Source organism: Streptomyces coerulescens (assembly GCF_042657965.1).
GTDB classification, from domain to species: domain Bacteria; phylum Actinomycetota; class Actinomycetes; order Streptomycetales; family Streptomycetaceae; genus Streptomyces; species Streptomyces coerulescens.
Map to the genome: position 1 here is coordinate 240,393 of NZ_JBHSKM010000005.1, position 55,216 is coordinate 295,608.

53 protein-coding genes and 1 pseudogene (1 of these 54 running past the window's edge) are annotated in these 55,216 nt (G+C 71.6%); 16 read left to right on the forward strand and 38 right to left on the reverse strand.

From position 1 onward, the window contains the following. Positions 1-559: the 3' portion of a PhzF family phenazine biosynthesis protein gene (locus tag ACFPQ9_RS11330; RefSeq protein ID WP_380850687.1), read on the forward strand. The gene continues 281 nt to the left of window position 1, outside the view; the window shows 559 of its 840 coding nt (coding positions 282-840); its start codon lies beyond the left edge, outside the window; the stop codon is at positions 557-559. 9 nt (positions 560-568) lie between these two features. Here the strand turns inward: ACFPQ9_RS11330 and ACFPQ9_RS11335 are convergent, their stop codons facing one another. The 3 genes from ACFPQ9_RS11335 to ACFPQ9_RS11345 all read right to left on the reverse strand — a co-directional run bounded on the left by ACFPQ9_RS11335 (position 569) and on the right by ACFPQ9_RS11345 (position 2,250). After that, positions 569-1,231, reverse strand: a complete 663-nt coding sequence (locus ACFPQ9_RS11335) for a DUF5063 domain-containing protein (RefSeq protein ID WP_380850690.1) — start codon at positions 1,229-1,231, stop codon at positions 569-571. Continuing rightward, complete coding sequence (gene recR, locus ACFPQ9_RS11340; RefSeq protein ID WP_030053254.1) at positions 1,224-1,823, reverse strand: recombination mediator RecR; 600 nt, start codon at positions 1,821-1,823, stop codon at positions 1,224-1,226. Before recR ends, ACFPQ9_RS11335 begins: the two co-directional genes overlap by 8 nt. 82 nt (positions 1,824-1,905) lie before the next feature. Then, the gene (locus ACFPQ9_RS11345) at positions 1,906-2,250 is read right to left on the reverse strand and encodes a YbaB/EbfC family nucleoid-associated protein (RefSeq protein WP_380850694.1); all 345 of its coding nucleotides are present in this window, start codon (positions 2,248-2,250) and stop codon (positions 1,906-1,908) included. Positions 2,251-2,552: 302 nt separating this feature from the next. Between ACFPQ9_RS11345 and ACFPQ9_RS11350 the strand changes: the two genes are divergently transcribed. After that, on the forward strand, positions 2,553-3,305 hold the full coding sequence (locus ACFPQ9_RS11350) for an SLATT domain-containing protein (protein WP_380850697.1): 753 nt from the start codon (positions 2,553-2,555) through the stop codon (positions 3,303-3,305). 16 nt (positions 3,306-3,321) lie between these two features. Here the strand turns inward: ACFPQ9_RS11350 and ACFPQ9_RS11355 are convergent, their stop codons facing one another. The 5 genes from ACFPQ9_RS11355 to ACFPQ9_RS11375 form a co-directional block, all read right to left on the reverse strand. Next, positions 3,322-4,740, reverse strand: a complete 1,419-nt coding sequence (locus ACFPQ9_RS11355) for a M28 family metallopeptidase (RefSeq protein ID WP_380850700.1) — start codon at positions 4,738-4,740, stop codon at positions 3,322-3,324. A 121-nt stretch (positions 4,741-4,861) separates the two neighbouring features. Beyond that, on the reverse strand, positions 4,862-6,400 hold the full coding sequence (locus ACFPQ9_RS11360) for a PstS family phosphate ABC transporter substrate-binding protein (RefSeq protein WP_380850703.1): 1,539 nt from the start codon (positions 6,398-6,400) through the stop codon (positions 4,862-4,864). A 137-nt stretch (positions 6,401-6,537) separates the two neighbouring features. Beyond that, positions 6,538-8,859: a serine/threonine-protein kinase gene (locus ACFPQ9_RS11365; protein ID WP_380850706.1), complete on the reverse strand. Its 2,322-nt coding sequence runs from the start codon at positions 8,857-8,859 to the stop codon at positions 6,538-6,540. A 78-nt stretch (positions 8,860-8,937) separates the two neighbouring features. After that, a complete protein-coding gene (locus ACFPQ9_RS11370) occupies positions 8,938-9,396 on the reverse strand; it encodes a MarR family winged helix-turn-helix transcriptional regulator (RefSeq protein ID WP_380850709.1) in 459 nt (152 codons plus the stop codon). Further along, on the reverse strand, positions 9,393-9,998 hold the full coding sequence (locus ACFPQ9_RS11375) for a type 1 glutamine amidotransferase family protein (RefSeq protein ID WP_380850712.1): 606 nt from the start codon (positions 9,996-9,998) through the stop codon (positions 9,393-9,395). Before ACFPQ9_RS11375 ends, ACFPQ9_RS11370 begins: the two co-directional genes overlap by 4 nt. A gap of 173 nt (positions 9,999-10,171) precedes the next feature. Here ACFPQ9_RS11375 and ACFPQ9_RS11380 point away from each other — a divergent pair, with 173 nt between their 5' ends. The 4 genes from ACFPQ9_RS11380 to ACFPQ9_RS11395 all read left to right on the forward strand — a co-directional run bounded on the left by ACFPQ9_RS11380 (position 10,172) and on the right by ACFPQ9_RS11395 (position 15,514). Beyond that, positions 10,172-11,527 carry an aspartate aminotransferase family protein gene (locus ACFPQ9_RS11380; RefSeq protein WP_380850715.1) on the forward strand — a complete coding sequence of 452 codons (1,356 nt, stop codon included), beginning with the start codon at positions 10,172-10,174 and terminating at the stop codon, positions 11,525-11,527. A gap of 118 nt (positions 11,528-11,645) precedes the next feature. Further along, complete coding sequence (locus ACFPQ9_RS11385) at positions 11,646-12,347, forward strand: GntR family transcriptional regulator (protein ID WP_380850718.1); 702 nt, start codon at positions 11,646-11,648, stop codon at positions 12,345-12,347. Continuing rightward, positions 12,344-14,827 (forward strand): dolichyl-phosphate beta-glucosyltransferase, encoded by a 2,484-nt coding sequence (locus ACFPQ9_RS11390; RefSeq protein WP_380850721.1) that lies wholly within the window; start codon positions 12,344-12,346, stop codon positions 14,825-14,827. The genes ACFPQ9_RS11385 and ACFPQ9_RS11390 overlap by 4 nt, the downstream gene beginning before the upstream one ends. Positions 14,828-14,863: 36 nt before the next feature. Continuing rightward, on the forward strand, positions 14,864-15,514 hold the full coding sequence (locus tag ACFPQ9_RS11395; RefSeq protein WP_380850724.1) for a phospholipase D-like domain-containing protein: 651 nt from the start codon (positions 14,864-14,866) through the stop codon (positions 15,512-15,514). Between the two features lies 1 nt (position 15,515). On the opposite strand, the gene ACFPQ9_RS11400 is transcribed toward ACFPQ9_RS11395, so the two are convergent. From ACFPQ9_RS11400 to ACFPQ9_RS11420, 5 genes are all read right to left on the reverse strand, one after another. Further along, entirely contained in the window at positions 15,516-15,806 is a 291-nt protein-coding gene (locus ACFPQ9_RS11400; protein WP_380850727.1) for a hypothetical protein, read from the reverse strand. Between the two features lie 130 nt (positions 15,807-15,936). After that, positions 15,937-16,350 (reverse strand): PIN domain-containing protein, encoded by a 414-nt coding sequence (locus ACFPQ9_RS11405; RefSeq protein ID WP_380850730.1) that lies wholly within the window; start codon positions 16,348-16,350, stop codon positions 15,937-15,939. After that, entirely contained in the window at positions 16,347-16,610 is a 264-nt protein-coding gene (locus ACFPQ9_RS11410; protein WP_232108223.1) for a hypothetical protein, read from the reverse strand. The genes ACFPQ9_RS11405 and ACFPQ9_RS11410 overlap by 4 nt, the downstream gene beginning before the upstream one ends. A 115-nt stretch (positions 16,611-16,725) precedes the next feature. Further along, complete coding sequence (locus ACFPQ9_RS11415; protein WP_380850733.1) at positions 16,726-17,052, reverse strand: hypothetical protein; 327 nt, start codon at positions 17,050-17,052, stop codon at positions 16,726-16,728. Between the two features lie 504 nt (positions 17,053-17,556). After that, positions 17,557-17,952, reverse strand: coding sequence for a hypothetical protein (locus ACFPQ9_RS11420; RefSeq protein ID WP_380850736.1), 396 nt, complete (start codon positions 17,950-17,952; stop codon positions 17,557-17,559). 135 nt (positions 17,953-18,087) lie between these two features. On the opposite strand from ACFPQ9_RS11420, the gene ACFPQ9_RS11425 reads away from it, so the two are divergent. Next, on the forward strand, positions 18,088-18,924 hold the full coding sequence (locus tag ACFPQ9_RS11425) for a helix-turn-helix domain-containing protein (RefSeq protein WP_380851035.1): 837 nt from the start codon (positions 18,088-18,090) through the stop codon (positions 18,922-18,924). Next, entirely contained in the window at positions 18,921-19,184 is a 264-nt protein-coding gene (locus ACFPQ9_RS11430; protein ID WP_380850739.1) for a DUF397 domain-containing protein, read from the forward strand. Before ACFPQ9_RS11425 ends, ACFPQ9_RS11430 begins: the two co-directional genes overlap by 4 nt. On the opposite strand, the gene ACFPQ9_RS11435 is transcribed toward ACFPQ9_RS11430, so the two are convergent. Further along, on the reverse strand, positions 19,181-20,464 hold the full coding sequence (locus tag ACFPQ9_RS11435; protein WP_380850742.1) for an adenylosuccinate synthase: 1,284 nt from the start codon (positions 20,462-20,464) through the stop codon (positions 19,181-19,183). The genes ACFPQ9_RS11430 and ACFPQ9_RS11435 overlap by 4 nt on opposite strands. A gap of 195 nt (positions 20,465-20,659) precedes the next feature. Here ACFPQ9_RS11435 and ACFPQ9_RS11440 point away from each other — a divergent pair, with 195 nt between their 5' ends. Further along, positions 20,660-21,520 carry a diacylglycerol kinase family protein gene (locus ACFPQ9_RS11440; RefSeq protein ID WP_380850745.1) on the forward strand — a complete coding sequence of 287 codons (861 nt, stop codon included), beginning with the start codon at positions 20,660-20,662 and terminating at the stop codon, positions 21,518-21,520. Positions 21,521-21,524: 4 nt separating this feature from the next. On the opposite strand, the gene ACFPQ9_RS11445 is transcribed toward ACFPQ9_RS11440, so the two are convergent. Continuing rightward, positions 21,525-22,034 (reverse strand): GbsR/MarR family transcriptional regulator, encoded by a 510-nt coding sequence (locus ACFPQ9_RS11445; protein ID WP_380850748.1) that lies wholly within the window; start codon positions 22,032-22,034, stop codon positions 21,525-21,527. Between the two features lie 114 nt (positions 22,035-22,148). On the opposite strand from ACFPQ9_RS11445, the gene ACFPQ9_RS11450 reads away from it, so the two are divergent. The 3 genes from ACFPQ9_RS11450 to ACFPQ9_RS11460 all read left to right on the forward strand — a co-directional run bounded on the left by ACFPQ9_RS11450 (position 22,149) and on the right by ACFPQ9_RS11460 (position 25,001). After that, complete coding sequence (locus ACFPQ9_RS11450) at positions 22,149-23,051, forward strand: ABC transporter ATP-binding protein (RefSeq protein ID WP_380850751.1); 903 nt, start codon at positions 22,149-22,151, stop codon at positions 23,049-23,051. Further along, the gene (locus ACFPQ9_RS11455) at positions 23,048-24,652 is read left to right on the forward strand and encodes an ABC transporter permease (RefSeq protein ID WP_380850754.1); all 1,605 of its coding nucleotides are present in this window, start codon (positions 23,048-23,050) and stop codon (positions 24,650-24,652) included. The genes ACFPQ9_RS11450 and ACFPQ9_RS11455 overlap by 4 nt, the downstream gene beginning before the upstream one ends. 73 nt (positions 24,653-24,725) lie before the next feature. Continuing rightward, positions 24,726-25,001 carry a hypothetical protein gene (locus ACFPQ9_RS11460; RefSeq protein WP_380850757.1) on the forward strand — a complete coding sequence of 92 codons (276 nt, stop codon included), beginning with the start codon at positions 24,726-24,728 and terminating at the stop codon, positions 24,999-25,001. A 13-nt stretch (positions 25,002-25,014) separates the two neighbouring features. On the opposite strand, the gene ACFPQ9_RS11465 is transcribed toward ACFPQ9_RS11460, so the two are convergent. The 9 genes and pseudogenes from ACFPQ9_RS11465 to ACFPQ9_RS11505 all read right to left on the reverse strand — a co-directional run bounded on the left by ACFPQ9_RS11465 (position 25,015) and on the right by ACFPQ9_RS11505 (position 34,881). Continuing rightward, positions 25,015-26,238 (reverse strand): cytochrome P450, encoded by a 1,224-nt coding sequence (locus ACFPQ9_RS11465; RefSeq protein WP_380850760.1) that lies wholly within the window; start codon positions 26,236-26,238, stop codon positions 25,015-25,017. 41 nt (positions 26,239-26,279) lie between these two features. Next, entirely contained in the window at positions 26,280-26,717 is a 438-nt protein-coding gene (locus tag ACFPQ9_RS11470) for a VOC family protein (protein WP_380850763.1), read from the reverse strand. Positions 26,718-26,781: 64 nt separating this feature from the next. Then, positions 26,782-27,447: a response regulator gene (locus ACFPQ9_RS11475; protein WP_380850766.1), complete on the reverse strand. Its 666-nt coding sequence runs from the start codon at positions 27,445-27,447 to the stop codon at positions 26,782-26,784. Beyond that, entirely contained in the window at positions 27,444-28,784 is a 1,341-nt protein-coding gene (locus ACFPQ9_RS11480) for a sensor histidine kinase (RefSeq protein ID WP_380850769.1), read from the reverse strand. The genes ACFPQ9_RS11475 and ACFPQ9_RS11480 overlap by 4 nt, the downstream gene beginning before the upstream one ends. A 110-nt stretch (positions 28,785-28,894) precedes the next feature. Continuing rightward, positions 28,895-29,569: a response regulator gene (locus tag ACFPQ9_RS11485; protein ID WP_380850772.1), complete on the reverse strand. Its 675-nt coding sequence runs from the start codon at positions 29,567-29,569 to the stop codon at positions 28,895-28,897. Positions 29,570-29,982: 413 nt separating this feature from the next. Beyond that, positions 29,983-31,341: pseudogene (locus ACFPQ9_RS11490) on the reverse strand (sensor histidine kinase); the annotation flags it as partial. After that, positions 31,334-32,566: an acyltransferase family protein gene (locus ACFPQ9_RS11495; RefSeq protein ID WP_380850778.1), complete on the reverse strand. Its 1,233-nt coding sequence runs from the start codon at positions 32,564-32,566 to the stop codon at positions 31,334-31,336. The gene ACFPQ9_RS11495 and the pseudogene ACFPQ9_RS11490, both read right to left, overlap by 8 nt. After that, the gene (locus tag ACFPQ9_RS11500) at positions 32,559-33,620 is read right to left on the reverse strand and encodes an alpha/beta hydrolase (protein WP_380850781.1); all 1,062 of its coding nucleotides are present in this window, start codon (positions 33,618-33,620) and stop codon (positions 32,559-32,561) included. Before ACFPQ9_RS11500 ends, ACFPQ9_RS11495 begins: the two co-directional genes overlap by 8 nt. Before the next feature lie 280 nt (positions 33,621-33,900). Further along, positions 33,901-34,881 carry an alpha/beta hydrolase family protein gene (locus ACFPQ9_RS11505; RefSeq protein WP_380850784.1) on the reverse strand — a complete coding sequence of 327 codons (981 nt, stop codon included), beginning with the start codon at positions 34,879-34,881 and terminating at the stop codon, positions 33,901-33,903. A 187-nt stretch (positions 34,882-35,068) separates the two neighbouring features. On the opposite strand from ACFPQ9_RS11505, the gene ACFPQ9_RS11510 reads away from it, so the two are divergent. After that, positions 35,069-35,671, forward strand: coding sequence for a TetR/AcrR family transcriptional regulator (locus ACFPQ9_RS11510; RefSeq protein WP_380851038.1), 603 nt, complete (start codon positions 35,069-35,071; stop codon positions 35,669-35,671). Here the strand turns inward: ACFPQ9_RS11510 and kynU are convergent. From kynU to ACFPQ9_RS11560, 10 genes are all read right to left on the reverse strand, one after another. After that, positions 35,668-36,879, reverse strand: a complete 1,212-nt coding sequence (gene kynU, locus ACFPQ9_RS11515) for a kynureninase (RefSeq protein ID WP_380850787.1) — start codon at positions 36,877-36,879, stop codon at positions 35,668-35,670. The genes ACFPQ9_RS11510 and kynU overlap by 4 nt on opposite strands. Beyond that, positions 36,872-37,744: a tryptophan 2,3-dioxygenase family protein gene (locus ACFPQ9_RS11520; RefSeq protein WP_380850789.1), complete on the reverse strand. Its 873-nt coding sequence runs from the start codon at positions 37,742-37,744 to the stop codon at positions 36,872-36,874. The genes kynU and ACFPQ9_RS11520 overlap by 8 nt, the downstream gene beginning before the upstream one ends. 153 nt (positions 37,745-37,897) lie before the next feature. Further along, on the reverse strand, positions 37,898-38,311 hold the full coding sequence (locus ACFPQ9_RS11525) for a DUF3151 domain-containing protein (RefSeq protein WP_380850792.1): 414 nt from the start codon (positions 38,309-38,311) through the stop codon (positions 37,898-37,900). Between the two features lie 70 nt (positions 38,312-38,381). Continuing rightward, positions 38,382-39,875 carry an MFS transporter gene (locus ACFPQ9_RS11530; RefSeq protein WP_380850794.1) on the reverse strand — a complete coding sequence of 498 codons (1,494 nt, stop codon included), beginning with the start codon at positions 39,873-39,875 and terminating at the stop codon, positions 38,382-38,384. A gap of 76 nt (positions 39,876-39,951) precedes the next feature. After that, complete coding sequence (fbaA, locus tag ACFPQ9_RS11535) at positions 39,952-40,974, reverse strand: class II fructose-bisphosphate aldolase (protein ID WP_380850797.1); 1,023 nt, start codon at positions 40,972-40,974, stop codon at positions 39,952-39,954. Positions 40,975-41,143: 169 nt separating this feature from the next. Then, on the reverse strand, positions 41,144-41,692 hold the full coding sequence (pyrE, locus tag ACFPQ9_RS11540; protein WP_380850800.1) for an orotate phosphoribosyltransferase: 549 nt from the start codon (positions 41,690-41,692) through the stop codon (positions 41,144-41,146). Positions 41,693-41,702: 10 nt separating this feature from the next. Beyond that, on the reverse strand, positions 41,703-42,500 hold the full coding sequence (locus tag ACFPQ9_RS11545) for an aldose epimerase family protein (RefSeq protein WP_380850803.1): 798 nt from the start codon (positions 42,498-42,500) through the stop codon (positions 41,703-41,705). A 185-nt stretch (positions 42,501-42,685) separates the two neighbouring features. Next, a complete protein-coding gene (locus ACFPQ9_RS11550; RefSeq protein WP_380850806.1) occupies positions 42,686-43,741 on the reverse strand; it encodes an SRPBCC domain-containing protein in 1,056 nt (351 codons plus the stop codon). Positions 43,742-43,891: 150 nt separating this feature from the next. Then, the gene (locus ACFPQ9_RS11555) at positions 43,892-45,535 is read right to left on the reverse strand and encodes a polyamine aminopropyltransferase (RefSeq protein WP_380850809.1); all 1,644 of its coding nucleotides are present in this window, start codon (positions 45,533-45,535) and stop codon (positions 43,892-43,894) included. A gap of 81 nt (positions 45,536-45,616) precedes the next feature. Beyond that, positions 45,617-46,180 carry a DUF2617 family protein gene (locus ACFPQ9_RS11560; RefSeq protein WP_380850812.1) on the reverse strand — a complete coding sequence of 188 codons (564 nt, stop codon included), beginning with the start codon at positions 46,178-46,180 and terminating at the stop codon, positions 45,617-45,619. Between the two features lie 807 nt (positions 46,181-46,987). Here ACFPQ9_RS11560 and ACFPQ9_RS11565 point away from each other — a divergent pair. Further along, positions 46,988-48,172 (forward strand): pyridoxal phosphate-dependent aminotransferase, encoded by a 1,185-nt coding sequence (locus ACFPQ9_RS11565; protein WP_380850815.1) that lies wholly within the window; start codon positions 46,988-46,990, stop codon positions 48,170-48,172. A gap of 90 nt (positions 48,173-48,262) precedes the next feature. Here the strand turns inward: ACFPQ9_RS11565 and ACFPQ9_RS11570 are convergent, their stop codons facing one another. Both ACFPQ9_RS11570 and clpB read right to left on the reverse strand, forming a co-directional pair. Further along, the gene (locus ACFPQ9_RS11570; RefSeq protein ID WP_380850818.1) at positions 48,263-48,790 is read right to left on the reverse strand and encodes a YbjN domain-containing protein; all 528 of its coding nucleotides are present in this window, start codon (positions 48,788-48,790) and stop codon (positions 48,263-48,265) included. Positions 48,791-48,948: 158 nt separating this feature from the next. Continuing rightward, positions 48,949-51,546, reverse strand: coding sequence for an ATP-dependent chaperone ClpB (gene clpB, locus ACFPQ9_RS11575; RefSeq protein WP_380850821.1), 2,598 nt, complete (start codon positions 51,544-51,546; stop codon positions 48,949-48,951). 120 nt (positions 51,547-51,666) lie between these two features. On the opposite strand from clpB, the gene ACFPQ9_RS11580 reads away from it, so the two are divergent. Further along, positions 51,667-52,080, forward strand: coding sequence for a pyridoxamine 5'-phosphate oxidase family protein (locus tag ACFPQ9_RS11580; RefSeq protein ID WP_380850824.1), 414 nt, complete (start codon positions 51,667-51,669; stop codon positions 52,078-52,080). A 238-nt stretch (positions 52,081-52,318) separates the two neighbouring features. Here the strand turns inward: ACFPQ9_RS11580 and ACFPQ9_RS11585 are convergent, their stop codons facing one another. Further along, the gene (locus tag ACFPQ9_RS11585; RefSeq protein ID WP_380850827.1) at positions 52,319-52,654 is read right to left on the reverse strand and encodes a hypothetical protein; all 336 of its coding nucleotides are present in this window, start codon (positions 52,652-52,654) and stop codon (positions 52,319-52,321) included. A 370-nt stretch (positions 52,655-53,024) separates the two neighbouring features. On the opposite strand from ACFPQ9_RS11585, the gene ACFPQ9_RS11590 reads away from it, so the two are divergent. Next, positions 53,025-53,969 carry a helix-turn-helix transcriptional regulator gene (locus ACFPQ9_RS11590; protein ID WP_380850830.1) on the forward strand — a complete coding sequence of 315 codons (945 nt, stop codon included), beginning with the start codon at positions 53,025-53,027 and terminating at the stop codon, positions 53,967-53,969. Positions 53,970-54,016: 47 nt separating this feature from the next. On the opposite strand, the gene ACFPQ9_RS11595 is transcribed toward ACFPQ9_RS11590, so the two are convergent. Continuing rightward, positions 54,017-55,108, reverse strand: coding sequence for a helix-turn-helix transcriptional regulator (locus ACFPQ9_RS11595; protein ID WP_380850833.1), 1,092 nt, complete (start codon positions 55,106-55,108; stop codon positions 54,017-54,019). Positions 55,109-55,216: the final 108 nt, after the last annotated feature.

Sequence of the window (55,216 nt, forward strand, 5' to 3'; positions counted from 1 at the left end):
TACGAAGGCGGGCCCGGTCGCCGTGACCACCGACCGGACGGCGGACGGCACCCTGACGGCGACCCTGGTCAGCGTGGCGCCGCACACCGAACCGATCGCGCAGGCCGACCTGGCCGAGCTGCTGGCGATCCTTGGCTGGTCCGCCGCCGACCTGGACCCGGCGCTGCCGCCGCGTGTCGCCTTCGCCGGGGCCCGGCACCCGGTCCTCGCCGCCTCGACGCGGGAGCGACTGGCCGACCTGGACTACGACCTGGCCGCGCTCGGCGCCCTCATGGCCCGCGAGGACTGGACGACGGTCGATCTGATCCGGCGGGAGTCCTCCACCGTGTTCCACGCCCGCAACCCGTTCCCGCCGGGCGGTGTCGTCGAGGACCCGGCCACGGGTGCGGCGGCGGCCGCGTTCGGCGGGTATCTGCGGGAGCTCGGACTCGTCGCCACGCCCGCCACCCTGACGATCCATCAGGGTGTGGACATGGGCAGGCCCAGCACGATCACCGTGACCGTGCCGGCGGAGCCGGACTCGGGCATCGGCGTGACCGGCACGGCCGTACGGATCTGAGCCCGCGCGCTACTGCGCCGGCTTCAGCCCCAACTGCTCCCCGATCTCCTGCTCCATGACCTTCCCGGCCTCGAACTCCAGCGTCTCGTCGCCCATCACGCCCTGGTCCGTGTCCAGGCCGTCCAGCTCCTCCAGGGGCTGGTTCAGGCGGATGTGGGCCAGGACCGAGTGCAGGGCGCGCAGCGTCGCGGACGCCGTCGAGCCCCAGTTGGAGAAGTAGGAGAACTGCCACCACCACAGGGCCTCGGCGGTGCGGCCGGCGCGGTAGTGGGCCATACCGTGGCGCAGGTCGGTGATGACATCGGCCAGGTCGTCGGAGATCCGGGCCGGGACGGGCGCCTTGCGGGGCTCGTAGGGGTCGAAGACCTCGGAGTAGACGTCGACCGGGTCCAGCAGGCGGGCGAGGTTCTCGCGGAGCTCGTCCACGTCCGCCTCGGGGCCCAGGTCGGGCTCGTAGCGCTCGTCGGGGACGATGTCCTCGTGGGCGCCGAGACGGCCGCCGGCCAGCAGCAGCTGGGAGACCTCCAGGAGGAGGAAGGGCACGGTCGAGCCCGGCTCGTCGCCCTTGGCGACCTCTGTCACCGCGACCAGGAAACTCTCGATCTGGTCCGCGATCTGGACCGCGAAGTCGTCCGGGTTCTGGCCGGTCGCGTGCAGCGTGGCGTCAGACATCTAGGAGTCGTCTCCCCTCGAAGGCGCGGCCGAGGGTGACCTCGTCCGCGTATTCCAGGTCGCCACCCACCGGGAGGCCGCTGGCCAGGCGGGTGACCTTCAGGCCCATGGGCTTGATCATGCGCGCGAGGTACGTGGCCGTGGCCTCGCCCTCGAGATTCGGATCGGTGGCCAGGATCAGCTCCGTGACCGTCCCGTCGGCCAACCGCGCGAGAAGTTCTCGTATACGCAGGTCGTCCGGTCCGACCCCCTCGATGGGGCTGATCGCCCCGCCGAGGACGTGGTAGCGGCCGCGGAACTCACGCGTCCGCTCGATCGCCACGACGTCCTTGGGCTCCTCGACCACGCAGATCACCGCCGGGTCGCGGCGCGTGTCCCGGCAGATGTTGCACAGCTCCTCCTGTGCGACGTTCCCGCACGTCGCGCAGAAGCGGACCTTCGCCTTGACCTCCATGAGGGCCTGCGCGAGGCGCCGTACGTCCGTCGGTTCCGCCTGGAGGATGTGGAAGGCGATCCGCTGCGCGCTCTTGGGACCGACGCCGGGCAGCCGACCCAGCTCGTCGATGAGGTCCTGGACCACGCCTTCGTACAACGGACTGCCGTCCTTCCTGGGGTTCCTTACGGTACGTACGGTAGTTGGCGGCGGCCCCGGTAAGGAAGGCGCGCCGGGAAGGTCAGAAGGGCAGGCCGGGGATCCCGCTGCCGCCGCCCAGGCCCTGGGCCAGCGGGCCCAGCTTCTGCTGCTGGAGGTTCTGCGCGTTCTCGTTGGCCGCCTGGACGGCCGCGATGACCAGGTCGGCGAGGGTCTCGGTGTCCTCCGGGTCGACCGCCTTCGGGTCGATCTTCAGCGCGCGGAGCTCGCCGGCGCCCGTGACAGTGGCCTTCACCAGGCCGCCGCCCGCCTGTCCGTCGACCTCGGTCTGCGCCAGTTCTTCCTGCGCCCGCTGCAGGTCCTGCTGCATCTTCTGGGCCTGCTGGAGCAGCTGCTGCATATTGGGCTGGCCACCACCGGGGATCACGATCAGCTCCTTGCGTGTGTACGCGTTTCCCGTTCAGCACGAGCCTACGTGGTCTGGCTGGCCGTCGCCCCAGCACTCTTTCGAGTGAGAGAGAACCTGGAGGAATGGGCGTCCTATACCTGATCAAGGCCCACTTCCGGGCGGAAAAGAGGCGAAAGGCATCTCTTCGCCACCCATTGGGCGGTAGGAAGGGTCCGGCGCGTCAGCCTCAGGTGTTGCGTGACGTTCCGTGCGCTGCGGGGGTCGCATCCACGTCGTATGCCGTACGTGATGTCACGCACCGTGACAGTAGGGAGTGCCGGGTGGGTCAGCCGGAGATGCAGCCCGACAGGTCGCCGAAGGACTGGCGGGGCGGTGAGGGGGCGGCCGGGCTCCGGCCGGGCGATCTGACGGGGCGGGCGTTCCCCCACGGGGACTGGGGGGAGCCGGCGGTGCAGCTGGACGAGCTGTACCGGTGGGTGGAGCGGGGGGCGCTGGACACGGCGGCGTGGTATCTCGCGGACCGGGTGTGGAAGCGGCGCGGGGCGCGGGCGCTGCGCGGCGGCGCGGCGGCGGGGGCGGTGGTCGGAGCCGCGCTGCCGCTCCTCGATCTGACCGGGGTCGCGAGCGGGGTGGCCCCCTGGGGGTATCTGGCGCTGTTGATCGCCGTGGCCTGTGTGGGGGTCGACCGGTGCTTCGGGGTCACGTCCGGGTGGATAAGGGACGTCGCCACGGCCCAGGCCGTACAGCGGCGGCTTCAGATGCTTCAGTTCGACTGGGCGACGGAGAACGTACGGGAGGTCCTCGGCCCGGCCGAGGGCACGGCCGGCGAGGCCGCCGAGCGGTGCCTGGGTGTGCTGCGCCGGTTCTCCGAGGACGTGACCGAGCTGATGCGGGCGGAGACGGCGGACTGGATGGTGGAGTTCCGCACCGGGTCCGCGCCCCTGGGCATCCAGTCGGCGGTGCCCGGGGCGAGCCGCCCGGACGCGACCGCGGCGCTGGGCCGTTTCGCGGTGCCCCCGACGAACGGCACCCGCCCGAACATGCCGCGTCAGCGACCGCCCGAGCCGCGCTGAGAACCGCCCGCCGCGCTCACGACTGCGGGGACGGGAAGGCCACCGGGCTGCGCAGGCCCGACCGGTTCACCGCTCGCACCCCGAAGAACACGTTGTCCTTGGACAGGTCCACCTCGTGGGTCGTCGTGTCGCCGACCGGGAGGACGTGGGTCCACTCCGGGGACGTCGTCTCGCGCCAGACGACCTCGTAGCCGGCGAGGTCGGGTTCCGGGCCTCCGGCCCAGGTCAGAGTGGTGGAGTTGGTGAGGTTGCTGGTGATGATCCGCGGGTTCTTCGGGGTGCCGGGGGCCTGGGCCAGGGTCCACAGGGTGGCCGCGTTGACCTTGGCCACCCGCGCGGTGAAGGGGAAGTCGCAGAACTCCGGCAGATCGCCGTACTGCTTGCCGGTGTCGTCGACGCGGACGTCCTGGTGCTGGTGGGCGAAGTCCTCGGCCGGCTCGGTGAAGCGGGCGGCCGGGTAGCCGCGCTCCAGGAAGGGGATGTGGTCGCCGCCGCGCAGATAGCGGTCGCGGCGGTAGATCACGCGCACCCGCATGCCGGTCGCGTCGTTGTCCGCCACGTCCCTGACGAAGCGGGCCAGCTGGCGGGTGGCCGAGTCGTTCTCGCCGCCCACCGAGCGGCGCAGCGCCGCCTGTTCCGGGGTCTCCGAGGACGGGACGCCCTCGGTGAACAGGCGGATCGTGTACGGGTCGCGGGTGCCGTCGTCGGCGGTGGCGCTGCCGACGATGTCGTTGGTGAACATGCCCTGGACGTCCGTGCCCGCGGCCTTCAACTGCTGCGCCAGGTACGCCGATCCGTACAGGCCCTGCTCCTCCCCCGCCACCGCCGCGAACACGATCGTCGACGCCGGCCGGCGTTTCGCCATCACCCGCGCCAGCTCCAGGACCACGGCCACCCCGGAGGCGTCGTCGTCCGCGCCCGGCGCGTCGGACGTGGCGTCCATGACGTCGGTGACCCGGGAGTCGTAATGCCCGGAGACGACGTAGACGCGCTCGGGGGTCACCGAGCCGCGCAGGGTCGCGACCACGTTCGTGATCTTCGTGGGGGTGGGGATGCGGGGCGCCGGTTCCTGGACGTACGACTGGAGTTGTGCCGTCATCCGGCCGCCGGAGGCCGCCGCGCAGGAGTTCAGCTCGGCCAGGAGCCAGTCGCGGGCCGCGCCGATGCCCCGGTCCGGGTCGTCCTGGGCGGAGAGGGTGTGGCGGGTGCCGAAGGAGACGAGTCCGCGGATCGTGGCCTCGATCCGGGCGGGGTCGATCTCGCGCAGCAGGGCGCGCAGTTCGCGGGTGGGGCGCTGGGCCGTCGCCGGCGGGCGGTCCGCCGACGCGGAGACCGCCGGCGCGGGGGCCGCCTCGGCCGTGCCGGTCGCCGTCAGCGCCGCCGCGCCGGCCGCCGTGGCCGTCAGGACCGTTCTTCTGGTGGGGCTGGGGCGCATGGGTCCTCCCGGTGCTGCCGATGCCGGCCGACCCTCGCAATGGTTGTGTACATGGCAACCAACGGCAAGGGTGCCTCAGCCGGCCGCCCTCCCCGGTGTCGGCCGCCACACGCCCCCGGCGTCAGCCGCACAGCCTCAGCCCCACCGGCGTCCCGCACGGCAGATGCCCCTGGGTGCGGATCACCTGCTGACTGCCCTCCTTGTCCAGGTAGGCGAGGAACCCCGCGGTCAGGGAGTCACCGGCCGCGGTGCCGTAGGTGTACGCGTACTCGATGTCGCGGTACGGATAGGCGCTGTCGCCGCGCTCGATCTCGTCGACGTTCGCCCGGTCGCCGTCGAGCGGCACCGGCCGCAGGCCCTGGTGCTTGGCGGCGACCCCCAGCTCGCTGTACCCGATCGCCCCGGGCTGCTCGGCGATCTTGTCCAGGACGTCGCCGGTACTGGCGAGTTCGCACCGCGTCACGGCGGTGACGGCACCGGCGGGCGGCCGGCAGTCCAGGGACGTGCTCTGCGCCCGCTCCCACTCGCCCAGCACCCGGTCCTGGAACACCTGCCGTGTCCCGGAACTGTCACTGCGGCTGACCAGCACGATCGGCAGCTCCGCGGTCGCCGGGTCCGCCCCCTTGAGCACCTCGCCCCACCGCTTGTACCGGCCCTCGTAGATGTCCCGCACCTGCCCCACGGTCAGTCCCTTCGGCCCGACGTCGACCCCGTCGTTGACGGCGAGCGTGAAGACGGACAGCGCGACCTTCTTCCCCTTCAGACCGAGGCGGTCGCCCAGCGGGCCGTCGGAGAACGCGACGACCGAGCGCGCGTCGGACTTCGACCGGTCGGCCAGGGCCGCGAGTTCGGCGACCCCGGCCTCGCTGCCGCGCGTCTGCACATCGATCTCGGCGCCCGCGCACTTGCGCTCGTACTGCTGCGCCAGCGTCGTGATCACCGGTTCGAAGGCGGTCGAGCCGATCACCGTCAGCTCGCCCTGCTCGCACTCGATCGGGTTGCCGTCCCGGAAGACGACGATGCCCGCGAGCGCCAGCACGGACAGGGTGAGCAGTCCGGTGAAGATCCTGGCCTGGAGGCTGAACACCGGTGACTTGTCGTCCGGCGTGGCACTGCGGTTGGGGTGCACCTCGCCGTCCCGGATGCCGCCGCGCAGCCGGATCTCCGCGCCCACGTCGCCGCCGGACAGCAGCACCAGCAGCTTGTAGTGGTCGCCGGGGTTGAGCGGGACCCGTGGCACGCGCAGCCGGTTGCCCTCGTAGCCGAAGCCGCGCTGGGCGGTGAAGTGGTCCATCAGATGGTCGATGTCGGTCGGCTGGGTGACCGAGACGCCCCGGATGGTCCGGTCCGTGAACACCGCGGTCAGGCCGTGGGGTTCGGGGCCGGTGTAGTCGTCGCGGTCGATGCTCTGCGAGCCGTCGTTCTCGACGCGCAGCAGCACGAGCGTCGCGTCGTCCATGTCGGCGTCGAAGAGCCCGAGCCGCACGTTGGCCCGGCCCGAACGCACATCGTCACCTATGGGATTGTCCATCTGGACGCGGTAGCCGATCCGCTTGCGGCGCGGCACGCGTCGCTCGTACCAGACCATGACGATCGACGCGCCGACACCGAGCACCGCCGTGCCGACGGCCACGATGTTCTCCGCGCTCAGCCACTCCACCGTGGTGCCCCCGCAACTCACCAGAGCCGTAGTGTGGGGTCACCGTACGTCCGTTCGGGGCCGCCGGAGCCGCTCGGACGGGGAAGTTCGCCGTACGTTCAACTGCGTCACAGGAAACGGGACTTCACCCCCGCCGATCACTGCTTGGTGTACGTCAGGCTCTCCCCGCTGCCGGTGGTCACCCGCTGCAGCCTGCCGTCCGGCAGCAGCGTGATCTGGGTGGCCTTGCCCGGCGAACAGGTGGGCGGCTCGCCGACGGTCACCGTGGAGGGGCCGATCTCCAGCGGGCCGTCGGCGCCGGGTGCCGCGGAGAGGTCCGCCTCGAACTCGCAGTGGTAGGTGCCGCTGCCGGCGGGTCCGTCGGCGACCAGGGAGAGGACCGTGTCGCCGACCTCGCCCTGCCGGATGGTCAGTCGGCGGGTGTTCTCACCGGTGCCGCTGTCGATCGTGGCCGTCCAGGTGCCCAGGTAGCCGGCCGGGATCGTGCCGCCGGCGGACGCCGAGGAGGACGGGGTGGAGGACGGGCTGGGCGAGGTGGGGTCGGAGGTCGGGGAGTCGGTCGCGGTGGCCGTGGCGGTCGGGCCGCCACCGCCGCCCTTGTCGTCACCGCCGCCGCTCATGAGGGCGTACACCGAGCCGCCGGCGCCGAGCGCGACGACCAGCGCGACCAGGACGAGCGCCACCGTGGAACGCCCGCTGCGCTGCGAAGGTTCGGGCTGCGGAGCCGGGAGGTACGGCACGGGCGGGCCGTAGGGCGGGGTGGAGCCGTACGGCGGATTCGGGTTCGGGTGCGGATTCGGGTACGGCGGGTTCGGGCCGTAGGCGCCGTACCCGGGAGCGGCACCGTAGGGCTGGTTGGGGCCGGCCTGCGGGTAGCCGTACGACGGCTGCTGCGGGTGCTGCTGCGGATAGCCGTACGCCGGGTGAGCCGGGGCGCTGCCGGGCGCGGCGGCGTCCCCGAAGGCACCGCCGGGAGGCCCGCCGGGCCCCGGCGGCGCCGTCGGACCGCTCTGCCTCGCGGTCATGGTCGGGAGCTGATCGGGCGGCGTCGGCGCGGCGGCCGGTGCGTGCTCGGGGGAGGCGGCGGGGGTGGGCTCACCGGCACCCGGGAAGCCGGGGGCGGGGGCGCCGGGGCCGGGGGTACGGGACCCGGGGGCGGGGGCACCGGGGCCCGGAGTACGGGACCCGGGCGCACCGGAACCCGGGGCACCGGAACCGGCTGCCGCACCGGCGATCGGAACACCTGAGCCCGGAGCAGCAGGGCCCGGACCAGGGGAACCGGGGACGCCGGAACCGGCCGCCGCACCGGCCATCGGAACACCCGCGCCCGGAACAGCGGATCCGGGGCCACCGGAACCCGTGCCACCACCACCTGGGCCACCAGCCCCCTGGCCACGGGAACCCGGCGCGTCGGAACCGGGCCCGCCCGAGCCCGGCGTACCAGAACCCGGCGTACCGAAACCCGGTGCGCCCGAGCCCGGAGGGTTCGGCTCTGCCGGGGCGCTCCCGGGTGGCGATGGCCGGGAGCCCGTTCCGCTCACCGGGTTCTCCGCGTCCAGCAGCCGTACCGCGTGCCGGCCCAGTTGGGCCACCAGGGCGCTCGGCAGCCAGGGGTCGCGGGAGCGGCCGTCCGAGACGGTGTCCTCGGCGCCCGTGCGTTCCAGGATCCGATCGAGGGTCGGGCGGACGCCGGGATCCTTGCGCAGACAGTCCCGCACCAGCTCGGCGATGCCCTCGGGCATGCCCTCCAGGTCGGGTTCCTCCTGGGCGATCCGGAACATCAGGGCATGGGCGCCGCTGTCGATGGAGCCGAAGGGCAGCTTGCCGGTCGCGGCGTACGCGAGCACCGAGCCCAGGCAGAACACGTCGCACGCGGGCGTGATCCGGTCGCCGCGCACCTGCTCGGGCGCCATGAACCCCGGCGACCCGACGAGCGCGCCGGTGCGTGTCAGCCCGCTCTCGTCGACCGTCTCCAGGGCGCGCGCGATACCGAAGTCGATGACGCGGGGCCCGTCGATGGTGACCAGGACGTTCGACGGCTTCAGATCCCGGTGCACGATCCCCGCGGCGTGGATGTCCTTGAGCGCGTGTGCCAGTCCCGCCGCCAGGATGCGGACCGACCGCTCGGGCAGCGCCCCGTGGTCGTGCCCGACGACCTGCTGGAGGCTCGGCCCGGCGACATACCCGGTGGCGACCCAGGGCACGTCGGCCTCGGTGTCCGCGTCGAGCACCGGCGCGGTCCAGAACCCGCCGACCTGCCGCGCGGCCTGCACCTCCTGCCGGAACCGGGCCCGGAACTCCTCCTGTGTGGCGAGCTCCCGCCGCACCAGCTTCACCGCGACCGTACGACCACGGTCCGACCGGGCGAGATAGACGTCCCCCATGCCGCCCGCGCCCAGCCGCGCCAGCAGCCGATACGCCCCGATCTGCGGCGGATCCCCCGGCCCCAGCTTCTCCATCGCACGCCCCCAACCCGCCCCCGCCTATGCGTCGGCCCCACGATAGTGCGGCATACAAGGAGGTGAGCGGGGCGGTGCCTACGGTTCCGTAACAGGAACGGCGATCTGGTCGAGCACTTTCGACAACCGTTCCAGAACCCTTACGGCATCGGCGAGTTCCGCCTCCCCCATGGTGTCCGCCAGCCGGTCCGCGAAGGCCGCGTGGCCGGGGTCGATCCGGGAGATCGCCGCCCGCCCCCGTTCCGTCGGCGCGAGGAGCTTGGCCCGGCGGTGGGCGGGGTTGGGCCGGTACTCCGCGAGCCCCTTGTCCACCAGCAGATCGGCGATGCGCTGCACGCTCTGCCGGGTGATGCCCATGGCGCGGGCGACGCCGGCCACGGGCAGGGGTTCGCCGAGCACCGCGCCCAGCACCTGCCACCAGGCCGCCGTCAGACCGGACGGCCGGGCCAACTCCTCGGCGACGGCGAGGAACTGCCCGTTGAGCCGGAAGACACCGAGCGCGCTACGGCTGAGCAGGTCCTGCCGTTCCCGGCTCACGCCGCCCCCGCCTTCTGAAGGACGGCGTACGCCTCCGGGTCGGAGTCGTGGAACAGCCGGTACCAGGCGTCCAGCACCTCGCCCTCGTACACCCCGAGCAGCCGGAGGATCTCCCGGGCGAAGGCGACCGGCTCGGTCGGCCCGGCGGTGATCAGCCCGTCGTCGGTGACGGCGTCGGCGTCGACGTACCGCTCGCCGCCGCCGTAGCCGGTGGCCGCGAGGTAGAAGGAGACGGCGCTGGTGTGGGCGCGGTCGTCGAGCAGTCCCTCGCGGGCGAGGCCGGCGGTGGCACCGCAGATCGCGGCGACGGGCACACCCGCGTCGAGGAACTCACGGGCCTTGCGGGCGAAGGGGGCGAGGTCGTCGCCGGTGTCCCACAGGTCGGCGCCTGTGAGGATCAGCAGGGAGCTGTCCCCGGGCCGTACGTCGTCCAGCGCGAGGTCGGGCTGGACGCACAGTCCGCCGATGCTCCGGACGGGCCGCGTGGAGGGACCGACGGTGCGGATGTCGCGACCGGCGCGGGCGAGATGGGCGGTGGCGTGCCCCGTCTCCCAGTCGGCGTAGGTGTCGTAGACGGCGAGGTGCACGGGCTTGCTGTTCATGACTTCCCCCTGAAGCTTCGGCGTCACTTTTCGGTATGACAGCATCCTGACATTTGGACAGCTTACTGTCAATGGTGGAGTGCGCCCGCGTCGACAACCTGTCGCGGAAACCCGCCGACCGCAGACAGGACGCCGATATCCCCTCCGGGCCGCCGCTGCCTACCCTCGGGCGCATGACCCCTCAGCCAGATCCCGAGGTCGGCGCCGCCGTGAAGGCCGCGGACCGTGCGCATGTGTTCCACTCCTGGTCCGCACAGGAGCTCATCGACCCGCTCGCCGTCGCCGGTGCGGAGGGGTCGTACTTCTGGGACTACGACGGCAAGCGGTACCTCGACTTCACCAGCGGGCTCGTCTACACCAACATCGGCTACCAGCACCCCAAGGTCGTCGCCGCGATCCAGGATCAGGCCGCGCGGATGACGACCTTCGCGCCGGCGTTCGCGGTCGAGGCCCGCTCGGAGGCGGCGCGGCTGATCGCCGAGCGGACGCCGGGCGACCTCGACAAGATCTTCTTCACCAACGGCGGCGCCGACGCCGTGGAGCACGCCGTACGGATGGCCCGGCTGCACACCGGCCGCCCGAAGGTGCTCTCCGCCTACCGCTCGTACCACGGCGGCACCCAGCAGGCCGTGAACATCACCGGTGACCCGCGCCGCTGGGCCTCCGACGGCGCCGCGGCCGGTGTCGTGCACTTCTGGGCACCCTTCCTCTACCGCTCCCGCTTCTACGCCGAGACCGAGGAGCAGGAGTGCGCGCGGGCGCTGGAGCACCTGGAGACGACGATCGCCTTCGAGGGTCCGTCGACCATCGCCGCGATCATCCTGGAGACGATCCCGGGAACGGCCGGAATCATGATCCCGCCGCCCGGTTATCTCGCCGGTGTCCGCGAGCTCTGCGACAAGTACGGGATCGTCTTCGTCCTGGACGAGGTCATGGCCGGGTTCGGACGCACCGGTGAATGGTTCGCCGCGGACCTCTTCGATGTGACGCCGGACCTGATGACCTTCGCCAAGGGCGTGAACTCCGGATATGTGCCGCTGGGCGGCGTCGCCATCTCCGGGGCGATCGCGGAGACGTTCGCCAAGCGGCCCTACCCGGGTGGTCTGACGTACTCGGGCCACCCGCTCGCCTGTGCCGCCGCCGTCGCGACGATCCAGGTCATGGCCGAGGAGGGCGTCGTCGAGAACGCCGCGCGGCTGGGTGCCGATGTGGTCGGCCCCGCGCTGCGGGAACTCGCCGAGCGGCATCCGTCCGTCGGTGAGGTGCGCGGCGTCGGCATGTTCTGGGCCCTCGAACTGGTGCGGAACCGGGAGACCCGGGAGCCGCTGGTGCCCTACAACGCGGCCGGCGCGGCGAACGCCCCCATGGCGGCGTTCGGCTCCGCCGCGAAGGCCGCGGGGCTGTGGCCGTTCATGAACATGAACCGCACGCATGTCGTCCCGCCTTGCAATGTCAGCGAGGCGGAGCTGAAGGAGGGTTTGGCGGCACTGGACACAGCCCTGTCTGTGGCGGACGAGTACACCAGCTAGCCCGTCCGGCGTTCTGCCGTCGCAGAAACGTCCCCCGCAGCCCGAACGCGTAAGGTGGCGTGCTCGTAGACATATACGTGCACGCCACCTCATCGCGACGACGGGAGACGCCCCGACCATGCCCGGAACCGGCGGCAACGGCTCCGTCACGCGAAGCACCCTGCGCCAGCAGATCGCGGACGCGCTGCGGGACGAGGTACTGGCGGGGCGCCTCCAGGCAGGCCGCGAATTCACCGTCAAGGAGATCGCCGAACAGTACGGCGTCTCCGCGACCCCCGTGCGCGAAGCGCTCGTCGATCTCTCCGCACAGGGCCTGCTGGAGGCCGACCAGCACCGCGGTTTCCGGGTCCACGAGTACTCCGTGGCGGACTACCGCGGCATCGTCGAGGCCCGCAGCCTGGTCACCAACGGCATGTTCCACGTCCTGGCCACCGACCGCTCCAGCCACCGCGACCCCGACAACCCGCGTGTCGCCGCCGCCGTCGCCGGGGTACGCCGCCGCGCCGAGGAGGCCGAGCGCGCCGCCACCGCCGGCGACCTCACCGTCCTCATCGGCTACGACCTGCGCTTCTGGCGCGAGCTCGGCGCCCTCTTCGGCAACCCCTACCTGGCCGACTTCCTGCACCGGCTGCGCGTGCAGTCCTGGGTCTGCGCGGTCCAGCATCTGCGCCGCCTGCCCGATCTGCGCGGCCATCTGTGGGCCCGGCACACCGATCTGGTGGACGCTCTGATGCGCCGCGACCTGCCCACCGCCCGCCAGATCATCGCCGCCAACGACACGGAATCAGTCGCTCTGATCGAGCGACTGGCGGCCGAGTGACCCAAGAGCGGGAGCCGACGAGAACCGCTGTCCGACCCGAGGCTCCCGACCTCTCCGTCGTCGTCCCCGCCTACAACGAACGGCACCGTCTCACCCCCACCCTCGACGCCCTCACCGACTACCTCTCGGCCGACGAACCCCGCTGGGGCTCCTGGGAGATCGTCGTCGCCGACGACGGTTCCACCGACGGCACCGGCGACCTGGTCACCGCCCGCGAGGACCCCCGTCTGCACCTGGTCACCGGCGAGGGCAACCGCGGCAAGGGCCACGCGCTGCGCCTCGGTGTCGCCGCCTCCCGCGGGCGCCGGGTGCTGGTCACCGACGCCGATCTCGCGACGCCGATCGAGGAACTGGAGCGGCTCGACAAGGCGCTCGGCGAGGGCAACTGCGCGGCGATCGGCTCCCGTTCGGCCCCCGGCGCGACGATCGGCGCCCGCCAGCACCGGCTGCGTGAACTGCTGGGCCGCGCGGGCAACGTCGTCATACGCCGTACCGCCCTGCCCGGCATCCGCGACACCCAGTGCGGTTTCAAGCTCTTCGACGGCGACCGCGCCCGCGAGGCGTACGCCGCCTCCCGCGTCAACGGCTGGGGCATAGACGTGGAGGTGCTGCGGCATCTGCGCCGCGCCGGTCTGTCCGTCGCCGAGGTCCCCGTCCGCTGGTCCCACCGGCCCGGCTCGAAGGTCGGCCCCCTCGACTACGCCCGCGTCCTGACCGAGATCACCCGCATCGCCGCCCGCTCCCTGCGCCCCGCCGACGTCTTCGCACCCTTCCTCTTCCTGCTGATGTCGGTGGCCCTGTACTCCGGCCGCTTCTTCGCCCCCGCCCAGCGCTATCTCCCCGACTCGTTGCGCGACCAGAACCAGTGGGAGTGGTTCTTCGCGGTCACGGCCGACAATGTGGCCCACTTCCGCAACCCCCTCTTCACCGACCTCCAGGGCTTCCCCGACGGCGTGAACCTCATGGCCAACACGGTGATGCCGGGCCTGTCCGTCCCGCTGGCCCCCCTCACCCTGGCCGCCGGCCCCGCGGTCACCCTCAGCCTGGTCATGACGCTGGGCCTCGCCGCCACCGCCGCCGCCTGGTACCGGCTGATCGTCAAGTACGTGGTCCGCGGCCGGATCGCGGCCTTCCTGGGCGCCGGTCTGGCCGCGTTCGCCCCGCCGATGATCAGCCACGCCCACGCGCACCCGAACTTCGTGGTGCTGTTCATGATCCCGCTGATCATCGACCGCGCCCTGCGTCTGTGCGCGGGCAACCGACCGGTACGGGACGGGGTGGTCCTCGGCGTGATGGCGGCGTACCAGGTCCTCCTCGGCGAGGAGGCGTTGCTGCTGGCGGCCCTGGGCATGCTGCTGTTCGCCGCCGCCTACGCCGTCGTACGCCGGGACGCGGCACGGAATGCCTGGCGGCCGCTGCTCCGCGGCATCCTCATCGGCGCCGCCGTCTGCCTCCCCCTCATCGTCTATCCCCTCGTCTGGCAGTTCGCCGGACCGCAGAGCTACACGGACATCGAGCACAACCCCCGTTCCTTCAACAGCCCTCTCGCCCTGCTCGCCTTCGCCGAACGCTCCTGGCTCGCGGGCGACGCCGAGACCGCGAAGGCCCTGGCCTTCAACACCACCGAACAGAACGCCTTCTACGGCTGGCCGCTGGTCCTGCTGGCCTTCGCGATCGTCGTACGGCTGTGGGAGCGGCCCCTGGTCAGGGCGCTGGCGTTCACCGCGGTGGCCGCGGCCTTCCTGTCCCTGGGCCGGGAGTTCCGCATCCCGCTCACCGGCGTCATCCTCCCCGGCCCCTGGGAACTCCTCGCCGACAAGCCGCTGTTCGAGGCGGTCATAGAGAGCCGGGTGGCGATGATCTGCGCGCCCGCGCTGGGCATGCTGCTGGCCGTCGCCGTGGACCGGCTGCTCGTCACCCGCCACCCGGCCACCCGGTGGGTCGGCCTGCTGGGCGTCGCCCTCGCCCTGCTCCCCCTGATCCCGGCCCCGCTCAGAGCCGTCGACCGCGCCGAGGTGCCGCCCTTCATCGCGGACGGGACCTGGGCCTCGTACGTCCGCGAGGGCGAGTCACTCGTGCCGGTGCCGCTGCCCGACCCCTCCGATGCGGAGGCGCTGCACTGGCAGACCGAGGCCGGTCTCGGCTTCCGGCTGCCGGGCGGCTACTTCAACGGCCCCTACGGCGACGAACGCGTCGGCATCTACGGCGCCGAGCCCCGCTTCACCTCCAACCTGCTGCGTGACGTCCGCAACACGGGCGACATCCCGCCCGTCGAGGACTCCTGGCGGGAGCAGGCACGGGTGGACCTCGCGTACTGGAAGGCCGGCGTACTGGTGCTGGCCCCGCAGCCGAACGACTCCGCCCTGCGTGCGACCGTGGAGAAGCTGGTGGGCGGGCCCGGTAAGTGGGTCGGCGGAGTATGGGTATGGGACCTGCACGAGGGGACCCGTCCTCGCGCGACACCGATTACCCTGCCCTGACGATGTGCTACGCCGAACTGTGCGAGGAGCCCTCTTTTGGCCTGTGACCTGTGGCTGGTACCGCTTGTCGACGTGTTGTGCCACACCCCCGACAACCCCTTCGCCGAGGAACTCGCGCAATACAACAAGGTGCTCGCCGAGGCCGGGCTGCCGCCGGTGCCGGTGTACCAGTACATGCCGGGCCTGTCCGGCGATGTCGCCCCGGTCGCCGGGTTCGACTACGACGCGCTGCACTTCCTGCGCCGCGCCTATCTGCTCCAGGTCTGCGGGCTCGCCGTCACCCCGGTCGACGAGCTGGGCGGCGACTACGAGCAGCTCCTGGAGATGTTCGAGTCGACGGCCAAGCAGTCGCACCTGGTCTGGCACTACGACCACGCGGGCGCCTACGTCCCGGTCGACTTCCCCGGCCCGCTCTCGAGCGACGAGCTCCTCGCCGGCGGCGGCCCCCTGGGTTCCTCCCAGGCCCTCCTGCGCGAGCTGGAGTTCGTGGCCCCGGTGATCGGCATCGACCCGGCCAACCCCCCGGCCGCGCCCCAGGCGCCGCTCGCTCCCACGGAGTTGGAGGAACCGGCCGTCCCCGCGCCCTACGACCCGAGCCCCTTCGCCCGTGAACGGCATGTCTGGCTGGGCCTGCACGCGGCGGCGACCCGGAGTCTGGCGCAGGGCTCGATGATCGTCTTCAGCTGACCTACTTGAGCTGGGACAGTCCCTTTTGCAGGTCGTCGGCGTTCATCACCGGCGTGTAGTCCACCTCCGCGCCGAACCTCTCGAAGAGCGGCTCGGTGAGCGGCGGCATCTGGGCGGAGTCCTGCATGTCGAAGACCAGCAACATCGTGCGGACCCCGCCGACGGCCGTGAAGTAGGAGGCTTCCGGCTTGAAGGCCCCGATGATCTCCTGCATCACCTGGGGCATCTTGCCGCTGCGGATGACGTCGTTGGTCTTGTCGGTGTCGAGATGGGCCTGGAGCAGTACGCGCATGACGTTCACCTTCTTCTGATCGCCCCCTGCGATCTCACGCTAGGGTCGCCGCGCGTACGTCGCCCGCTCACTACTCCATCAGGGCGGACGGGCACGGGGAGGGCACCCTGCGGGCGCCCTCCCCCTCAGGTCACCGCTGGCGCGGCAGCCTGATCGTCCGTACGAGGGGCATGTCCGCGTACAGGTCGGGTTCGACGGTCAGTACATGGCGCCCGTCCGGCCAGTCCGGCGTCGGCCGGGACAGGTGGATCGCGTGGCCGAGCCGCCACTCCACCCCGTCACGCAAGAGCGCGCCCACGGTGGACGCCCCGGGGAAGTCCAGCTCGACGATCTCGACGGCGGGCAGGACCCCCACGTGCTCGGCGAGCCCCTTGCGCATGCCGTCGGCAGCGGCCAGGCACAGCGCCGGAACGTAGACGTGCCTAGTGGCCGCGTGCTCGTCGTTCGCGACGAATTGGGAGGCCAGCGAGTTCCCCGAGCCGAGCGCCAGCAGGGCCGACTCGTCGAAGACGACGCCGGTCGACCCGGCCCTCGCCGCGCTCAAAGGCTGTCCACGGGCCGGCCGGCCTCAAGGTCCTGCCAGACCTTCTCCACCCTGTCGTGATCCTCGTCCGTGAGCGTCACACCGAAGTGCGTCTCGCAGTACGCCTTGGTCTCCTCGTACCGCTTCCGCAGCTCCTCCTGCGTCGGTGTGGCCCCCGCCAGCTCGGCGATCAGGTCACGCATGGTCATCCCGCGTTCGCGGGCGAGCACCATGAGGCGGTCACGGACAGCGGGGTCGACCTTGACGGTGGTGTCAGCCATCACCCCAGTATACCTTCGGTATACCGTCTCGGGTCGTTCGAGTAATGCGGTCATCGAGTTCCTTTCGATTGAGCCGACCCGGCCCGCGGATGCGAGACCGGGAGTCTTCCTGGACCTACGCGGGGGCGGCCCACCTCTTCAGCAGCCCACGGAACAGCCCGCCACCCGACCGTCGGCAGTCGACCTCAACGGCCGTGACCGGCACGGGAGTCGATCGCTCGGGACACCCGCTCACCAGGCACGCCTCGATATGCGCGGCCGCCGAGACCACTGGCCCCGGCCAGTCATAGGCCAACGCCGCCCGCACCCGCGGAGCGCTGACGCCCCGCTCCCACCACCGCTCCACCAGCGGCGCGAGCCGCAGCGCCTCGGCGGCGGCGAGAGTGAGCCGGGGGTCGATGCGCCCGAGCGAGAGCAGCAGGTGCGCGGCACGCACGGTCATCCTGCTCGGCGCCTCGGAACTCGGGACTTTTTCGGTTTCACCCGTTCGTGGCTCGACTTCGTACGGGGCGTCGAACACCTCGTAAACGACGCGGAGTTGCCCCTTCGCAGCGCCCTCACCGCCCTCGCCCACCACCCGCCGCAGATACCGAAGTTCCTCCAGCTCACGCAGTGCGGCGACGATCCCCGACCGCCGCTCGACGCTCGGCGCGGCAAGTGCGCGCAGGGTGACGCGGGCGTGGTTCGGGAGGGCCAGGAGGTACGTCAGTACGCTAACCGCGCGCCAAGAGATGCTCCGGTCGCGGAGTAGGGCGGCAGAGAAGCCTGAAAAGACGCGCGCACGCGTCGTACGATGAGTACGCATTGGGAGGGTGAAGCTCCTGGTGTCGAGCCCCCGGGTGTTGGCGCACCGCGGGGGCATTTCGTTGCTGCCGTGACTCTAAGGCCACGCAGAGCGACGATTGCAAGTCGAAACCGCCTTTTCCCAGGCGGAAGTTCGCGTTCTTCATCCCTGCGAGTGAAGGGCGGTGCACAGCAGACGCGTGTGCACGAGGCGGTCGGGGGCCGTGGGCCGGTAGCGCCAACTCAACGGCCAGGTCAGGTCGTTCAGCGCGGGCACCGGGATGTACGAGACATGACCCGGACCTGCGACGAAGCGGGTGACTCCGGCGGGCCACGCGCGGTGGGACGTACTGCCGACGGGCACGAGGAAGTAGACCCCGCGCCGGCCCGTCGCCGTCTCGACGATCGGACCCGGATCACCGCCGGTCATCCGCGCGAGCCAGTCGGCGATGTCCCGGCCCCGCTCGCCGTCGACTCTGATCGCGTCGAACCGGACGCCTGCCTTGCGGAGTTGAATGCCGGATTCCGGGAGCCAGGTCAGCTCACTTTGCGTATTCACGGGGCCAGTTTGCGGGTGCGAGGCTAGCGTGATCCATAACTCTGCGTTGCCGGTTGAACACGGTTGAGTAGTGGCGTTCGCGAGTTGTGACCGGTTGAGTTCGGTTGAGTTCAGTTGAGTTCGGAGGTGACCGCGATGGCGCGGGCGGAGAACAAGACGGAGGCAGGCGGTACGGCCCATCTGGTCGCCGCCCTGGCGAAGGCGTTGCGGGAGCAACACGGGCTGACTCAGCCGCAGTTGGGGGACAAACTCGGCTACACGGCAGCGGCGGTCAGCGCGATGGAGACGTGCGCGCAGCCCGCGAGCGACCAGATGCTGGTGAAGTTGGAGAAGGAGATCGGAGGTGGGCTGGGGGTCTTCGAGAAGGCGCGCAAGTGGATGCTGCTGGAGAAGTACCCGGCTCGGTTCCGGGGGTTTTCGGAGCTGGAGGCAGGGGCGCTCACGCTGTGCTCGTACCAGACACTGATCGTCGATGGCCTGTTCCAGACAGAGGACTACGCGCGGGCGCTGATCGGTGGAAGCTATCCGCCCGTGTCCGAGCAGAAGCGGGAGGAACTGGTCGAGGCGCGGCTGGCTCGCCGAGCACTCTTCGACCGGGAGCCGACCCCGCTGATCGAGCTGATCCTCGAAGAAAGCGTGCTGCGGCGGCCGTTCGGCAGCTGGGAGATCCTGCGCGGCCAGCTGCGTTCCCTCGCAGAGGACGCCCAGCGAGACAATGTCTTTGTGCAGGTACTGCCCCTGGAGCGTGGGCTGCGCGGAACGTATGCAGGCGATCGCGGCGCCATGAAGCTCGTGGAGGCGGCGGACCACCAGCACGTCGTCTACATGGAAATCGAGGACCAGGGCATTCTGGTCAGCGACCCGGCGGAGGTATCCCAACTCGCGCACCGCTATGCGAGGATCCGTGCACAGGCCCTCAGTTCCGACGAATCACTGGCCTTCATCGAGCGGTTGGCAGGAGAGGAACGATGACCGGCACCGGAAGCCTTCGCTGGTTCAAGTCGAGCTACAGCGATGGAGGCGGCGGCGACTGCGTCGAAGTCGCCTACGCCTGGCGCAAGTCGTCGTACAGCGACAGCAGCGGCGGCGCCTGCCTCGAAGTCGCCCCCTGCCCCCACGCCTCCGCCACCATCCACATCCGCGACTCCAAAAACCCCGACGGCCCAAACCTCACCGTCTCCGGCAAAGCTTGGGCCGCCTTCATAGCTCCCGGCTTCGGGGCTGAGGGCTAGAGGAACGAGTTGATCTCGATCGTCTCGTCCCGGCCCGGACCCACGCCGATCGCGGAGATCGGCGCGCCGGACATCTCCTCCAGCGCCTTGACGTAGTTCTGGGCGTTCTTCGGCAGGTCCGAGAAGGACTTGGCCGACGTGATGTCCTCGGACCAGCCCGGCAGGGTCTCGTAGACCGGCTTCGCGTGGTGGAAGTCGGACTGCGAGTACGGGAGTTCCTCGACCCGCTTGCCGTCGATCTCGTACGCCACGCAGACCGGGATCTGCTCCCAGCCGGTGAGGACGTCGAGCTTGGTGAGGAAGAAGTCGGTGAGGCCGTTGACGCGGGTCGCGTAGCGGGCGATCACCGCGTCGAACCAGCCGCAGCGACGGTCACGGCCGGTGGTGACGCCGCGCTCGCCGCCGATGCGGCGCAGTGCCTCGCCGTCCTCGTCGAAGAGTTCGGTGGGGAACGGGCCGGCGCCGACTCGGGTCGTGTACGCCTTGAGGATGCCGATGACGCGGCTGATCTTCGTGGGGCCCACGCCCGCGCCCGTGCAGGCGCCACCCGCGGTCGGGTTGCTGGACGTCACGAAGGGGTACGTGCCGTGGTCGATGTCGAGGAGCGTGCCCTGGCCTCCCTCGAAGAGGACCACCTTGTCGTCCTCGAGCGCCTGGTTGAGGACCAGGACGGTGTCGGCGACGTACGGCTCGATCTTCGCGGCGTAGCCCAGCAGCTCCTCGACGACCTGCTCGACGGCGATCGCGCGCCGGTTGTAGAGCTTGGTGAGGACCTGGTTCTTGACGTCGAGGGCCGCCTCGACCTTCTGCGTCAGGATCGACTCGTCGTAGAGGTCCTGGACGCGGATGCCGACGCGGTTGATCTTGTCGGCGTAGGTCGGGCCGATGCCGCGCCCGGTGGTGCCGATCTTCCGCTTGCCGAGGAAGCGTTCCGTCACCTTGTCCACCGTCACGTTGTACGGCGTGATGATGTGCGCGTTTCCACTGATCAGGAGCTTGGACGTGTCAACGCCACGCTCGTTCAGACCGCTCAGCTCGGAGAGCAGGACCGACGGGTCGACGACGACGCCGTTGCCGATGACCGGGGTGCACCCCGGCGAGAGGATGCCGGAGGGGAGAAGGTGAAGGGCATACTTCTGGTCGCCGACGACGACCGTGTGGCCGGCGTTGTTGCCGCCCTGATAGCGGACCACGTAGTCGACGGATCCGCCGAGCAGGTCGGTGGCCTTCCCTTTACCCTCGTCACCCCACTGAGCACCGAGCAGCACAAGTGCGGGCACGCGCGTACACCCCTTCCGGGCGGGGCATGTCCAAGGTCAGGGGCGCACGCGTAGTGTTCCGCCGCGTGCACCACCACCGGACGCGACCGTCATTGGCCGCGAACCGTCGGACCGGATGGCCCCGGAATAGACGAAGCCCCTGGCGCAATAGCGCAAGGGGCTCTTGCACAAAGATGCTACCCGAGGAAGCGAGGCATGGCCGAGGTGGCGACTTTCGCGATGTCCGATCAGCTGCTGGTGGTGATCGATCCGATCGCCCGGAGGACGGACGGCGAGTCCGTCAGGATCGCGAAAGACGTGCTCAGCGCGGGTGCGGTGACGAAAGTGTGCCTGCCGGAGGGGCCGGACGAATTCGCCAGGGCGCTGGCCCGGCGCGGGGCGCGCCGACCGGTGGTGGTCGGCGACGACGGGGCGCTGACGCGGGCGGTGGCGCTGCTGCACCGGCAGCGGCAGCTGGCCGAATGCGCCCTGTCGGTGGTGCCGGTCGGCGGTGCGCTGTCGCTGGCCGGATCCCTGGGGGTGCCGACGGGGGCTGTCGCGGCGGCGCGGGCGGTCCTGGACGGCGTGGAGCGACGGCTGGATCTGCTCGTGGACGACAGCGACGGCGTGGTGCTGGGCGGGCTGCGGATCCCTCCGATACGGGACCCGGCCGCGCCGGACGGGGCCACCGCGGTGGGCCCTGGTACCGCGCGGCCGTGGCTGCGGACGTACCACTCGCTCGTACGGACGCTGGTACCGCCGCGGAGCGCGTCCCCGGCCGCCTCTCCCGGACCGTCGCGGCTGCGCGTCGAGGTCGACGGGGCGACGCTGGTGGATCTCGACCAGCCGGTGGAGGGGGTGTCGGTGACGCCGGGGATCGCGGGCGTGGCCGAGGTGGAGGTACGGCCGGCCTCGGTGGGCGCGGAGGCGTCCGCGCTGCGCGCCGAGGGCCGCACGGTGACCGTGTCGGGCGCGCATTTCCGCTACCGCGCGGACACGGCCGTCTCCGGACCGGTGCGCAGGCGGACCTGGACGGTGCGGGAAGGCGCGCTGCGGCTGGTGCTGCCGGGCCGGTGAGGGCCTAGGGAGTGCCGTGTCCCGTGCCGAAGGTCCGGTCACGGTGCTCGCGCCAGCGTTCCATCAGCTGGGCGATCTCGCCCTCCAGATACTCGAAGAAGGCGAGTGTCTCGGCGATGCGCCGGCCGCCGGGGGTCGCCGGGCCGAGGCTGTCGACGCCCTCGCGCAGGGTCTGGCCCCAGCGCCTGAGGATGGCGTCGCGGTTGGTCAGCGCCTCGTACCACTGGTCGCTGTGCACGCGGTAGCGTTCGCGCCGCGAGCCCGGTTCGCGCTCGCGGGAGACCATGTGGACCTGCGCGAGATAGCGCACCGCGCCGGAGATCGCGGCGGGGCTGACCTGGAGCTGTTCGCCGAGCTCGGCGGAGCTCATGGTGCCGGAGTCGGACGCGAGCAGCGCGGCGAAGACGCGCGCCGCCATGCGCTGCATCCCGGCCTCGACGAGCTGCGCGGCGAAGGCCTCCACGAACTTCGACACCGCCTCGGGGTCCCGCCCCGCCTCACTCGGTTCCATCATCCGTAGATCATCTCCCCTGCGTCCGCCCTGCTCGCGCGCCGCCCCCGAGTCTATCCGCGGTTTATACGTTTCCTTAACTTCACAAATTTCTGAAAGAAGCGTACGTTCTGAAGCATGACGAAGGCAATCACCGTCTCCGGACTGCACAAGTCGTTCGGCAGGACGCACGCACTGGACGGCCTCGACCTGGAGGTCGAGACGGGCGAGGTCCATGGCTTCCTCGGCCCCAACGGCGCCGGCAAGTCCACCACCATCCGTGTCCTGCTCGGCCTGCTGCGGGCCGACTCCGGCGGCGCCCAGGTACTCGGCCGCGACCCCTGGACGGACGCGGTGGAGGTGCACCGCCGGATCGCCTACGTGCCGGGGGACGTGACGCTGTGGCGGAACCTGTCGGGCGGTGAGGTCATCGATCTCTACGGCCGCCTCCGCGGCGGGTTGGATGCCCGGCGCCGCGCCGACCTGATCGAACGCTTCGAGCTGGACCCGACGAAGAAGGGCCGCACGTACTCGAAGGGCAACCGCCAGAAGGTCGCCCTCGTCGCCGCCTTCGCCTCGGACGTCGACCTGCTGATCCTCGACGAGCCGACCTCGGGCCTGGACCCGCTCATGGAGGAGGTCTTCCAGCGCTGTGTGGAGGAGGAGCGGGACAGGGGCCGCACCATCCTGCTTTCGTCGCACATCCTCAGCGAGGTGGAGGAGCTCTGCGACCGGGTCAGCATCATCCGCAAGGGCCGTACGGTCGAGAGCGGGTCGCTGGCCGACCTGCGCCACCTGACGCGCACGAGCGTCACCGCCGAACTGGCGGGCCCGCCCAACGGACTGTCCCACCTCCCCGGCGTCCACGACCTCGACGTACAGGGACAGCGCGTCCGCCTCCAGGTCGACACCGACAAGCTCGACGCCGTACTGCGCTCGCTCAGCGAGTCCGGCGTACGGTCGCTCACCTCGACGCCGCCCACGCTGGAGGAGCTGTTCCTGCGGCACTACCAGGCGGACATGGCGGAGGTGACCAAGTGACCGCGACGGCTTTGAAGGTACGGCCGGCGGGAACCCGCCAGCTCGCCGGCACCGGCACCCTCCTGCGCTTCGCCCTGCGCCGGGACCGCGTGATGATCCCGGTCTGGGTCGGCGTGAACGCACTGATGATCCTCTCCATGCCGAACACGCTGGAGAACCTGTACGCCACCCCCGCCGAACGCGCGGACCTCATCCAGAACACCGCGACCAACGCCTCCTTCCGCGCACTGATCGGCCCGGTCTTCGACGACTCGATCGGCGCGCTGACGGCGTGGCGCGTCGGCGTGTACGCGGGCGCGCTCGCGGCCGTGGTCAGCATCCTCCTGGTCGTACGGCACACCCGGGACGAGGAGGAGAGCGGCCGTCAGGAGCTCGTGGCCTCCGGGATGGTGGGCCGCAGGGCCTCGCTCACGGCCGCGCTGCTGACGGCGGCGGTGGCGAACGGCGTACTGGCGTTGCTGGTGACCGCCGGCCTGGCGGGCCAGGGTGCCACCGGGGCACTGGCCTTCGGTCTCGGCCTCGCCGGGGTCGGCATGGTCTTCGCCACGCTGGCGGCGATCGTCGGCCAGTTCACGGAGAGCGCGAGGCTGGCGCGGGGGCTGACGGCCGGGCTGCTGGGCGCGGCGTTCGTCCTGCGCGCGGCGGGCGACTCGGCGTCGGACGACGGCTCGTCGGCACTGACGTGGGTGTCACCGCTGGGCTGGCTGGAGAACCTGCGGCCGTTCGCGGCGGAGCGGTGGTGGGTACTGCTGCTGTTCGCGGGGGCGGCTTTGGCGCAGGGCGTGGTGGCGTACGAACTCGCCGGCCGTCGGGACGTGGGGATGAGCTTCCTGCCCGCCCGTCCGGGCCCGGCGCTCGGCCGCCTCGGCACCGCGGGCGCGCTGGCCTGGCGGTTGCAGCGCGGCAGCGTCTTCGGCTGGTCGATCGGCTTCTTCCTCGCCGGGGTCGTCTACGGCGGTCTGACGGAGGGCGCGGCCGACCTGGTCGGCGACAACGACAACGCCCGCGAGATCTTCGAGCGCATGGGCGGCCAGTCGGGCCTGACGGACGCCTTCCTGGCGTCGATGGTCGGCATGCTGGGCCTGATCGCCGCGCTGTATGTGGTGGCGTCGGTGCTGCGTCTGCACGGCGAGGAAACGTCGATGCGGGCGGAGCCGATCCTGGCGAACGCGGTGGGCCGGCTGCGCTGGGCCGCGGGCCATCTCGTGATCGCCTTCGCCGGCTCCGCCCTGATCATGCTCCTGGCCGGCCTGGGCTTCGCCGTCGGCTACGGCAAGGAGATCGGCCCGATCCTGGGCGCCTGCCTGGTCCAGCTCCCGGCGGTGTGGGTCGTGGGCGGCCTGGCGGTCCTGCTCTACGGCGTGCTCCCGCGAGCGGCGATGGCGGCGTGGGGCGTCGCCGGGGCGGTCCTGCTGATCGGCTGGGTGGGCCCGGCACTGGACGTGCCGCAGGCCGTGCTGGACCTGTCCCCGTTCGGACATCTGCCGAAGCTGCCGGGCGGCGGGATGGAGTGGGGGCCGGTGCTGACCCTGCTGGCGCTGGCGGCGGGACTGGTCGCCGCCGGGCTCGCGGGGTTGCGGCGTCGGGACATGACGACCTGACCCATCGGGAGCCGACATCGAGGGCCGCTCCCCGGCACAGAACCGGGGAGGGGCCCGGCGCGTCCCTGTGGTCATGGCCCAGCGAGATCCACGAAACCCGCACACTGCCCTGACCTGCGGCGGATGCCTGCTGTCGGCGGTCGGCGCGACGGCGGCCATGCTCGCCTGGGCCTCCTCGGACCGCACCCGCCGCCATCTGGGTGCCGGCTTCGAGGGCGAGGGCACCGACTACCTGGCCGCGCTGACCGAACTGCGCCTGGTCGCCTCGGCCGGAGCGCTGATACCGGCTCTGGCCTGCGCGCTCGCCCTCCGCCTGACCGGCCGCCGGAAGGACTGCCGGAGGGAGTGAACGCACCCGCCTCTCAGGCCACCTCCACCCGAAGCCCTTCCAGCCCCCGGATCACGAAGTTCGGCTTGCGGTCGGGTTCCGCCGCCGCCCTGAGGGTCGGGGCCTGTTCCAGGAGGGCCGTCATGGACGCCGCGAGCTCGATCCGGGCCAGGGGTGCGCCGATGCAGTAGTGAATGCCCGCGCTGAAGGAGATGTGGGGGTTCTCCTCGCGGGTGAGATCGAGGTTCTCCGGGGCCCGGAAGACGCCCGGGTCATGGTTGGCGGAGCCGAAGAGCATGGCGATCTCCGCGCCGCGCGGGATGGTCGTGCCGTCGATCTCGATCTCGTCCAGGACCCAGCGTTCGAAGAGCTGGAGCGGGGTGTCGTAGCGCATCAGCTCCTCGATCGCGGACGGGATCAGGGAGTGGTCCGCGCGCAGGGCCGCCAGCTGGTCGGGGTTGCGGAACAGCGCCCACCAGCCGTTGACCGTGGCGTTCACCGTGGCCTCGTGGCCGGCGTTGAGCAGGAGGACCGCCGTGGAGATCATCTCCTGCTCGGTGAGCCGGTCGTCGTCCTCGTCGTGCGCCGCGATCAGGCCCGAGATCAGGTCGTCCCCGGGCTCCTTGCGGCGAGCCGCGATCAGCTCCCGGAGATAGTCCGAGAACTCCACCGACGCCCGCACCGCCTTCTGCGCCGTCTCCTGCGACGGGTTCAGCTCGTACATCCCGCAGATGTCGGCCGACCAGGGGCGAAGGGGGGCCCGGTCGGACGCCGGGATGCCCAGCATCTCCGCGATCACCGCCACCGGCAGCGGCTCCGCGACGTCCGTCAGCAGGTCACCGCCGCCCGCCTCGACCAGGCCGGACACCAGCTCGCCCGCCAGCCGGTCGACGTACGGCCTCAGCCGCTCCACCGTACGCGGCGTGAACGCCTTCGACACCAGCCGGCGGATCCGGGTGTGGTCCGGCGGCTCCAGGTCCAGCATCCCGTGGTCGTTCAGGACGTGGAACGGCTCGTGCTCCGCGGGCGGCGCGGTACGGCCGAAGTCCTCGTGCGTGAAGCGGTGCTGGTACGTGCGGCCCAGGCGCCGGTCGCGCAGCAACGCCGAGACGTCCGCGTGGTGCGGGACCAGCCACTGGTTCGTGGGCTCGAAGTAGTGCACCCGGCCCCGGGCCCGCAGCTCGGCGTAGGCCGGGTACGGGTCGGCGAGGAAGGCCGGGTCCCACGGGTCGAAGGCGAGGGCGGAGGGAGCTGCCATGCCGGGACGTTAGCCCGGCCTCCCCCGGTCTGACCAGGGCCCTAGAGCGTGCCGAAGTCCGGGAGAGTGACCGTGCCGTCCTCGGCGAGCGGGAACCCGGGGTTGTGGGCGACCTCCCAGGCGTGGCCGTCGGGGTCGACGAACGCGCTGGAGTAGAAGCCGATCGCGTTGACCGCCGCGGGCTTGGTGACCGTCCCGCCGGCCCGTTCCACCGCCGCGAGCAGGGCGTCGACCTCCGCCTCGGACCGGACGTTGTGCGCGAGGGCGATGCCCCCGAAGCCGGTCGTCGGCGGGCCGGGCTCCAGGCCGCAGTCCCGGGCCAGCTTGTCCCGGCCCCACAGCACCAGCCCGAGACCGCCCGCCTGGAAGAAGACGGTCTCCTCGACCTCCTGCCCGCGCCAGCCCAACGCCTCGTAGAAGGCCTTCGACCGGGCGAGATCGGAGACTCCCAGCGTGATCAGAGTGATGCGCTGTTCCATGTTCCCCACCGTAGGCGTGGGGCCTGGATGGGGCGTGCATGGCGCCTGTTCCGGGCCCGGTGCCTCAGCCCGGCGTGACCAGCCGGGCCTCGTAGGCGAACACCGCCGCCTGCGTACGGTCACGCAGCCCCAGCTTCACCAGGATCCGGCTGACATGGGTCTTGATCGTCGACTCCGCGACCACCAGCCGCTCGGCGATCTCCGAGTTCGACAGGCCCTGCGCGATCAGCACCAGCACCTCCGTCTCCCGCTCGGTCAGATCCCCGTACGCCGCGTGCGCCGAGGGCATCAGCCGCGGGGAGTCGGACATCTTCGAGAACTCCGTGATCAGCCGCTTGGTGATCGAGGGCGCGAGCAGCGCCTCGCCGGCCGCGACCACCCGCACGCCGTCGGCGAGCTGACGCGCCGAGGCGTCCTTCAGCAGGAAGCCGGAGGCTCCCGCCCGAAGCGCCTGGTACACGTACTCGTCGAGGTCGAACGTGGTCAGCACCAGCACCTTGGCGGCGCCGTCCGCCGCGACGATCTCGCGGGTCGCCTCGATGCCGTTCAGCTCCGGCATACGGATGTCCATCAGCACGACGTCCGGGGTGAGTTCACGGACCCGCTCCACCGCCTGCCGACCGTTGACCGCCTCGCCGACGACCTCGATGTCCGGCATCGCGTTGAGCAGGACCGAGAAGCCCTCGCGCACCATCATCTGATCGTCCGCGATCAGCACGCGGATGGTCATGAGCCGTCCTCAGTCGTCATGGAGACCGGCAGGAACACCGTCACCTCGTAGCCACCGTCGGCCGTTCTGTCCGCCGTCATCTCGCCGTTCAGCATGGAGACCCGCTCCCGCATCCCGGTGATGCCGTGCCCGGCGCCCGGTGAGGGCTTGACGAGGGCCGGCGCGGGCGGCGGGCCGTTGACTATGCGCAGACCGAGACCGCCGAGGACATAGGCGACCTCCACCCGGGCGGGCGCGCCGGGCGCGTGCCGCAGGCTGTTGCTGAGCGCCTCCTGCACGATCCGGTACGCCGACAGCTCCACCCCGGGCGGCAGCTCACGCGCCGCGCCCGTGATCGCCTTCTCGACGCTCAGCCCCGCGTCCCGCACGTTCGCCAGCAGCCCCTCCAGGTCGGCGAGGGTCGGCTGCGGGGCGTCCGGGGCCTCGTAGTCCTCGGCCCGGACGACGCCCAGGACCCGGCGCAGCTCGGTCAGCGCCGCCACCGCGTTCTCCCGGATGGTCGCGAAGGCCCGCTCCAGCTCCGGCGGCGGGTTCTCCACCCGGTAGGGGGCGGCCTCCGCCTGGATGGCGACGACCGACATGTGGTGGGCGACCACGTCGTGCAGCTCACGGGCGATGTTCGTGCGCTCCTCCAGCAGGGTGCGCCGGGAGCGCTCGTGCGCGGTCACGGTCTGCTGGGCGGTCACCTCCTGGCGGGCCTCCCGGCGGGTGTGCCAGACGGCGACGACCAGCAGGACCAGCGCGGAGACGATCATCATGGGGCCGGTGTTGGTGCCGTAGTAGTGACCGGGACCGAACACCACCTCCGCCAGGAAGCCGTACGCCCCGGTGACGGCCCACATGTACGCCGCCGTACGCGGTCGGGTGCGTATCGCCACCACCGTCAGCACGGTCAGGTGGCAGACGAAGGCCGCGGGCGGCCACGGCCAGTCGCCCATCGAGCCGCCGAAGACCACCGTGAGCGGGGTGGCCGCCATGGACGCCCAGAACGCCCCGATCGGCCGGACCATGCTCAGCAGGATCGGGATCACGGCGACCGGACCGAGCACCAGGGCCGCACCGCCGGTGTCGACGGTCGCGATGGCCAGCGTGAGCAGGGCGACACCGGTGAGCATCGCGTGCGGCGTCCAGGCCGCGTACTCGCGCAGCCGGCCGGGAAGTCGCCTGGTCACGGGGCCGTCGACCCTCATGCGGGACATCGGGCGGTAGGCGAAGGCGTCGTGGAACAGGTCCTGCCGCAGCCCGCGCATGGCGTCCGCGGCCAGCCGGAACTCCGGGCTGCGCGGCTTGGCACCGTCCCCCGGGGGCGGGGTCGGCATCTGAGTCGTCTCGGTCACGTACAGAACGGTAGGCGCCGAGGGGTGTCGCGGTCGTCCCCAGTGAGAGGGGTTCCCGCAGGTCCATCTCAGGTACTACGGGTATCACCGCTGGTCGTGCCGGTTCCGCGTCAGTAGCCCGTGGGCCGCACCACACCCGACTCGAACGCGAACACCGCCGCCTGCGTACGGTCCCGCAGCCCCAGCTTCACCAGGATCCGGCCCACGTGGGTCTTCACCGTCTGCTCGGCCACGACGAGGCGCTCGGCGATCTCCGCGTTCGACAGGCCCTGCGCGATCAGGGCGAGTACCTCCGTCTCGCGTTCGGTCAGGTCGGCGACGCGTGCCTTGAGCGGGGTGCGCGGCCGACCGTCCATCCGGCAGAACTCGCCGATCAGACGGCGGGTGATGCCGGGCGCGAGGAGGGCGTCGCCGGCCGCCACGACCCGGACCGCCTCGGCCAGCTGGTCGGCGGAGGCGTCCTTCAGCAAGAAGCCCGAGGCGCCCGCGCGCAGCGCCTCGTAGACGTACTCGTCGAGGTCGAACGTCGTCAGCACCAGCACCTTGATGTGCGGATCCGTGGTGGTGATCCGGCGGGTGGCCTCGATGCCGCCGAGCTCCGGCATGCGGATGTCCATCAGGACGACGTCCGGCCCGAGCTCGGCGACCTTCGCGACCGCGTCCATGCCGTCCACCGCCTGACCGATCACGTCGATGTCGGGCTTGGTGTTGAGCAGCACGGAGAATCCCTGCCGGACCATCTGCTGGTCGTCGGCGATGACTACGCGGATGGGGCTGCTCGTCATGCGGTGCCGTCCTTGTCGGGGTGGTGAGGGTCGGGGTCGGAGTCAGGGGCGGGGTCAGGGTTGTGAGGGGTCGGGGCTTCGGTGGTCGAGCCGCCGGAGGTCGGAGGGCCGGCGGTCGGGCCGCCGGAGGTCGGATGGCCGGCGGTCGGGCCGCCGGAGGTCGGAGGGCCGGCGGTCGGGCCGCCGGAGGTCGGATGGCCGGTGCCCGGGGCTTCGCCGGTCGAGCCGGTGGTCGGGGCGGCGGTGGTCGGGGCTTCACCGGTCGAGCCGGTGGTCGGGGCGGCGGTGGTCGGGGCTTCACCGGTCGAGCCGGTGGTCGGTGGGTGGTCGGTGGTTCGGGGGAATGCCTTCGCGTTGTCGGCGTGCCTGGTGTCCTGCGGTACGTAGGCGAGGCCCTCGATGCGCGGGTAGGCGGGGAGGTAGGCGCTCACCACGTAGCCGCCCTCCCGCGCCGGGTACGCCGACAGGGTGCCGCCGAGCATCGAGGCCCGCTCCCGCATGCCGAGCAGGCCGTGACCCGCGCCGGGTGACGGTGGCGCCGGCCACTGCGGTGCCGAGTTGACGACCCACACGCTCACGGCGCGGGGTTCGTAGGCGACGCAGACACGGGCCGTCGCGCCGGGGGCGTGGCGCAGGACGTTGCTCAGCGCCTCCTGCACGATCCGGTACGCCGAGAGCTCCACGCCGGGCGGCAGCGCGCGGCGTCGCCCGGTGATGTCGAGGGTCACGGTCAGTCCGGCGCCCCGGATGTTGTCCACCAGGGCTTCCAGCCGGTCGAGGGTGGGTTGCGGGGCGTGCGGGGCGGCGTTGGCGCCGGTGTCGGTCCCCGTCGGGTCCAGGCCGTCCGGGACGTCGGGGTGTTCCGAGCGCAGCACTCCGAGGACGCGGCGGAGTTCGGTCAGGGCGTCCAGGGCGTTCTGGCGGATGCCCTCCAGGTTCTCCTTCAGTTCGTCGGACGGGTTCTCGACGAGATGGGGGGCGACCTGGGCTTGGATGGAGATGACCGACATGTGGTGGGCGACCACGTCGTGCAGTTCGCGGGCGATCCGGCTGCGCTCCTCCAGGAGGGTGCGCTGGGCGCGTTCGGACGCGGTGAGGGTCTCCTGCTCGACGAGCTGGGTGCGGGCTTCCTTGCGGCCGCGCAGGGCGGTGCCGACCAGGACGGCCACCGCGAAGACGGCCACCGCCGTGGTGCCGGTGCCGGAGTAGCGCTGCCCGCCGATGACGCCCTGAAGGAGGAACGTGGCCAGGCCCGTCGCCGCGAGGGCCGCCACGGCATTGCGGGTACGGACGCGGAGCGCCAGGAGCAGCAGGACCGTGGCGTGGGCCAGGACCGCGGGGGTGCTCCAGGGCCAGTTGGGGCCGGGGGGCGCGGTCTCCGCGAGGTGGGGGCGGGCGACGAGGGCGATGACGACCGCGGCCGACAGGTTCAGGGCCCATGCCTCGGTGGGGCGCCACAGCGCGAGGACGAGGGTCAGGCCGAGGGCGAAACCGGCGACCAGACCGTGGGCCGTGCTCAGGTCGTAGCTCGAGCTGAGTTCGTTGCCGCCGGCCAGGGAGACGCCCAGGGCGATCCAGACGGTGAGCAGGATCGTCAGCCAGCGGAGCCAGGTCGTGCCGAAGGGTTTGCGGAGGTGGGCACGGGGGTGGGCTCGGCGGGGTCGTTCGGTGCGGGTGTCGGGTGGCACCGGCCCTTCGGCCGCGTCGGGGTCGGCGGGCGCGGGTCGCGGGGTCGAGGCCTCCTCTTCGTTCACGTGGCTCACCCTAAGCATGGTTCTGGGCCTTCGTTTTGCGGCTTTCATCGGAACGGTGGGTGCGGACCACCCGGGACGCATGGCCCTTCGCACGGCGCGGGCCCTGCTCGTAGCCGCGGAACGCCGTCCAGCACACGGCCAGGGCCACCGCGAACACGGGGAGCCAGGCCAGGCGGGCCGCCACCCACGCGAGGTTGTCGGGGGCGGTGTGCAGGCCGGGGAGGTGACCGGCCGTCAGGGCGGTGGCCGTGGTGGCCATCAGGGCCGTCTGGTGCCAGAGGAAGACCGTCATCGCGGAAAGGTTGAGCAGCGCCACCGCGGCCCAGGCCAACGGGCGGCGCATCGCGCGGCGCAGCGGCTCGCGCAGGAGCAGCGCCAACCCGCACTGGGCCAGGCCGAAGGTGACGGCGGCCAGCGTCGGCGGGTTGAGGTTGGAGACACCGGCGCCGGGGACGCCGACCATGGACGCCGGATAGCCCGCCCAGGAGACCAGCGCCGCCGTCGCCGCGGTCCCGCCGGTCAGCAGGATCCAGCCCGCGCGCCGACGCTCCAGCTCGCCCCGGGTCCAGGCCGCGCCCACGGTGAACGGCACCAGCCAGCCCGCCGCCAGGTTCACCCAGCCGAGCCAGCCGGGGGCGCCCAGACCGAAGCGCAGCAGGTCGACATGGAGGACGACGGCCAGGGCCCACAGCGGGTGAAGGCGGCGCAGGAGCGGTGTCGCCGCCGTCAGCGCCGCGAAGACCAGCAGGAACCACAAGGGGGACAGGGCCAGTTTGAGCAGGGTGTGGATCGTGGCCGGCTCCGTGCCCGAGAGCAGGAGGAGAACAGATGCCACCGTCCACAGGGTGAGGACGGCCGCCACCGGTTTGAACAGTCGGGACAGCCGGGAGGCCAGCCACTGCCCGTAGGTGGTGCCGCGCTTGCGGGCCGACGTGTAGCCGCGGGTCGCCACATGGCCGCCGACCAGGAAGAACACGGCGAGGGTCTGGAAGACCCAGGAGATCGGGGCCAGCCAGGGCATGTCGTGCAGCGGGCTCGCGGTGCGCAGGCCCCCTCCGTCGCCGTCCGCCACCAGGGCCGTGACCAGCCAGTGGCCGAGGACCACGCCGAGGATGGCGAAGGCCCGCAGGGCGTCAACGGCACGGTCCCGGTCACCGGCGGTGGCGGCATCGACCTGGGCGGCGCCCCGGCCTATGCCCCGCCACACGCCCCCGGGACGTGCGGTCCGCCTCGGCTCAGCCATGGGTCACCTCCGAGGTCTCGCCCAGGACGATGCGGGTCAGGTTCGCCAGGGACGTCGATCCCGGCCGGAAGTAGTCGCTGTGGCCGCCGTCGCCCGCCGCGAAGACCCGGGCGCCGAAGGACGGGGACATCGGGTCGGTGCCGAAGCCGACGGTCGTGCCGAGGATGTCGAGCCTGATGTGCGGGACCTCGGCCACCCAGTCCTCACCGCCGCGGGCCGCCCAGACACGGGCCCGGGTGTGCAGGGCCGCGGCGGTGTCCACGCCGGTGCCGGGGCTGCCGACCAGGGCGATGTCGTCCACGTCCAGACGGGACGCGGCGCGGCCGCAGACCACGGAGCCGTAGGAGTGGCAGAGGAGAGCGATACGCCGCTTCCCCGGCGTCCCGGTCCCCTCGTCGGCCGCGAGCCCACGCAACTGCCGTATGAACTCACGCAGTTCCGGGGCCGCCTGCTCGGCCCGGTCCGTCGTCGTGACCGTCGTGCTGACCGTGCCCGGTGTTTCGTAGCCGAGCCAGGCCACGACCGCGGTGCCTGTACCCCGCGGGGCCTCCCGGGTGAGCCGATCGTGCAGGGCGCGGGCGGTGTCGCGGAAGCGGTCGTAGGTGTCGATGGACGTGTCGGAGCCCGGGACCAGGACGGCGATGCGGTCGGCGTGGGCCAGGTCGCCGAAGACCTCCGTCGCGAGGCCGAAGCCACGGCCGTCGAAGGCTAGGAAGCGGCGAGAGGGGTCGGCCATCTCGCGATCCGCGGCGGCGCGCTCCCGGTCGCCGTGCTCCGCGGCCATGCGGGACGCCTCGGCGGCGTTGGCACGGTTGGCCTCGTACGTCCGCTCCAGCGTCGCCGCCGTCATCGGGGCGAGGGTGGCGGGGGCCGGGGCGGGGATCTCGGCGCGCGCGGCGCCGGACAGCGGGACGACCACGGCGCCGGTGATCACACAGGCGAGCAGCGCCCGGCGCCATCGATGAGTACGGCGGCCCTTGGTCGGCTCACCCGGCCCGAGCCCGCTGGCCCCGTCGGCCCCGCCGACCGCGCCGGCCCCCGTCGAACACCCCATGGTCCTGTTCCCTTCCAGTCCGCCCGGCCATCGGGCCTGTCTGGTGGGGAAGTTACGGATCCGGACTCGTCGTCCGCGTCACGCCAGGGAGCTCATCTGCGACGTAGCTCTCAAGTACTACGGGTATGAGGGGGCCGGGTCATGAGGGGCCGGGCCATGAGGGGGCACGAGGGGACGGTTGTGAGGGCCGGGTCATGAGAGGGCACGAGGGGACGGGTTGTGAGGGCCAGGTCATGAGGGGCCGCGTTATGAGAGGGCACGCGGGCCGCACCGCCAGGCGTCACCACGCCAGCTGCGCGATCTCCTCCACCACCACGGCACACGCGTCCGCGGCAGGATCGATCAGCGGGAAATGGCCCACGTCCTCCAGCAGCGTCAGACCGACCACCTCTCCCGCCTTCGCCGCCGCGTCCGCGTACGACTCGGCGACCGCCGGCGGGACCACGATGTCCGTGCGGCCCTGGACGAGTGTCGTCGCGATGCCCGTCGGGAGCAGGAAGGCGGGGTCGGCGTACGGCTGGCGTTCCGCGAACTCCACGCCTCCGCCCAGGAGTTGACGCGTGGCACCCCCGCACACGTCCAGCTTGTCGGCGACCGTGAAGTCGGCGATCGGCGCCAGGGCGACCACGCCCCGCAGGGGCACGGGCCTGTCGGTGCGCCAAGGCGCGTCCGCCGGCAGGACGTGGCGGGCCGCCACCCACAGCGCCAGGTGGCCGCCGGCGGAGTGGCCGACGAGCACCGTCCGACGCGCGTCGGCCTGCGGGAGCGCCTCCCGCACGAGCGCCGGCAACGCATCCACAGCGGCGGCGACGTCGTCGAAGGTGTCCGGCCACCGCCCGGCGACGGCCTCGCCACCGGCCGAATCCGCAGGACCCGCAGAACCTGCAACACCGGCCGAACCGCCCCCTGCCACTCCGGACGCATCCGCAGAACCCGCAACACCGCCAGGACCGCCCCCCGCCACACCCCCATCCCCCCGCCGATACTCCACATTCGCCACGGCGAACCCCCGTCGCGCCAGGAAGTCCGCGAGCGGCGTGACATGTCGGCGGTCGTACGGCGCGCGCCACGCCCCGCCGTGCAGGAGGACGACCAGCGGGGCCGGCACGCCCGGCACGGTCTCGCCGCGGGGCGCGTAGAAGTCGATCACCTGGTCGGGGTGGTCGCCGTAGGAGGCAATGGCGTCGGGATCGACGGGCGGGTGGGAGAAGGCCGACTGCTCCTCGGCGGCGTCCCGGGCAGCTGCGGCGTCGTCCGGCATGCTCCAACCTCTCAGCGACGAAACGGAATTGGACCTCGAATTCGGCCGTTGGCGGGGACGGTACCAGGCCCGTCACGTGCGCCGACAGGCGGATGTCACGCTCGGTGAGGAGTAAACGGTTCTACCGTTTCGTTACGCTGGCACCGTGGATCAAGCCACGGCGCACACCTGCACCAAGGAGGCCGATATGTCCGCCGAACCCGGCACCGTCCGTCCCGGTGGACGTACCGCGCGTGTCCGTACGGCCGTGCTGCGGGCGGCCGGAGACGTGCTGGCGGAGCAGGGTTTCGACGGCCTCGACCTCGCGGACGTCGCCCGCCGCGCGGAGGTCGGCAAGACGACCGTGTACCGGCGGTGGGGCTCGGTGACGGGACTGGTGGCCGATCTGCTCGCCGACATGGCCGAGCAGTCACAGCCGCGCGAGGAGACCGGCTCCGCGCTGGGCGATCTGCGGGCCAACGCGGCGCTGGTGCAGCGGACGCTGGCCGACCCCCGGCAGGGCGCCCTGTTCCGTGCCGTCATCGCCGCCGCGACCTGCGACGCCCGTACGGCACAGGCGCTGCGCCGGTTCTACGAGGCACGGGTGGCGGAGTGGGCACCGTGCGTGGAACAGGGCGTGACCCGGGGAGAGTTCCCCGCCGGGACGGACGCCGAGGCCGTCGTACGGGCGGTGTCGGCACCCCTCTACTACCAGTTGCTGACGACCGGGGAGATCCCCGACGCCCCCGCCGCGGAACGCGCCGCGCGGGCCGCGCACGCGGCTGCCGTGGCGGGGGTGTACGCCGGCTAGCGCAGCGCCCGCTCGACCAGGACCCGCGCCAGCACCCGCGCCGCCCGCTCCACGTCGGCGAACCCGACGTACAGCGGTGTGAAGCCGAAGCGCAGCACGTCCGGATGGCGGAAGTCGCCGACCACACCCCGTTCGATCAGCGCCTTCATCACGTCCCCGGCGCCCTCGCAGCGCAGCGCCACCTGGCTGCCGCGCTCCGCGTGGGCGACCGGAGTCACCGGCTCCACGCGCCCCTCCGGCACATACGCCCCGACGCACTCCAGGAAGAAGTCCGTCAGCGCGAGCGACTTGGCCCGCACCGCCTCGATCGACACGCCCTCCCAGACCTCCAGCGCGGCCTCCAGGGCCAGCATGGAGAGGATGTCCGGGGTGCCGACGCGCCCGCGCAGCGCACCCTCCGCGGGCGTGAAGTCGCCGCGCATGCCGAAGGGGTCGGCATGCGAGTTCCAGCCGGGGAGCGGAGAGTCGAAACGGTCCTGAAGGTCCCGGCGCACATACAGATACGCCGGTGAGCCGGGGCCGCCGTTCAGGTACTTGTACGTGCAGCCGACCGCCAGGTCGACCCCGTGCTCGTCCAGCCCGACCGGCAGGGCCCCCGCGCTGTGGCAGAGGTCCCACACGGCGAGCGCGCCCGCCGCGTGCACGGCCGCGGTGAGGGACGGCAGGTCGTGCAGCCGGCCCGTGCGGTAGTCGACATGGTTCAGCAGGACCGCGGCCGTACGGTCGCCCAGCGCGTCCGGCACCTCGGCCGGGGTCACCGGCCGCAGCGTACGGCCGGTCAGCCGCGCCGCCGACTCGGCGATGTACCCGTCCGTGGGAAAGGTCGTCGCGTCGACCAGGATCTCGTCGCGGCCGGGACCGGCGGACGACTCCGCCATCCGGACGGCGGCCACAAGTGCCTTGAAAACATTGACACTTGTCGAGTCGCCCACCACGATCTGGCCCGGCGCCGCGCCCACCAGCGGAGCGATCCGGTCGCCGATCCGCTCGGGCGCGGTCCACCAGCCGCTCTCGTCCCAGGACCGGATGCGCAGCCGGCCCCACTGCCGCAGGACGACGTCCTCGACGTGGCCCGGAACGTTCGCGGGCAGCGCGCCGAGCGAGTTCCCGTCGAGGTAGACCACCTCGTCGAGCACGAACTGCTTGCGGACGGCGGCCAGTTCGTCGGCGGCGTCCAGCGCACCCGCCTTCGTCATGAGCTCAGACATGGGACCTCGCCGTCCACAGCTCGGGGAAGACGTTCTTCTGCGCGCGCTTCTCCAGCCAGGCCACGCCGGCCGAGCCGCCCGTGCCGGCCTTGGCGCCCATCGCGCGCCGGGTGGCGACCAGATGGTCGTTGCGCCAGCGCCACACCAGTTCGGCCACGTCGGTGAGCGCCTCGCCCAGGCGGGCGAGCTCGGAGTTCTGGTCGCCCGAGTAGATCGCCGTCCAGGCGGCCTCGACCTCCGCCGAGGGCTCGTAGCGGCGCGAGACGTCACGCCTGAGCACCGCCGCGGGGATCGCGCAGCCGTGCCGGGCGAGGAAGCGCAGCACCTCGTCGTAGAGGCTGGGCTCGTGCAGCGCCTTCTCCAGTTCCGCATGGACGCGCGGGGCGCCGCGGTGCGGGACGAGCATGGACGCGGACTTCTCGGCGAGCAGGAACTCCATGCGGCGGTACATCGCCGACTGGAAGCCGGAGCCCTCGCCGAGGGCACTGCGGTAGGCGTTGAACTGGGCCGGCGTGAGCTGGCCGAGCGGCTTCCAGGAGGAGTTCAGGGCGTCCAGTTCCCGTACCGAACGCTTCAGGGCGTCGATCGCCACGCCCGGCCGGTCCTCGCGCAGCGCCCGCGCGGCGGTCTCCCACTCATGGACGATGACCGTGAACCACAGCTCCATCACCTGGGTCGTGACCAGGAAGACCATCTCTCCGGGGTCGTCGGAGAGGGTGTGCTGGAGGTGGGTGAGGACGTCCGCCTTGACGTAGTCCTCGTACGGGGTGGTGCCCGCGAAGTCGAGATTGGGGGTCTCGGGCTCTTGAGTCTCCGGGGAGGTTTCCGGGGGTGTCTCCGCGGACCGGTGAGCCTGCTGGGACATTGCTGTCTCCTGTGTAACTCCGGGTAGCGGTCCGCCCTGCCGTTATCGGCAAAGGGGCCCCGGTCCCCACCGGCATCCTCAGGGATCGCCCCGGGTGGCGCAAGGCCCGCCTGGTCACATCGGCGGGCGGGCCTCACGCGCGGAGCCGCGCCGCTAGCCCAGGGTCTGGGCGGCGGTCGCCGAGGAGTCCTTCAGGAACTGCGAGCAGCGCTCGTACTCCTCCTGCTCGCCGATGGAGCCGGCGGCACGGGCGAGGGCGTGCAGGGCGCGCAGGAAGCCGCGGTTCGGCTCGTGCTCCCACGGAACCGGGCCGTGGCCCTTCCAGCCGTTGCGTCGCAGGGCGTCCAGGCCGCGGTGGTAGCCCGTACGGGCGTAGGCGTACGACTCCACGACGCTACCCCGCTCGAACGCCTCGTCGGCCAGCTGGGCCCAGGCCAGCGAGGAGGTCGGGTACTTCGCGGCGACGTCCGCGGGGGCGGTGCCGCCGGCGAGCAGCTCGCGCGGCTCGGGGTCGTCGGGGAGGTGGGTCGGGGGCGGACCCCCGAGAAGGTTTTCGTGAATGGCCATGGGGTCCAGTCTGGCCCATGGAGTGGGTACGGCAGCTCGGGGCGCCCGTGTGACGGGGCCGGGCGCGGTGTCAGGCTCCCGTGCCCCCCTTGTCCTCCACCTCCAAGCGGCCCCGGCTTCGCTCGCCCTCCAGGGGTGGTGCGGTCACGCTGCCGTGGTGGAGGCATTCCGGCTTGCGGCAGCCGGGCGGCAGTGGTCGTACCGTCGCGAAGGCGACCAGCGCGCCCAGGACCAGCACCCCGGCGCAGATCGGCATCGCCCGGTCGAACGCGGCGTCGAAGGCGTCGGCCGAGCGGTAGGCGTCCTCGCCCATCCCGGCGAGCAGCGGCAGCGCGGCCACCGCGACCAGGCCCGCCGCCCGGGCCGCCGCGTTGTTGACGCCGCTGGCCAGGCCCGCGCGGGCGGTGTCGACGGAGGCCAGGACGGTCGCCGTCAGGGGCGCCACCAGGGTGACCATGCCGAGGCCCAGGACCAGCAGGGCCGGCAGGACGTCCGTCAGATAGACGGCGTCCGTGCCCACCCGCAGCATCAGCAGTATCCCGGCCGCACACAGCAGCGGGCCGACCGTCAACGGGATACGCGGGCCGATCCGGTCGGCGAGGGCGCCCGAGCGGGCCGAGAACAGCAGCATCAGGGCGGTCGTCGGCAGCAGGGCCGTACCGGCGCCGAGCGCCGTGTAGCCGGAGACGACCTGGAGCTGGAGCGCGGCGAGGAAGAAGAAGCCGCTGAAGGCGGCGTAGACGCAGAGCGTGACGAGGTTGACGGCGGTGAACTGGCGGGAGCGGAAGATGTCCAGCGGCATCATCGGGTCGGGGCGATGACGTTCGACGTACACGAACGCGACCCCGGCCGCCACTCCGGCCATCGCGGTGATCCACACGGTCACCGAGACCTGCTGGGCCTCGATCAGCGCGTACGTCACCAGGCCCAGGGCCGCGGCACCCAGGACCGCGCCGAGCACGTCGAAGCGACCGTGCTTCGTGCCGTCGCCGGACTCGGGGACGTGCCGTACGGCGATCGGCGCGCACACCAGCGCCAGCGGGACGTTCAGCAGGAACACCCAGCGCCAGCCCGGCCCGTCCACCAGCCAGCCGCCGACGAACGGGCCCACGGCCGCACCGACGCCCCCGAATCCGGACCACAGGCCGACGGCACGCGCCCGGTCGTCGGGATGGAACGACGCCTGGATCAGCGCCAGGGAGCCGGGGGTGAGGAGGGCGCCGCCGATCCCTTGGAGCGCGCGGGAGGCGATGAGCACGCCGACGTTCGGCGCGAGCCCACAGAGCAGGGAGGCGACGGCGAACCAGACCACACCCACCACGAAGACCTTGCGCCGCCCGTACCGGTCCCCCAGCGAACCGCCGAGCAGGATCAGCCCGGCCAGCGTCAGCATGTACGCGTTGACGGTCCACTGGAGGGCCGCCAGGTCGGCGTCGAGGTCCTCGCCGATGCGCGGGAGGGCGACGTTGACGACGGTCGAGTCCAGCATCGCCATGCTGGAGCCGAGGACGGTGGTGAGCAGGATCCATTTGCCCTGCGGTGAGGCCAGCCGGACGTCGGGCATGCCCCCAGGTATACAGCGAGCCCGCCGCCGTAGACAGGCGACGGGCTCACCGAACACGTACGGTGAATGCGTACGGCTACTTGATCTTCGTGCCCGTGGAGCGCAGGTTGCCGCAGGCCTCGGTCACACGCGCGGCCATGGACGCCTCGGCGAGCTTCCCCCAGGTACGCGGGTCGTAGGTCTTCTTGTTGCCGACCTCGCCGTCGACCTTCAGGACGCCGTCGTAGTTCTGGAACATGTGGGCCGCCACCGGACGCGTGAAGGCGTACTGGGTGTCGGTGTCGATGTTCATCTTGACGACGCCGTTCTCCAGCGCGGTCGCGATCTCCTGCTCGGTGGAGCCGGAGCCGCCGTGGAAGACGAAGTCGAACGGGGACGCCTTGCCGTACTTGGCGCCCACGCCCTCGTTCAGCTCCTTGAGCAGCTCGGGGCGGAGCACGACGTTGCCCGGCTTGTAGACGCCGTGGACGTTGCCGAAGGAGGCGGCGAGCAGGTAGCGCCCCTTCTCACCCAGCCCCAGGGCCTCGGCGGTCCGGATCGCGTCGTCGACGGTCGTGTACAGCGAGTCGTTGATCTCGTGCGAGACGCCGTCCTCCTCGCCACCGGTCGGGGTGATCTCGACCTCGAGGATGATCTTCGCGGCGCGGGCGCGCTCGAGGAGCTCCTGCGCGATGGAGAGGTTGTCGGCGAGGGTCTCGGCCGAGCCGTCCCACATGTGCGACTGGAAGAGCGGGTTCTCACCGCGCGCGACCCGCTCCTCGGAAACGGCGAGCAGGGGCCGCACATACCCGTCGAGCTTGTCCTTCGGGCAGTGGTCCGTGTGCAGGGCGACGGTGATGTCGTACTTCTTGGCGACGATGTGCGCGAACTCGGCCAGGGCGACGGCGCCGGTGACCATGTCCTTGCTGTGCTGGCCGCCGAGGAACTCCGCACCACCCGTGGAGATCTGGATGATGCCGTCGCTCTCCGCCTCCGCGAAGCCGCGCAGGGCCGCGTGCAGGGTCTGGGAGGAGGTCACGTTGATGGCCGGGTAGGCGAACTTGCCTGCCTTCGCCCGGTCGAGCATCTCGTTGTAGACCTCGGGGGTTGCGATGGGCATCTGTCCGCTCCTTGGAGTGTGCGGGTTGACGTACTGCGTACGGCTTCTGGCTTACGGCCCTGACCTAGACCTAGGGATGCGACGTCATCGTCGGCCCCATCTTTCCAGACGAACCGGGATGCTCCGAGCGGCTGTCACCAGCCGAGACGGGTGCCCTTGCGGACCGCCGTCAGTCCAGGCCGAGTTCGTCCTTGGAGTACGCGAAGAGGTACGGCACTCCGGCGCCCTGCTCGATCTTCTCGGCGGCTCCGGTGGCCCGGTCGACGATCGTGGCGACGGCGACGACCTCGGCGCCGGCCTCGCGGACGGCCTCGACCGCGGTGAGCGGGGAGCCGCCGGTGGTGGAGGTGTCCTCGACGACGAGGACGCGGCGCCCGGCGATGTCCGGACCCTCGACCCGGCGCTGGAGGCCATGCGCCTTGGCCGCCTTCCGCACGACGAAGGCGTCGAGCCGCTCACCCCGCGCGGCGGCGGCGTGCAGCATGGCGGCGGCGACGGGGTCGGCGCCCATGGTGAGCCCGCCGACCGCGTCGAACTCCAGCTCCGAGGTCAGATCGAGCAGCACCTGCCCGACGAGCGGGGCGGCCTCCCCGTCAAGGGTGATACGACGGAGGTCGACGTAGTAGTCCGCCTCCAGCCCCGACGACAGGGTCACCTTGCCGTGCACCACGGCCTTGTCCTTGATCTGCTGCTTCAGCTCGCCACGTACGTCAGTCATGCCGCCCAGCTTAGAGGCGCCGCCAGCTCCAGACGGTCGTGGCCTCCAGCGGCTCCAGGGGCGTGACCAGGCGGGGCAGGCTGTTGAGCCCGTTGGGCGGCCCGGTCTGCGGTTCGACGCACACGGCGGCGTCCTGCTCGTCGTACACGACGACCCATTCCTCGCGACTGCCGACCTTCAGCTCCAGCTGCCCCGGCCAGGTGAGCGTGACGTCGACGCCGTCGGGCATGCCGAAGCAGTCGTCCCACGGCCCGGGCAGCGGCTCGATGCGGTTCCCGGTGGGCAGGTGGTCGTCCCCGCGCTCCTCCTGCCAGGCGGGGCTGAAGTCGAGCCGCACGTCCTCGGCTCCGTCGCCGCCGAGGTTCCGGTTGAACCAGGGGTGCCAGCCGATCTGCGCCGGGAACGAGTCCTCGTACGTCTCGACGGACATGGTGAGCCTGAGGCTGTCCGGCGTGAGCGCGACGACATGCGTGACACGACCGGCATACGGCCACGGCTCGACCAGGTCGTACGTGATCACGGCCTCCCCGTCCGCCACGCGGGCCACCTTCCAGGCGCCGTCGCGGGCGGTGCCGTGGATGGCGTGCGGCGGGGCGTTGAGCGGCATCTGCCGTACCCGGGCGCCGTCGAGGAACCGTCCGTCCCTGATCCGGCCGCACCAGGGAACCATCGGAAAGCACCCGAACCGCTCCCCCTGCCGCAGCAACTCGATCCCCCCGACGCGAAGCCCCCCGACCCGCCCACCGTTCCCCGGCAGCACGTCCACCTCCGCGTCACCCGCGGTCAGCGTGATGTGTTCGTTACTCACGGGACGACCCTACCCATCCGCCGGGGCCTCGCCTCACGGCGCCGGTCCACGTATTTCAGCCCGTCCGGCGTTTGAGGACGAGGCCCGTTCAGGGCCGAAGCGGGGTCTGGGGCGGCAGCCCCAGCGGGGGCGAAGGGGCGGTGCTCCTGGGGAGGGGACGGGTAGGGGCGGCGGGGGCGGGAAACTCAGCGCCGGCGCCGCAGCATCCGCCCCACCACGATCGCCGAGGCCAGCACCAACGCCGCCGCCGGCGCAGCCCACCGAAGCGTCGAGTTCGGTGCAATAGTCTGCGGCGCCGGAACAGGCGCATACCGCCCCCGCGGCGGCGCATGATCCACTTCCTCCGCACTACGCCCGATCATCGTCCGCCGAGCATGTGCCGCCTCCGCGACGGGCGCGTCCTCCCCGCCCTCAACCTCCGCTTCCTCGTCCTCGGCCCGCGGATCCAGCGACGGCGGCGGCACCTCGCTGTCGAAGACGGACGTGGACTCCGCCCCCTCATCCCCACCGCCGCCCTCGCCGCCATCCTCACCGGCACCCGCGACGCCCTCACCGTGCGCCGCCTCACGCCCCGGCTCCGGCGCCGCCGCATCATCCGCTTCCGGCGTCGTCTCGAAGTCACTGGTGACCCGCGTCTCGAACTCCCCGGGCGCCAGCGCTTCCTCCACGGCCTCGGCTTCAACCTCAGCCTCAGCCTCCGCCTCGGACTCACGCCCCGCGCCGCCTCCCGGCTCAGGCTCGCCCGCCGACTCGGGCGCAACCCCCTGCTCAGGCTCAACCCTCGACTCAGGCTCAACCCCCGGCTCGGGCCGCCCTTCCGCAGCCACCACCCCCAACTGCCCCCCAAACCGATTCAGCAGCCGGGACACAGCCGACCCCACAGCCTCCGCCGGGAACTCCGTGACCCGCCCGTGCGCCGACGCGGTCCCCTCGAACCTCAGCGTGGCCCCGCCCTCGGCCTCAGCGACCCGCAGGGTGAGCGCCAGCTTCACGGACCCGCTCCCGCGCGCCTCGGTCGCATCGCCCTCGATGCCGTACGAACCGTCCTCCCGGGCGGAGATCCGCACCGCACCGCGGTAGGTGATGGTGTGACCGCCGACGCGCATCTTCAGCCGGCCGGTCACCGGCTCGGCCCCGGCGTCCTGCTGGAGCCCGGGGACCGCCCGGGCGACCCGGACGGGGTCGGCCAGCACCTCCCTGAGCCGCTCCGCCGTAACCGGAACGAACACCTCATGCTCCATGCCGATCGAGCCTACCCAGCATGGCGTGAACCGCACCCAAACAACCCGGGATTCTCACCGGACACCCGCCCGCCGGGCGTATCCTCCCGCCCCCAGACGCCCCACCCCGCTCACCACGGCGAACACCCACCCCCACCCAGCCCCCCCACCTCAATACCGCGGATGCACCACCGTCGAAGCCCCCAACCCCCGCACCCGCGTTTCCTCAGCCGCCCGGGCATCCGCCCTCAGTCCGCTCTGGGTCAGGGTCTCCAGTCGCGGCATCCCCTCCCCCGTGCCGAGCCGCAGCACCGGTCGCTCCTCCCGTGCCGCCAGGATGAAGCCCCAGTCCTGGGGCGCCCGGGTCGGGCGGGGTGAGCGGTCGGGGCCGGTCGTGGAGCCGGAGTCGCGGCCGCTGACGCGGTAGGGCGCGGTGCGCAGGCCCGCCGCGCGCACGGTCGCGTCGGCCGTCCAGAAGACGCGGGGCCGGGAGGTCACGGGCCCGGCGTGCACGGCGAGGCGGCCGTGCGGTGTCAGGGCGCGGCGGGCGAGGCCGTAGAACTCCTGCGAGTACAGCTTCGTGCTGGCGGTGATCCCGGGGTCGGGCAGATCCGAGATGACGACGTCGTACGTCCGCGGCGGAGCCGCCCGAAGCCAGCGGAAGGCGTCGTCCGTCATGACGTGGACGCGGGGATCGTCGTACGCCCGCCCGTTGAGCCGGGACAGCGGGGGGTCCTCACGTGCCAGCCGCACCACCTCGGGGTCGGCTTCGACGAGGTCGACCCGGTGCACCCCGGCATGGCGCAGCACTTCGCGCGCCGCGAGCCCGTCCCCGCCGCCGAGGATGAGCACGCGCGTGTGCTCGCCGCTCATCGCGGGGTGGACCAGCGCCTCGTGGTAGCGGCGTGCGTCCCGCCCGCTGACCCGCAGCCGCCCGTCGAGGAAGAGGTCGAGGGGCCGGCCGCCGGTGCCGCCGGTGATGACGACCTCCTGGACGTCCGTCTGGACCGCGACGCGTACGTCCTGCCCGTACACCGCGTGCCGCGCGGCCCGTTCGAAGTCGTCGACGAGTACGGCGGCGGAGGCGAGGACGCCGAGCACGGTGACGTTGGCGATCACCAGGAGCCAGCGGGCGCGGCGGCTGAGGTCGACGCGGAAGAGGCCGAGGACGAGCGCGCCGCCGACGACGGCGTTGACGGCTCCGGTGATCAGGGCGGAGCTCAACTGGCCCAGCAGGGGCAGCAGAAGGAACGGGAAGGCGAGGCCGCCGACCAGCGCGCCGACGTAGTCCGCGGCGAACAGGTCGGCCACCGCGCCGCCCGCGTCCTGGCGCCGGATGCGCTGGATGAGTTCCATCAGCAGCGGCACTTCGGCGCCGATGAGCAGGCCGATGGTGAGGGAGAAGGCGACGAGCAGGGCGCGGGGGCCGTCGGCCCACATTCCGCCCCAGTCGCCGGTCCAGGCGAAGACGGCGTACAGCGCGAGTGCGCTGGATCCGCCGACGAGGGCGAGTACGGCCTCGATGGCGCCGAATCCGGCCGCGGCGTACGGGCGCAGGCGCTTCGCGGCGAGGGCGCCGACGCCCATCGCGAACACCATGACGGACAGCACGACGGAGGCCTGGGTGACCGAGTCGCCGATCAAGTACGAGGCGAGGGCGACGAGTTCGAGTTCGTACACGAGTCCGCAGGCAGCGCATACGAAGACACCCGCGAGGACCAGGAAACGCCCGGTGCCCGGCCGGACCGGGAGCCGCGGCGGACCCGCCCAGGGCGACCTGGTGCCGGGTGGGGCGGGGGCGTGCGGCTCGATCACGTTGCCGACGGTACGTTACGGCATGCGCACGCTTCGTCACCCACACGGGTGTTCTTGAGGCGCCAGTGGTTTGCGCCGCCGTCAGACCTCCGACGGGCCGAACGGCTCCGTCCGCCGCCCGGGTCCCGCCGCGCCCTTGGCCACCCGTACGCCCACTCTGGTCCGCGTCGCCACCAACTGCCCGTCCTGCGGGTACGCGTGCCAGGTGCGCCAGTGGACCTGCCCCTCGTGATGCTGGGCGAGCAGCGCGGTGAAGGCGTGCGGGCTGCCGGGGAAGACCCCGGCGAGGCCGTGCGGATGGTCGGCGACCAGCGCCAGCAACTCCTGGGCGCGGCCCGCGAACTGACCCGGTGACAGGATCTCCACGCGGGCGGCGAACTCGTACTCCCAGTCGCCCGCCCGCTTGGCCACCCCGAGCGGCAGGGGCGTGCTGCTGCCGGGCATGCAGGCCACGGTCTCCGAACAAAGGCCCCGCTCCTCCTCCAACAGCACCTGATGGGACGCGCCGAGCAGTCTCAACTGGAGCTTCGCACCGGTCAGTTCGAGGTCGAGTGCGGCCAGCGCGGGCAGCGGCTCCCGCCCCAGGGCCCAGGCGAGGTCGGCCGCGCGCGTGTCGGTGTAGGCGGTGTTCAGGGTCGTGAGCATGGGTCGGCTCCGCTACGCGAACAAAGGGAGGTGTGGGTCTCCGGCGCACCCCGGCCGACACGGAGGGGTCGGCCCGGTCAGCTCATTGATCGGCCGGTCAGATGGGTGTCCGCGGGACGTCCGAGGGCTGCGTTGGTGAAATTCACTGAATCATGAACTAGGGCGCCACCACAGACTTTTTACCCAAGTTCGTAGGGTTTCCATCCCTCAGAGGGCTTATCAGCTCAACTGTTCAACTCCGGCGTACGCCGATGGATACGGGGCGTGCGCCGGTGCGCCCGCGCTTTCGCCTCGATCCGGGCGCCGGACACAGAGAAGCGGGACCGGTCCCAGGCACCGGCCCCGCTCCACGCGGATGCGATTCCCCCTGCTCGGGGAGCTCAGCTGCCCCGTGTCAGCTGCCTCCGCCACCGCATCCGCCCCCGCCGCCTCCTCCGCAGGACGACGACCCGCCTCCGCATGACGAGCCACCACCGCAGGAGGAGGAGCCACCCCCGCAGGACGATCCGCTGTCGCCCCCGCCGGCCCACCAGCTGCCGCTGCCGCTGTCCGAGCTCCCCCTGCGGCTGTGGGTGCGGCGGGACGGCCGTGCGCCGCCGCGCGCGGCGGACACGAAGATCACCACAAAGACCACTGCGACCAGCGCCACCACAAAGCCTGTGACCATGGCGTCAGCCTCCTTCCGTTCCCCCGAAGCGGATCCGGGCGTCCCCCCGTGGGCGCCTCCCGCTCGGTGCGTGGCAGTCAGATGCCCGGCCGTCCCGCGGCCCAAAGCAGAGTTGAGGAACTCCAGAGCTTGGGCGGAGGATGACCCGCATGACCTCCACGACCCGCCCGCTGCTCAACCGCCGGCTCGCCGAGTTCGGGACGACGATCTTCGCCGAGATGTCCGCGCTGGCCCTGAGCACGGGGTCCATCAACCTGGGGCAGGGCTTCCCCGACACCGACGGACCCGAGGAGGTCCGCGAGGCGGCCGTGCGGGCACTGCGGGACGGGCGCGGCAATCAGTACCCGCCGGGTCCCGGCGTCCCCGAGCTGCGCACCGCGATCGCCGTCCATCAGCAGCGGCGCTACGGGCTGTCGTACGACCCCGACACCGAGGTCCTGGTCACCGCGGGCGCCACCGAGGCCATCGCGGCCGCGCTGCTGGCGCTGCTGGAGCCCGGCGACGAGGTGATCGCCCTGGAGCCGTACTACGACTCCTACGCGGCCTGCATCGCCATGGCGGGCGGCACGCGCGTGCCGGTCACCCTGCGGCCGCACGAGGGCAGCTTCCGGCTGGACCTGGACGAGCTGCGCGCCGCCGTCACCGACCGCACCCGGCTGCTGCTGATCAACACCCCGCACAACCCCACCGGCACCGTCCTCACCCGTGCCGAACTGGCCGCGATCGCCGAGCTGGCGGTCGAGCGGGATCTGCTGGTGGTGACCGACGAGGTGTACGAGCACCTGGTTTTCGACGACGCCGAGCATCTGCCGCTCGCGACCTTCCCGGGCATGCGGGAGCGGACGGTGACGATCGGGTCGGCAGGCAAGAGCTTCTCGTTCACCGGCTGGAAGGTCGGCTGGGTGACCTCGGCGCCGGGCCTGGTCACGGCCGTGCGCTCGGCGAAGCAGTTCCTGACGTACGTCTCGTCGGGGCCGTTCCAGTACGCGGTCGCGGAGGCGCTCGCGCTGCCCGACAGCTATTTCACGGCCTTCCGCGAGGACATGCTGGCCAAGCGGGATCTGCTGGCGGCGGGGCTGACGGAGGCCGGGTTCGAGGTGTTCAGGACCGCCGGCACCTACTTCATCACCACCGACATCCGCCCCCTCGGCGAGAGCGACGGCTTCGCCTTCTGCCGCGCGCTGCCGGAGCGGGCCGGGGTGGTCGCCATCCCGAACGCGGTCTTCTACGACCACCGGGAGGCGGGGGCGCCGTTCGTGCGGTTCGCGTTCTGCAAGCGCACGGAGGTGCTGGAGGAGGCGGCCAAGCGGCTACGGGCCATGTAGCGCGGCGAGGGCGCTGCAAAACGGCGTGAGCCCGGCCCGGCACCCGGCCGTGTCGGCCGGTGCCCTGGCCGGGCTCCTGCTTGTCGAGGACTACTCCTCGTCGTCCTCCGGCTTCTCCGCGTCGTTGACCTCCTGCTCAAGGCCGAGCTGCTCGACGAGCCACTTGTCGAACTCGATGGCGGCCCGCACCCAGCTGACCGTCGACGAGACGAAGTGCTCCAGGCTGACGCCCGTGCCGATCAGCATCTGTGCCTCGCCGATCAGGCGGACGGTGCCGTCGTCGTGCGTGTGGCTGTAGACCTTGGGCCACAGGGTCCGGCGGTTCCAGTCGTCGATCGACTCGAGGAGCAGCGGCTTCTCGTCGATCTTGTGGGGCCGGTCGTAGAACGTCCGCACCGAGAAGACCTGCTGGTCACCCTCGCCGCGGAACATGAAGTACGTACGGAACTGCTCCCACGGCGCCGCGAGGTCACCCTCGTCGTCGACGACGTACTTCAGCTCCATCTGGTCGAGGAGCTGCTTCACGAGGTCCTGATCCGGGACAACGGGGCCGGGCGGGGGCCCGGGCTGCGGCTGCTGGCCCCCGAAGTTCGGAATCGAGGACGGGTCGATGCTCACCGTGATTTTCCCTTCGTACGGATTCCGCCATCCTCCCCCATCCGGGGAGGGGGGTGGCAAGCCCGGTAGGGGCTGTCAGCCCTCGGCTGACTCGATCCGGTCACCCGGACGGGTACCCGATCCGCGCCGGGTACCCGTGATCAGGGCGTTTGTCCGGGTCAGAGCGTCTTTCCGGTCGCCGGACCCACGATCAGACCGTCGCCGAAGGCGTCCACCCGGACCGTGTCGCCGTCCTTGACCTCGCCGGCCAGGATCTCCTTGGCGAGGCGGTCGCCGATGGCGGTCTGGACGAGGCGGCGCAGGGGCCGGGCGCCGTAGGCCGGGTCGTTGCCCTCGTCGGCGAGCCAGGCCAGGGCCGCGTCGGTGACCTCCAGGGACAGCCGGCGCTCGGCGAGCCGCCCCGCCAGCCGGTCGATCTGGAGCCGGGCGATCCGGCTGAGCTCGTCCTTGTTCAGCGCCGAGAAGACCACCAGGTCGTCGAGCCGGTTGAGGAACTCCGGCTTGAAGGCGGTGCGGACCACCTCCAGGACCTGCTCCTTCTTCTCCTGCTCGCTGGTGATCGGGTCGACCAGGAACTGGCTGCCCAGGTTCGACGTCAGCACCAGGATCGTGTTGCGGAAGTCGACCGTACGGCCCTGGCCGTCCGTGAGCCGCCCGTCGTCCAGCACCTGGAGCAGGATGTCGAAGACCTCGGGATGCGCCTTCTCCACCTCGTCGAGCAGGACGACGCTGTACGGCCGCCTGCGCACGGCCTCGGTGAGCTGGCCGCCCTCCTCGTAGCCGACGTAGCCGGGGGGCGCGCCGACGAGCCGGGCGACGGAGTGCTTCTCGCCGTACTCGCTCATGTCGATGCGGACCATCGCCCGCTCGTCGTCGAAGAGGAAGTCGGCGAGGGCCTTGGCGAGTTCGGTCTTGCCGACGCCGGTCGGGCCGAGGAAGAGGAAGGACCCGGTGGGACGGTCCGGGTCGGCGATACCGGCGCGGGTGCGGCGTACGGCGTCGGAGACGGCCTGCACGGCCTCGCTCTGCCCGATGAGCCGCTTGCCCAGCTCGTCCTCCATGCGCAGCAGCTTCTGCGTCTCGCCCTCCAGGAGCCGCCCGGCGGGGATGCCGGTCCACGCCCCGACCACGTCGGCGATGTCGTCGGAGCCGACCTCCTCCTTGACCATGGTGCCCTTGGCGACCTCCTCCTCGGCGGCGGAGGCGGCCTCCAACTCCTTCTCCAGGGCGGGGATCTCGCCGTACAGCAGCTTGGATGCGGAGTCGAAGTCGCCGTCGCGCTGGGCGCGTTCGGCCAGGCCGCGGGTTTCGTCCAGCCGCTCCTTCAGCTCACCGACCCGGTTGAGGGACTGCTTCTCCTTCTCCCAGCGGGCGGTCAGGCCCCGCAGCTCCTCCTCCTTGTCGGCGAGGTCGCGGCGCAGCTTGTCCAGGCGCTCGCGGGAGGCGGGGTCGGTCTCCTTGTCGAGGGCCAGTTCCTCCATGCGCAGCCGGTCGACGGAGCGCTGGAGCTCGTCGATCTCGACCGGCGAGGAGTCGATCTCCATGCGGAGGCGGGAGGCCGCCTCGTCCACGAGGTCGATGGCCTTGTCGGGGAGGAAGCGGGAGGTGATGTAGCGGTCGGAGAGGGTCGCGGCGGCCACCAGCGCGCTGTCGGCGATCTGGACCTTGTGGTGGGCCTCGTAGCGCCCCTTGAGCCCGCGCAGGATCGCGATGGTGTCCTCGACGGTCGGCTCGGCGACCAGCACCTGCTGGAAGCGCCGCTCCAGCGCGGGGTCCTTCTCGATCCGCTCGCGGTACTCGTCGAGGGTGGTGGCGCCAACCATGCGCAGCTCACCGCGGGCGAGCATGGGCTTGAGCATGTTGCCGGCGTCCATCGCGGAGTCGCCGCCGGCGCCCGCGCCGACGACGGTGTGCAGCTCGTCGATGAAGGTGATGATCTGCCCGTCGGAGTCCTTGATCTCAGCGAGGACGGTCTTGAGCCGTTCCTCGAACTCACCGCGGTACTTCGCGCCCGCGACCATGGCGCCGAGGTCGAGGGCGACGAGCCGCTTGTCCTTCAGCGACTCCGGCACGTCCCCCTTGACGATCCGCTGGGCGAGCCCTTCGACGACGGCGGTCTTGCCGACGCCGGGCTCGCCGATGAGGACGGGGTTGTTCTTGGTACGGCGGGACAGCACCTGCACGACCCGCCGGATCTCCTGGTCCCGCCCGATGACGGGGTCGAGCTTGCCCTCGCGGGCGGCGGCAGTGAAGTCGGTGCCGAACTTCTCCAGCGCCTTGTACTGCCCCTCGGGGTCGGCGGAGGTCACGCGCCGCCCGCCCCGCGCCTTCTGGAAGGCGTCCAGCAGCTTCTTCGCGCTCGCCCCCTGCTGGGTGAGCACGTCCCCGGCCGGGCCGCCCTTGGCGGCGATGCCGATGAGGAGATGCTCGGTGGAGAGGTACTCGTCCCCGAGCTCCTGGGCGCGGGCCTGTGCGTCCGCGATGACGGCGAGCAGCTCGCGGTTGGGCTGCGGGGGCGCGACGGTGGACCCGGTCACGCTGGGCAGCGCGGCGAGCGCCTTCTCGGCGCCGGCCCGGATGGCGGCCTGATCGGCGTCGACGGCGGCGAGCAGGTCGACGATGTTCTCGTTGTCCTGCCCCTGGAGCAGAGCCAGCAGCAGGTGGGCGGGCATGAGGTCCGGGTGCCCCTCGGTGACGGCCCGGTTGCCGGCCGTGTTGATCGCGTCCCGGCTCCTGTTGGTCAGCTCTGCGTCCACGTGTCCCTTCTCCTCCTGATGTCAGCGTCTCCCCGTACTGACTGAGTCAGCGTACACAAAGTTGAGTCTATTCCACTCAAGGTAGTGCCGGGAGGCTTGGGGCGGCTAGGTTCCAGGGCCATGGCGGCATACCCTCAGGATCCGGGCGCGCCCGACGCGTCGTACCTCACCTTCTGGCAGGAGAGGCACCTGTGCACCCTCACGACCCTGCGCCCGGACGGCACCCCGCACGTCGTACCCGTCGGAGTGACATACGACCCCGAGGCGCGGCTTGCTCGGGTGATCACGAACAAGTCCAGCGCGAAGGTGGGCCATGTGCTGGCCGCCGGACCCGACGGGGCGACGGTCGCGGTCTGCCAGGTGGACGGCGGGCGCTGGGCCACGCTGGAGGGGCGGGCGCAGGTCAGTGCGGAGCCGGAGCGGGTCGCGGAGGCGGTGCGCCGGTACGCGGTGCGCTATGGACGCACTCCGGCGCCCAACCCCCATCGGGTCGTGATCGAGATCGCGCTGAGCCGGGCGATGGGGCGCGGGTGAGCGCGGCGGGCGGACGCCGGGTGACGCGCGACTCGCCGGGCGGTGCGACGGGCGATACGACCGGCGGTGCGGCCGACACGGATGGCTGGATACCGGGCGCCCGGTTTCAGCCACCGGACGGCGGTCCGATACGGGGAAATGTCGCCGCAAAACTGCAGCGGCGTCACCGTGTTCAGGTCACGGTGACGCCGCTGCGGGGGGAAGCACCTGAGCGATCTGTTACGACGGGGGAATCGCGTCAGGCACTGCGGGGGGTGGCTGAGATGGTCCTTGGGGCCGGAGCCTCCGGCTCCACCAGCCGGTGGTCGCGTTGATCGAGATTGACGAAGATCATTCCATACCGGACGGCACACCGAACGGGCTGCGGCGCCCCCCGAGGCCGCCGCAGACACCGGTACGCCCTGACGTCCTCGTCCTCGTCCCGCGTCACGACGACCGGCTCTCCGAACACGGTCACCATCAACGAGTCACCGGAGTGGGGGATCGCGGTGACAAGGTCGATGAAGTGCCAGCCGGAGCGGTAGGCGGTGGCCATTTCGCGGCGGAAGGAGCGGTCGTCGGGTGGGGTGGTCATGCCTACTCCTGCCCGCCGCTGCTCTTCTGCGCGACCGCCGGCCAGGAACTGTCCCCGGCGATCGTGACCGGCTTGGGTCCGCTCGGCCAGCTACTGTCCGCTCTGTCGCTCTTCGATTCCGAGAGGCCACTCAGGACTCCGACGGCCACAACGGTGGAGAAGGCGGCGACAAGAATCGAGCGAAGCATTCTGTTCCGCATAGTCGGCTTCGTCCTCACTTGAAGGTCCCCTCTTCCCCCGTCGAGTAAGACGATGGCTCATTCGGGCACTTCATGGCCACACGATCGGTGCATCATGTTCCTGCATGTTCAGGACCCTGGGGGGTGGAGATTTGGCAGCGAATCCGACTAAAGCGACACATCCCCATGCGATGACCGAGATGTGCGCGCAAGGTGGCCGTCTCTATGCGAACGCACTGCGCACGGGGCGTATCGCACGCGCGGAGGTGGAGGCCGCCCCCTGCTTGATGGAGTTCGCCCTGCTGTACCCCGATCCGGACGACGCGAACTGGCTGATCCCGGTTCCCGCCTCGGTCGCGCTGGCTCAGCGGCTCAATCCCATCGAGCGGGAGATCACCGAGCGCAGGCGGTTGTCGGTGGAGCTGGCCGAGACACTCCAGCCCTTCATGGACCTCAGTACCCAGGTGACGGGGAACACGCACTCCATCACCGTGCTGGAGGGGGGCGAGCGGATCAACGCCGCCCTCAATCTGGCCACCGCCCAGTGCCACACCGAGATGCTCACGGTCCAGCCGAGCAACCGCATCTCCGAGCAGAGCCTGCTCCAGGGCCTGGAACGGGACCGGCCGCTGATCGAACGCGGAGTGCGGATAAGGACCCTCTACCAGCACACCGTGCGCTACAACCCGGGCAAGCTCGCCTACGTCGCCCAGCTCTCCGACGGCAAGGTGGAGTACCGCACCATCGACGAGCTGGTGGAGCGCCTCATCATCTGCGACGAGTCGGTCGCCTTCATCCCCACCCGGGACGACCAGCAGGTCGCCCTGGAACTGCGCCACCCCGGGCTGATCCGCTATCTGATCAAGGTCTTCGAGTTCATGTGGAGCCGCGCGGTACCGCTGAGCGAGCACGCGCCGTACGAGACGGCACCCGACGGCATCACGGAGATCCAGCACTCCATCGCCAAGCTCCTCGTGGAGGGGCACGTCGACGAGGCCATCGCCCGGCGTCTGGGCATGAACGTGCGCACCTGCCGGGCCCACATCGCCAAGCTGGCCGGCGCACTGGGCAGCGGCAGCCGCGCCCAACTGGGCTATCTCATAGCCCAGTCCGGAATCCTGGAACAGGAGCACTGAGTCTCAAGGGCCCGGCCACGAACTCCGCGACCGCCGCCTCGGCCGTCTCATCGGCCGGTCGCGGATTCCTGGCCGGGAACCCCATGTGCTCCGGGCAGTCCTGGCACCCCGGCAACCCTGATCACGGCGGCCTCGGAGGACGACGCCCGGGACCGGTCCAACCCCACCTGCGCTATCCGCACCCCGAGTTGCGTACGGCTGGCCGCTCCCAGCGTCTCCGAGAGCCGGGCGATATGAGCCCGGCAGGTCCGTACGCTTATCCCGAGCCGCTCCGCGATCACCGCGTCCTGGTGCCCCTCGGCGAGCAGCGCGGCGATGGACTGCTCGCGGTGGGAGATGCCCTCGATGCCGGTGTCGGGGAGCGATGCCGTCAGCGGGATCGCGAGGCGCCACAGCCGCTCGAAGACCGTCACCAGGTAGTGCACGAGCCCGGGATGCCGCAGCTCCAGGGCGAGCGTGCGGTCGGCGTTCGCCGGGATGAAGGCCACCGTGCGGTCGAAGAGGATCAGCCGGTCGATCACCTCGTCCAGCGTGCGGGCCTCCACCGAGTCGCCCATCAGCTCCAGGTAGTTGAGCAGGCCCTGGCCGTGCCGGGCCACGTGCGTGTACAGGTCGCGCATCCGCACGCCCCGCCCCCGCAGCGCCATCGCCCGGTGCAGGCCCTCCGTCAGCTCGTGCTCGGGCCGGATGCCGCCGGGCTGCACGGTCAGCACCTCGGTCGTGCACGCCTGCGTCGCCTCGTCCAGCGCGCCCTGGATGCGCGAGTCGCCCTCCAGGACCCGGATCGCCGAGCCGGGCGCGGCGGGGTCGGTGCCGGACGCCGGTGAGGGCTGCGGGCCCAGTGCCGCGTACCACTCGAAGGCCGCCACCGCCGAGCCCATCCTGCGCTGGCTGTCGCTGACCTCGTCGTAGACCCCGCGCAGCAGCCGCGTCATGACCTCCTGCGGGGAGGTCGGCACCAGCCAGTCCATGTCGTCGGGGTCCGGGTGCAGCAGTGCCAGCTCCAGCAGACAGGGCACCGGATCCGCGTCGTGGCGCGGCACACGGCCCCGCCGTACGGCCCGGGAGTACACCCGGTCCCCGGCCTCGCACAGCCGGTCGGCACCGTGTGGATGCTCCTGCGCCCCGTGCCCGGCCATCGCCCATCCACCCCCGGTTCATGCCTCTGTCGCCGGCTCGCTCACCTCCGGAGCGCGGTGTCGACACCCTGCCGGGACACACCTGCCGGGCGGGGCCTGGTCGACGGG

Bases quoted from the DNA above. Each gene is read 5' to 3' on its own strand.
- ACFPQ9_RS11580 (WP_380850824.1), top strand. From the start codon at position 51,667: ATGGCGGCATACCCTCAGGATCCGGGCGCGCCCGACGCGTCGTACCTC.
- ACFPQ9_RS11430 (WP_380850739.1), top strand. From the start codon at position 18,921: ATGACCGGCACCGGAAGCCTTCGCTGGTTCAAGTCGAGCTACAGCGAT.
- ACFPQ9_RS11410 (WP_232108223.1), bottom strand. From the start codon at position 16,610: ATGGCTGACACCACCGTCAAGGTCGACCCCGCTGTCCGTGACCGCCTC.
- ACFPQ9_RS11385 (WP_380850718.1), top strand. From the start codon at position 11,646: ATGCCCGGAACCGGCGGCAACGGCTCCGTCACGCGAAGCACCCTGCGC.
- ACFPQ9_RS11450 (WP_380850751.1), top strand. From the start codon at position 22,149: ATGACGAAGGCAATCACCGTCTCCGGACTGCACAAGTCGTTCGGCAGG.
- pyrE (WP_380850800.1), bottom strand. From the start codon at position 41,692: ATGACTGACGTACGTGGCGAGCTGAAGCAGCAGATCAAGGACAAGGCC.
- ACFPQ9_RS11525 (WP_380850792.1), bottom strand. From the start codon at position 38,311: ATGGCCATTCACGAAAACCTTCTCGGGGGTCCGCCCCCGACCCACCTC.
- ACFPQ9_RS11485 (WP_380850772.1), bottom strand. From the start codon at position 29,569: ATGACGAGCAGCCCCATCCGCGTAGTCATCGCCGACGACCAGCAGATG.
- ACFPQ9_RS11590 (WP_380850830.1), top strand. From the start codon at position 53,025: ATGACCGAGATGTGCGCGCAAGGTGGCCGTCTCTATGCGAACGCACTG.
- ACFPQ9_RS11565 (WP_380850815.1), top strand. From the start codon at position 46,988: ATGACCCGCATGACCTCCACGACCCGCCCGCTGCTCAACCGCCGGCTC.
- ACFPQ9_RS11400 (WP_380850727.1), bottom strand. From the start codon at position 15,806: ATGCGCGTACTGCTCCAGGCCCATCTCGACACCGACAAGACCAACGAC.
- kynU (WP_380850787.1), bottom strand. From the start codon at position 36,879: ATGTCTGAGCTCATGACGAAGGCGGGTGCGCTGGACGCCGCCGACGAA.
- ACFPQ9_RS11550 (WP_380850806.1), bottom strand. From the start codon at position 43,741: ATGGAGCATGAGGTGTTCGTTCCGGTTACGGCGGAGCGGCTCAGGGAG.
- ACFPQ9_RS11585 (WP_380850827.1), bottom strand. From the start codon at position 52,654: ATGACCACCCCACCCGACGACCGCTCCTTCCGCCGCGAAATGGCCACC.
- ACFPQ9_RS11560 (WP_380850812.1), bottom strand. From the start codon at position 46,180: ATGCTCACGACCCTGAACACCGCCTACACCGACACGCGCGCGGCCGAC.
- ACFPQ9_RS11375 (WP_380850712.1), bottom strand. From the start codon at position 9,998: ATGAACAGCAAGCCCGTGCACCTCGCCGTCTACGACACCTACGCCGAC.
- ACFPQ9_RS11460 (WP_380850757.1), top strand. From the start codon at position 24,726: ATGGCCCAGCGAGATCCACGAAACCCGCACACTGCCCTGACCTGCGGC.
- fbaA (WP_380850797.1), bottom strand. From the start codon at position 40,974: ATGCCCATCGCAACCCCCGAGGTCTACAACGAGATGCTCGACCGGGCG.
- ACFPQ9_RS11335 (WP_380850690.1), bottom strand. From the start codon at position 1,231: ATGTCTGACGCCACGCTGCACGCGACCGGCCAGAACCCGGACGACTTC.
- ACFPQ9_RS11465 (WP_380850760.1), bottom strand. From the start codon at position 26,238: ATGGCAGCTCCCTCCGCCCTCGCCTTCGACCCGTGGGACCCGGCCTTC.
- ACFPQ9_RS11355 (WP_380850700.1), bottom strand. From the start codon at position 4,740: ATGCGCCCCAGCCCCACCAGAAGAACGGTCCTGACGGCCACGGCGGCC.
- ACFPQ9_RS11520 (WP_380850789.1), bottom strand. From the start codon at position 37,744: ATGTCCCAGCAGGCTCACCGGTCCGCGGAGACACCCCCGGAAACCTCC.
- ACFPQ9_RS11445 (WP_380850748.1), bottom strand. From the start codon at position 22,034: ATGATGGAACCGAGTGAGGCGGGGCGGGACCCCGAGGCGGTGTCGAAG.
- ACFPQ9_RS11440 (WP_380850745.1), top strand. From the start codon at position 20,660: ATGGCCGAGGTGGCGACTTTCGCGATGTCCGATCAGCTGCTGGTGGTG.
- ACFPQ9_RS11595 (WP_380850833.1), bottom strand. From the start codon at position 55,108: ATGGCCGGGCACGGGGCGCAGGAGCATCCACACGGTGCCGACCGGCTG.
- ACFPQ9_RS11510 (WP_380851038.1), top strand. From the start codon at position 35,069: ATGTCCGCCGAACCCGGCACCGTCCGTCCCGGTGGACGTACCGCGCGT.
- ACFPQ9_RS11500 (WP_380850781.1), bottom strand. From the start codon at position 33,620: ATGGGGTGTTCGACGGGGGCCGGCGCGGTCGGCGGGGCCGACGGGGCC.
- ACFPQ9_RS11505 (WP_380850784.1), bottom strand. From the start codon at position 34,881: ATGCCGGACGACGCCGCAGCTGCCCGGGACGCCGCCGAGGAGCAGTCG.
- ACFPQ9_RS11470 (WP_380850763.1), bottom strand. From the start codon at position 26,717: ATGGAACAGCGCATCACTCTGATCACGCTGGGAGTCTCCGATCTCGCC.
- ACFPQ9_RS11530 (WP_380850794.1), bottom strand. From the start codon at position 39,875: ATGCCCGACGTCCGGCTGGCCTCACCGCAGGGCAAATGGATCCTGCTC.
- ACFPQ9_RS11475 (WP_380850766.1), bottom strand. From the start codon at position 27,447: ATGACCATCCGCGTGCTGATCGCGGACGATCAGATGATGGTGCGCGAG.
- ACFPQ9_RS11415 (WP_380850733.1), bottom strand. From the start codon at position 17,052: ATGACCGTGCGTGCCGCGCACCTGCTGCTCTCGCTCGGGCGCATCGAC.
- ACFPQ9_RS11365 (WP_380850706.1), bottom strand. From the start codon at position 8,859: ATGGAGAAGCTGGGGCCGGGGGATCCGCCGCAGATCGGGGCGTATCGG.
- ACFPQ9_RS11425 (WP_380851035.1), top strand. From the start codon at position 18,088: ATGGCGCGGGCGGAGAACAAGACGGAGGCAGGCGGTACGGCCCATCTG.
- ACFPQ9_RS11495 (WP_380850778.1), bottom strand. From the start codon at position 32,566: ATGGCTGAGCCGAGGCGGACCGCACGTCCCGGGGGCGTGTGGCGGGGC.
- ACFPQ9_RS11380 (WP_380850715.1), top strand. From the start codon at position 10,172: ATGACCCCTCAGCCAGATCCCGAGGTCGGCGCCGCCGTGAAGGCCGCG.